This is a genomic window from Micromonospora sicca (assembly GCF_003172935.1).
Lineage (GTDB): Bacteria > Actinomycetota > Actinomycetes > Mycobacteriales > Micromonosporaceae > Micromonospora > Micromonospora sicca.
The window spans coordinates 1-54978 of sequence record NZ_QGKS01000256.1; the positions used below are offsets into that span (position 1 = coordinate 1).

The following is a 54978-nucleotide window of genomic DNA, read 5'->3' on the forward strand; positions in this document are numbered from 1 at the left end:
CCCCACTGCCGCGCCGACCCCCCGGGCCGCCCGGTGCCGGCCGACCACCCTTGACCGCTCGGGACGGGAAACGGTCAGAGTGGCAGCTTCATCCCCTCGTGGCTGGCCACGAAACCGAGGTTGCGGTAGAAGCGGTGCGCGTCCGCCCGGGTCTTGTCCGTGGTGAGCTGCACCAGCGCGCAGCCGCGCTGCCGGGCCTGGTCGATGGCCCAGGTCATCATCTGCCGGCCGAGGCCCCGGCCGCGCAGGTCCGACCGCACCCGCACCGACTCGATCAGCGACCGTTCCGCGCCGTGCCGGCCCAGCCCCGGGATGTACGTGATCTGCATGCAGCCGAGCAGTTCGCCGCCGGCGTCCGCGACGACCAGGTGGTTGCGCGGGTCGGCGTCGATCTCGGCGAACGCCTTCTCGTACGCGTCGTCGACCTCGGTGAAGTCGCGGGCCTTGCCCAGCACGTCGTCGGCGAGCAGGGCGATGACGGCGGGCAGGTCGGCCCGGACGGCGTCCCGGAAGATCACGTCGGTCATGCCGGCAGCCTGGCACAGCGACGCCGGCCGATGTGCGGGCGTGGGTTGCCGGCACCGGGCAGCATGTGCGCCATGAAGCTCCTGCTGCTGCCGTTCCGGTGGATCTACCGAGGTCTCGTCTGGTTCGCCAACTCGCCGCGGACGCTGATCATGTCGTACCTGCTGATGATCGTGGTGGCAGGGGTGCTCTACAGCCACGCGGAGCGCAAGAGCGCCGCCGACTCGGTGTGGTGGGCGGTGGTCACCGCCTCCACCGTCGGGTACGGCGACATCTCGCCCAGCACCACCGAGGGGCGAGTCCTCGCCGCGCTGCTCATCTCCACCATGGTGCTGCTGGTCATCCCACTGATCACCGCGCACTTCGCCAGCCGGCTGATCGTCGACGACGACGCCTTCGAACACGACGAGCAGGAGGAGCTCAAGGCCGACGTGCGCCGGATGCGCGCGCTGCTGGAGGAGCTGGCCACCCGGCAGGGCATCGAGGTGCCCGAGCCGGAGCGCCGCGAGCCGCTCAACGCGCCGGGCAGCGCAGCCCCTCTCTGGGAACGGTCAGCGAGATCAGGTAGGCGTCGACGGCGGTGGTGACGCAGGCGGTCTGCGGGTACGCGGTGTGCCCCTCACCCTCCCAGGTCAGCACCCGGCCGACGCCGAGCATCGAGGCCAGCGCGGCGGTCTGCTCGTACGGGGTGGCCGGGTCGCCGGTGGTCCCGACCACCACGATCGGCGGCGCCCCCACGGCCTTGCCGGTCGGGTACGGGTCCCGCTGGCCGGGCCACTCCACGCAGCCCAGCATGCCCACGGCCAGCGCCGGACCGAAGAGCGGGTACTTCTGCCGCCACTGCGACTGCAGCTGGCGGATCTGCTCCCGGCTGGGCTTCTCGGTCTCGTCGGCGCAGTTCACCGCCAGATTGGCGTCGAAGAGGTTGGAATAGTGCCCGTCGTCCTCGCGGCCCGCGTACGCGTCGGCGAGCTTGAACACCCCGGCCGGGTCGCCGGCCTGGAGCTGGTCGATCGCCCGGGCCAGCTCCTGCCACCCCGACTCGGTGTAGAGCGAGGAGATGACCGCGTAGAAGACCCAGCCCGCGGTGGCCTCCCGCCCGTCGGTGCCGCGGACCGGGGAGACCTTCGCCTTGTCGATGGCGGCGGTGACCGCGCCCCGGGCGTCCGGGGCGATCGGGCAGCGGCCGGCGTTCGCGGCGCACCACCGGTTGAAGTTGCCGAACGCCCGCTCGAAGCCCTTCGCCTGGCTCTCCGACCCGGCGATCAGCTTCTGCTGCGGGTCCACCGCGCCGTCGAGCACCAGGGCCCGCACCCGGTCCGGGTAGAGCTGGGCGTAGGTCGCGCCGAGCAGCGTCCCGTACGAGTAGCCGAGGTAGGTGAGCTTCTCGTCGCCGACCGCCGCGCGGACCGCGTCCATGTCCCGCGCGGCCTGCTCGGTGCCGTAGAGCGGGAGCTGGTCGCCGTACCGGTCGCCGCAGCGCTGCCCGATCCGCTTGTTGAGGTCGACGAAGCCGTCGAACGCCGCCTGGCTTTGCGGGTCGGGGTCGTAGCCGAAGCTGGCGTCCAGGTCGGCGTCGGGGATGCACTTGACCGGGCTGGACCGCGCCACCCCGCGCGGGTCGAAGCCGACGATGTCGAAGCGGTCGGTCACCGCGGCCGGCAGCCCGCCGAACGCCGAGCCGAAGGAGAGGTAGACCGCGGTGTCCACGCCGGACGCGCCGGGGCCGCCCGGATTGACCACCAGCGACCCGATCCGGTCGTGCTGCTTGTTCGACCGGATCCGCAGCAGGGCGATCTCGAAGTTCTCCCCGGTGCCCGGCCCGACGGTCGCGCCGGTCGGGGCGCCGCTGCCCCAGTTGCGCGGCACCAGGACCCGCGCGCACTCGTAACGCATGCCCGAGGCGCCCCGGCCGACCAGCTCGTCCGGCACCTCCGGGCAGGCCCGCCAGGTCGCCGCGCTGCCCGGGGCGGCCGCTTCGCCCTGACTCTCGGTCCGCGGGGCGAACGCCGGCAGCGTGCAGCCGGCGGTGACCACCACCGCCGCGGCGAACCCGCCCAGGGCGAGCCGGGCGCGGCGGATCCGGTCGGAGTAGCGGGTCACGTGGGAGCCTTCCGTGATCGGGTCGACGGCCAGGCTACGCCGGGCCCGAGGCACTGCCGACGGTCGCCGCCGGGTCCCCGCGCAGCACCTGGTCCACGTCGTAGCGGACCGGGCGCTCCAGCTGGTCGTAGCGGCAGGAGCGGGGATCGCGGTCGGGCCGCCAGCGGACGAACTGGGCGGTGTGCCGCAGCCGGTCGCCCTCCATCGCGTCGTAGCCGACCTCGACCACCAGCTCCGGGCGCAGCGGCTCCCACTCGAGGTTCTTCGTGCCGGTCCACCGGCTCACCCCTCCGGGAATGCGCTGGCCCCGCTCGTGGTCGCCGTGCACCCACGGGTGGTCGCCGGCCACGTCCCGGTACGGCTCCAGCTCGGTCAGCAGCTCCTTGCGGCGGGCCGCGGTGAACGAGGAGCTGACCCCGATGTGGTGCAGCACCCCCGCGTCGTCGTAGAGGCCGAGCAGCAGCGAACCGACCACCGGACCGGACTTGTGCCAGCGGAAGCCAGCCACCACCGCGTCCGCGGTGCGGGCGTGCTTGACCTTGAACATCAGCCGCTTGCCCGGCTCGTACGGCAGGTCGGCCGGCTTGACGATCAGGCCGTCCAGCCCGGCGCCCTCGAAGACGTCGAACCAGCGGCGGGCGGTCTCGGGGTCGGTGGTCACCTGGGTGACGTGCACCGGCGGGTGGACCTTGGCCAGCGCCTGCTCCAGCCGGGCCCGGCGGTGCGGGTAGGGCTGGTCGAGCAGGGCCTCGTCGTCGATGGCCAGCAGGTCGAAGGCGACGAAGTCGGCCGGGGTGGTCTCGGCGAGCAGCTTGACCCGGGAGGCCGCCGGATGGATGCGCTGGGCGAGCAGCTCGAAGTCGAGCCGGGGCTGGCCGCCCGGGCCGTCCCGGCGGATCACGATCAGCTCGCCGTCGACCGCGCACCGCTCCGGCAGCTGCGCCCGCGCCTGCTCGACCACCTCGGGGAAGTAGCGGGTCATCGTCTTGCCACCGCGGCTGGCCAGCTCGACGGAGTCACCGTCCCGGAAGATGATGCAGCGGAACCCGTCCCACTTCGGCTCGTACGTCATGCCGGGGGCGGTGGGGAGTTGGGGCACGCTCTTGGCCAGCATCGGCTCGACCGGGGGATTGATCGGCAGGTCCACGGCGACCAGTCAATCAGACAGGGCCGACAGCCGTGAGGCAGATCACCGCCGGTGCGGGGCGGCGTGTCCCCGCTCGGGCCCGTTCGTCATCGGCGTGCGGATGATGAAACCGCAGGTCAGAGCTAGTTTCGCCGGGTGCGGGAGTGGGTGTGCGGCTGTTGCGGGCGCTGGCGGGTCAGCGTGGAGCTGATCCGGGGGCGGTACCGCTACCGGTTGGCGCACCGCTACCGGCCGGAGTTCGGCGGCGGCGTGAACGTCGTCGGCGAGGTCTCCTCGGTCGCCGAGCTGGAGGAGTTGCTGCGCCGGCACGCCCCGGTCGGCCTGGCCGACCTGCGCGAGGCCGCCTGAGCCCCGGCGCCCGGCGACCCCCGCCGCCGGCAGCCGGCGGAGCCGACCGGCTCAGCGGTCGCTGCGCGCGGGGCTGACCAACGCCTTCTCCAGCACGGCCAGCCGGATGCCGTGCGGGTCCGGCCGGTGCGCCACGATCCGGTAGCCGTGCCGGTCGTACAGCCGCAGGTTCTCCGCGCTGTCCGCGCCGGTGAACAGGGCGCACCGGTCCGCCCGCCCCGCGCAGGCCGTCTCGATCGCGGCGAGCAGCCGGCCGCCCACGCCCCGGCCGTGCTGGTCCGGGGCCACCGAGAGCCGGCCGACGTGCGCGGTGCCGCGGTCGAACTCGGCCCGCACCGAGCCGACCAGCCGGTGGCCGGCCCGGGCGACCAGCACCGTCGCGGCGCCGGCCAGCACGGCGCGCACCTCGTCGAGGGTCTCGGTCAGCGGCGGGAGGAACGGGTCGCCGTAACGCTGCGCCTCCACCAGGTACGCGGCGCGCTGCACGGTGAGGATCTCGCCGGCGTCCGCGACGCCGGCCGGGGCGATGGTCACCTGCTCGGTCACCCACCCAGCCCACCACAGCCGCCCGCGACCGCGCCGGCTGGCCCACCCGCGCCGGTCGTACGCTGTCGGCGTCCGACTCGACGATGGGGGTGCGTACCGTGCCGGAGCTGACCTACCCGGACGTGGGCGCCACCCGCGAGGGTCCGCTGCCGCCCGGCTGGCGGCATGTCCGGCACCGGGTCCGGCTGCCCGCGGAATCGTTCACCGCCGCCGGCGCGGCCGTCCTCGGCTGGCGGCTGCACCGGGCGGCCGGCATCCGGATCGAGGCGGACGCGCCGCGGGCCGCCCCCGGGGTCCGGGTCGTCTCCCGCCTGGGCGTCGGGCCGCTGCGGCTCGCCGCGCCGTGCGCGGTGGTCTGGGCCGTCGACGACGAGCGGCGGGCCGGCTTCGGGTACGGCACGCTGGCCGGGCACCCGGCGCGCGGTGAGGAGGCCTTCGTGGTCACCCGGGACTCCTCCGGCGCGGTCTGGTTCGAGGTACGCGCCTTCAGCCGTCCGGACCGGTGGATCATGCGCGCCGCCGGGCCGCTCGGCCGGGCCTTCCAGCGCGGGTACGCCTGGTGGCTGGGCCGCACCCTGCGCCGTCTCTGCGCCGACGGCTGACGCCGCCCCCAGGGCGGGGGTCAGAAGCGGGCGAAGGAGCGGATCGGGGCGCGCGGGCCGTAGCGCGGGGCGTGCACGCCGTTTGCCTCCAGCAGCAGGCAGACCCGCCCCCGATGGCCGCGGAACGGCTCCAGCAGCGCCAGCATCCGGGCGTCGTCCCCGCGCGGCTCGCCCGCGAGGGCCCAGGCCACCGTGTTCGGGATGTGGTAGTCGCCGACGCTGACCGCGTCCGGGTCGCCGTACGCGATCCGCACCACCTCGGCGGCGGTCCACGGGCCGATGCCGGGGATCGCGGTCAGCCGGCGGGTGGCCTCCTCGGCGTCCGCGCAGCGCTCCAGCCGGTCGGCGGCGGCGGCCGCGCGGCGCAGCGTCTCGGCCCGCCGCTGTTCCACCCCGAACGGGTGGAAGACCCAGTACAGGGTGGCGGCCACCGCGGCCGGCTCCGGGGGCAGCAGCAGCGGTTGCAGGGGCCCCGGCGCCGGCTCGCGGAAGTGCCGCACGGTGGCCGCGTACGCCCGGTAGGCCTCCTTGCCGGTGACCTTCTGCTCGAAGACGGCCCGCAGCAGCCGGGGGAAGACCTGGCCGGTGGCGGGCATCCGCAGCCCGCCGTGCTGGGCGGCGAGCCGGGCCACCACCGGGTGCGCGGCGGCGAGGTCGGCGAAGCCGGTGAGGTCGTCGCGGAGTCCGGCCACCGCGTCCGCCCGGTCGACCACCCAGCCGGCGCCCGGTCCGTACCCCTCGGCGACCAGCTCGCCGGCGGTCGGCCGCAGCGTGAGGGTGGCCGGTCCGTCCGGGGTGCGGGTGGCCCACCAGAAGGTGCCGGCGGCGATCCGGGCGCACGGGTCGTACGGGCTGAAGGTGAGCGCCCGCACCGAGGCGGTCAGTCGGTAGCCGGCCGGCGGGTGCAGCGTCCGGCTCGCGGCGGGGAGGGTCACCCCGCCACTCTGCCACGCCGGGTGCACCGCCGGATTCCGGCCCGATGGGCGGTCAGTTCAGGAGTCGTTCGATGACCCGGGAGGTCGCCTTTCCGTCGTCGAGGTCGCAGAAGCGGCGGACGAAGGCCCCGTAGCGCTCCCGGTACCGGTACTCCTCGAACTGGGTGAACCGGACCGCGTCAATCACCTCTGCCGAGGTGGCGAGGAGCGGTCCGGGGGCTTCCGCCTCGAAGTCGAAGTAGAAGCCGCGTAGCCGGTCCCGATAATGCTCGAGGTCGTACGTGAAGAACAGCATCGGCCGCCCGGTGTTGGCGAAGTCGAACATCAACGACGAGTAGTCGGTGATGAGGATGTCGGCCAGGGCGAGCAGGTCGGCAACGTCTGGGTACCGGGACACGTCCCACACGAACCCGTCACCGACGTTCGGGATCTCGTCGACCACGTTGGGGTGCCGGCGGATGAGCAGGACGTGATCGTCCCCCAGCTTCCGGCGCGCGTCCTCGAGGTCGAGATGGAGGCTGAGCTTGTAGCGACCCATTCCGTGGAACTCGTCGTCGCGCCAGGTGGGTGCGTAGAGCACTACCTTCTTGCCGGCCGGCAGCCCGAGGCGCTGCCGCACCTTCTCCGCCACCGCTTCCCGGGACAGGTAGAGCACGTCGTTACGTGGGTAGCCGGCCTCGAGGATCTCACCCTGGTAGCGGAACGCCCGGCTGAGGATGGGCGTGCTGAACCGATTGGGCGAGACGAGGAAGCTCCAGTGCGGCACCTCCTTCTCCACCCGGCTCAGGTAGCTGCGGTCCGCGTGCCGGACCTCCGTGACGTCGAAACCGATCCGCTTCAACGGCGTTCCGTGCCACAACTGCGCCACGGTCTGTCCGGGTGCCCGCTGGAACCAGTCGGGCAGGTGAGTGTTGGTGACGATGTAGCGGCAGGACGCCAGCGCCTCATACCACTCGGTCCCGCCGTGGCGAACGGCGCGGGCCGTCGGGGGAAGGCTGACCTGGCCATCCCGGACCACCCAGAGATGCTCTGCCGGGCCCACGCCACGCGCGATCATCTCCTCGTGCACCGCACGGGGGCTGTCGGAGTACTGGCGCCCGCTGAAGCTGTCGAAGAGGACCGCGTCGCGGCGGGGACGGGAGCGCATGGCGCGGTACCGTTCGCGGAGCCGCTTGCGGTAGAAGGCGCCCTGCTCGTCGGGCCGCAACATGGAGCCGGCGTTCAGCGCGGCGCTCTCGGCTCCGGTGCCTTCGAGCGCGAAGGCACGACCGTGGATCTCGGTCTTCGCCGGCAGTTGCCGCAGCACCGCCTCGGCGAAGGTCAGGTTCGTGAGTGCGAGTGATCCGTCCGATCCGACCTCGCACAGCGCGTCCCAGACGCCCGGCCGAAGCTCGACGGTGCCGCCGAACAACTCCAGCGACCTCGGCGCGAGAACCGCCCGCCAGGTGTCCCCCTCCGTGGTCACCGCGATTGACCTGCGCTCGCCGGCGCCCCGCAGTCGAAGCGTGATCCGCGGCTCGCCCAGCCGTCCGTCGTGGTCGCCCCGCAGGAGGAGCAGACCGTCATCGGTCCACCTCGCCTCGGTGACGATCGGAGCGGCTGAGCGGGCGCACAGCCACACGTACCCGGCACCGCTGGACCGGATGTAGACGTCCCGTCCGCGGTAGCGGTTCCGTGCCTGGGTCAGGTTCTCGTCCGCGATGAGGTGCACGACCTTCTTGCCGCCGCTGTAGAGCGCGATCTCGATCCGCCAGCGGTCCATCGCCGCACCCGGCGGCGGTGCCCAGGCCCGCGTCGTCGGATCGGGAAAGAGGATGGCCAGGGGTACGACCGCCCGGAAGGACGTCCACGAGCCGGACTGTTCCCCGAAGGTCGCCGGCACCCAGTGCTCGGGCACCCCGGGTGCCCGGCTCAGGCGTATCCGACCCGCGACGGGTGACGGACCGTTGATTTCACCCCTGATCTCCAAGGTCTCGTCGGTCATGACGCAGTTGGTGACCCGCGCCCGCACCGTCTCGACCCGCAAAGAGACTTCCTGGCTGCGGGCCACCGGGACGATTCGGACGCCGTCGTCGACGTACCGCGGCGGAAACGAGACGGAGTTGGGATCGACGCCCAGTTTGACCAGGCTCTTCCGCGGGCCGGTACGGCCGACGACACCCACCGCCAGTCGCCACACGCCCTCGACCCATTTGCCGTCCTTCTTCAGGGCCGCCGGGTCCAGCACGGTCTCGAAACCGGACCATTCGTAGCTGCAGTCGCCCTGCTTGGACTCGGTTGTCGCATCGGGACACCGGCGCGGGCGCACCGGAAGCATGATGGCGCGGCGGGTCTTCTTCTCTCGCAGCCAGAGCAGCCGGACGGAACTCCACGGATGCGCCGAGGGGACGCCGTCCACGAAGGCATGGCCCCGGAGCACGATCCCGCCGTCCCGCCAGGAAATGTCGTGGACCTTGCTCTGCACCGGTGGATCGCCCAGCCGGTACAGCTCCCGGGGCACGCCCGCCTCGGGGTCGTCGAGCAGGGGCAGTGCCGCGTAGCGGCGCAGTCCCCGCATCGTCGTCGGCACCGGCATACCGCCGCGCGTGGCGAGCGCCACCTCGATCAGCTCCCGCGTCCTGCGCTGCCGCCCCAGATGCCACTGCACCCGGTACTTCGCCGGCAGGTCCGCCAACACCCGGGGGTCGACACGGTCGAGAAAGTCGTTCGCGCGGTCGAGGAACGCCGCCCGGAAGTCGTCATCCGCATCGGGAAGCGCGCGCAGGACCAGGGCGAGGTCGTCGACCAGCGCGTTGGCGTCATAGGCCCGTTTCAGGCCCTGCTGACGGTGTTCGGCCAGGAACCGGCTCACCCGGTCGACGGCCGTCAGCCGGTCGGAGACCGTCGCCCAGTCCGTCGTCCGCTGCGTGATCGAGGCTTCCCCCGTTTCCCGTCGGCGCCAGTAGTAGACAGGGACGTTGAGCACGTCGACCGTCGTCGCCATGGCGTGCGCCAGCACCGCGACCGGCACGTCCTCGAAGACCACCCCCTCCGGGAAGACGAGACCGTGCTCGTCCCAGAAGCGGCGGCGGAAGACCTTGTTCCAGACGGTGCGGTCCTTCAGCAGCGGCCGGTGCTTGGAGACGTGGGTACGCAGTTTCGTCTCGGGGAAGATCTTGGCGTGCATCGGGGATCGGGTGGCGCCGCGGGAGGTGAACTGGCGTACGTCACCGCAGACGAAATCGGATCCGGTGCGTTCCAGGCAGGCGATCGCCAGGGTGTAGGCGTACGGCGGAAGCAGGTCGTCGCCGTCCACGAAGGCGAGGTAGACCCCGGTGGCCGCGCGGATGCCGGTGTTGCGGGCCTGGCCCGGCCCTCCCTCGGCCTGCCTGATGAGCCGGAATCTGGGGTCTCGGGCCGCGAAGTCGGCGGCGATCTCCGCGGTGCGGTCCGTCGACCCGTCGTCGATGACGATCACCTCCAGATTGCGGTAGGTCTGACCGGCGATCGAGTTCAGGCACTCCGGCAGGAACGACTCGACGTCATGGGCGGGTACGACCACACTGAGCAGGGCGCCGGAGCTCACTGGTTCACCCCCACGCCGCTGGCGGGATGAACGCTGCCCCACGCCCCGCGGAGGGCCTCCACCCTCGTCCGCCCAGCCTGCCTTGGAACATCCATCGCGCCGTACTCCCCGTTTGACCACCGCCGTCGCGCGCGGTGGCGTTGCGATTACCGATACACCTGTTCGGTGCCTAGGCGAAGACCACCACAGTGGATGACCGTGAGTTGACGCACGGTGCCCATGCCCCCGACGGCCGGAACGCTAACACCCAATGAACGGGCAGCAAATCCCCCGGTCAGGTCGGTTGTCCGGCGGAGGGTCGGACGCGACCCGGTCGCCTGCCCACGTACGCTGTGCGACCTCAACTTCCGTGATGTTCGTCGGTGGGCGCTCGGGGTTCACCCGCTCAAACGGTAAGTGACAGGTTCGGTACATTCGGCGGCCCGGGCGGCGGCGGTCCCTGGGGTAAACTCCTGCCGAATTTCTGGTGTGGGGCGAGGAAACGGGGCGACATGGCTGGCGGCTTGACAGTGGCGGAGGTGCAGGCCCGCACCTACAAGGACCGCGACTCCTGGTGGACGGTCTTTCTCGTCGACCCGCTCGCCTCGCGGCTGGTCTGGCTCGTTGCTCGCTACCCCTCGGTGACGCCCAATCGACTGACCGTCACCGCTCTCCTGCTCGGCCTCGGTGCCGCCGCGGCCTTTGCCGCGGCTACCCCGCAGTGGTTGATCGTCGGCGCAGTGATCTTCCACCTGAGCTTCGTGGTCGACTGCATGGACGGCAAGGTGGCCCGGCTCAATGGCAACGGCAGCCTCTTCGGCGCCTGGCTGGACTACATCCTCGACCGGGTCCGGGTGCTCGTCTGCACGGTCGCGCTCATGGGTGGCCAGTACCAGGCCACGGGGGAGCCGATCTTCCTGGTGGTCGGCGGCGGCATCGTCTTTCTCGACATGTTCCGGTACCTGAACGCGCTGCATCTGTCGAAGGTCAAGACCGAGATGCGTCGGGCCCTGGCGGAGAAGATCGAAGCGTCGCCGGATCTGACGGCGGTGTTCGCTCCGGACTACGCCGACGTGACGCTGGAAAACGTCGATCCGAGCGTGGTGGCCATCCACACGCGCCCCGAGTTGGTGATTGAGCGGGAGTTCCGCTCGCGTTTCACCGTGTTCACCGGCCTCCGCGACCTGCTTGTTCGCGCGCGGGTTCGGGCGCATCTGGTGAGCGGCATCGAGTTTCAGATGGCGGTCTTCATCATCGGTCCACTGGCCGGTGCCGTCCTCGCCGTCTCTGTGGTTGCCGGTGCCCTGCTGCTGGCCTTCGAGTTCGCCCTCATCTACAAGCTGTGGTTGTTGACCACCTCGTTCACCCGCTACGACAGAGCTCTCGGAGCCGGGGCCGCAGCCAGCGAACCAGTCTCTGCCCCGAACGTCGCCTGGGCGTCGGTGCCGATGCCGTCGCCGGGCAGGGAAGGGGCCGACGCGCCTCGATAGCCACCCGGGCGGCGCGTCGCTCACCGTTGGGGCCGGCCCTCGACCGTCAGGCGCCGGTCGGCTCCGAGTGCAGGCGGTAGTGCGCCGCCAGCATCCGGTGGTCGGAGAGCCGCGTCGGTATCGCCTGGCAGCCGAGTGGCTCGATCCCTGGCCCGGACAAGATGTAGTCGATCTTGGCGGCGCCGAACGTGGCCTGCGTCCTCCCCGCGTCGCAGTCGACGCCCTCGTCGTAGAGCGGCTGCAGGATGAGCTGACGGCCACCCGTCACGGTCGTTGCCGGCGGGGTGTTGAAGTCGCCGCCGACGATGGTGGAATAGCCCAGCTCCCGGCCCTTGCGAACCTCGGCGGCGAGCCTCGCCGCCTGCGCGGCGCGGATCTCGCCACCGGGATCCTGTTCCGACGTCGACAGGTGCGTGCCGCAGACCTGGAGCCGGGGCGAGCGCAATCGGACGCAGACCGCCAACCGTTGCTCCACCCACTTCCTGCCCTTGGGCGCGGGCGACGGGAGCTGGACGAGCCATGACCCTCCGACGGGCGACACACCGGGGTCGACCCCCGCGCGGGATGTCCGTACGGCCACCGCCTGGCCGTACCGGCCCCCGTTCTCTCCGCAGGTGGCCGGCCTGGTCACCCCGGTGCCGCGCCTGACCGACGCCGTCGTGGCCTGGCGGAAGTACAGCGTCCAGCCGGCGCCGAGGCTGCTCTCGAGCGTGGGCAGCAGGTCGGCGCACACCTCCTGAAGCAGCAGCACGTCGGCCGACCGGGCCCACGCCGCCTCGCCGATGGCGGCGGCGAGCTGCCGGTGGTGGCCACCGGCGGGACACCGCCACTCAGCCTTGGAGCAGACGTTCCAGGTGAGCACCGTGAGCGGGATCGGTGGGGGCGCTGGGGACGCGCGCGCCACGGTCGCGCCCCGGTCGTCCACGGACCAGCGCACGGCCGCTGCCGCGCCCGCCGCGCCGAGGAGGGAGCCGGTCAGCAGGAGCGCGATCGGCAAGGAGATCGTACTCCGCATCGCCGCCACGCCGCCCCTCTCCCGGATGTCGACGGCGTGGTGCTGTCGCCTGGACATCCCGTGTCGTCGCCGCCGGTGGTTCCTCAGACTACCGGTCTGCGGACCAGCGCTGCCGGCGCCGGCGTCCAGGTTCACGACGGTGGCCGGCCGCGCCCTCCCCGGCTGCGACCGGCCACCGTGTCCGTGCGGTGCGGGATCAGTACGAGTACCCCGAGCTGCCGCCGTCAGAGCTGCCCGAGTCACCCGACGCGGGCGGGGCGACCGCCTTCGGCGTGCCGGTGGGCAGGCAGGTCAGGTTCTTCTTGCCGTTCGGGTCGACCACGAACCAGGTGCCGCCGACGCCCTGGCCCTTCCACTGGCCCGGCTTCTTGTCGCCGATGTAGCGGTAGACCGGCCAGCCGCCGATGGTGATCTGCCGGGTGCCGTCCTGCCGCGTGACCGTGCCGACCTTGTCGTCGGAGACGCCCTGGAGCTGCGGGTTGCCGTCGGTCAGCGCGGGCGGCCAGACCTGGGCGCACTTGTCCACGCAGTTCGACGACGGCGGGTCGGCGGAGTCCTTGTCGAAGCGGTAGAGGATCCAGCCGTCCTGGTCCATCACGACGTTGCCCATTCGGGGCACCTTCTTGCCGACCAGTTGGTCGGTGAGCCGGACGTCCGCCGGCGGCGCCTGCTCGGTGGTGGGGGCTTCCGCGGTCGCGGAGGCCTCCGGTTCGGCCGCCGGGGTGGGTTCGGCCGCGGCGACGGCGACCGGCTCGGCCGCGCTCGAGTTCGCCCCGTCGTAACCCGCGGGAGCGCAGGCCGTTAGTGCGACCATCGCGCTCGCGACGATGACGGTCGTCCGCTTCAGGTGTGCCACGTGCCCTCCTCATTCTTGGCAGTTCACCGGGTAGTACGGGTGGTCCGCTGTCAAGGTTGAAGGGGAAAGGGTGCTCCATTTCACAGTGGATCGATTGAACCGATCCGCGCCCGGACCCGTACGGGAGCACGTCGGGTCCACCCCGCCGCGCACGCCGCAGCGGCGCCGGGCGATGTCGCTGCCCGGCGCCGCTGTCGGGGCGGATCAGAGGTCGGCCACCGTCACCAGCGGACTGGCGATGCCGTTCACGTCGACCGACTGCACCTGGATCTTCTCGATGTCCGGCAACCCGGCCGAGGTGGACGCGCTCAGCTCCAACGGGAGCTGATTCGTGCTCGTCCCGTAGCCGCCGCCCGGCACCGACCAGGTCGAAACCACCTCGCTGGTGGCGTTCTTCCGGATCACCACCAGCCGGCAGGTGCGCGGCCCGGGCAGCCTGGTCAGCTGAAGATCGATCTTGGTGCCGTACTCCTTCGAGGCGACCCACATCGTCGTCTTCACCCCGGTGGCCGGATCAGTGGCGTTGTGCTTCTCGCCCTCCTGCTCGTTGCCGCCGGTGCCCGGGTCGCCTGGATCGGACGTCGGGTCGGCCGGGGGGCCGGTGACCGGCGTGGTCAGGGTCGGCTCGGCCTGCGGGATCCGCTCCCCGTCGCCGCCGCCCGTCAGGCCGGCGACGCCGACGCCGCTCAGGCCGCCGAAGACCACCACCGCCGCCGCCGTGGCGAGGAGCCGCCGGACCCGGGTACGCCGGCGGTGCAGCCGCACCGCCACCAGCGTCCGGTCCAGCAGGGCCGGGTCGGTCCGGGTCTGTTCCAGCGCGGTCATCGTCTCGCCGTCGATGCCGGAGAGCAGCCCCACCACGGGGACCATGGTCTCCAGCTCCGCGGCGCACGCCCAGCACGTGGCGAGGTGCTCCTCGAACCGTTCGGTGTCCTGCTGATCGAGCACGCCGAGCGCGTACGCGGCCACGTCCATGTGGTCTGCCCGGCTCATTCCGTCACCCCCCGTTCCTGCAGAGCCGTGCGCAGCGCGCGCAGCGCGTAGTAGACGCGCGACTTGGCGGTGCCGAGCGGAAGGCCCAGCTCCTCGGCCGCCTCCGGCACCGTCCGGCCCCGGAAGTACGTCGCCACCAGGATCTCCCGGTGGGACTGGCTCAGGGTACGCAGCGCGTCGGCGACCGTCATCGTGCGCAGTACCCGGTCCGTGCTGTCCGCCTCGGCGAACGCGGTCAGGTCCCGGTCGTACGTCTCCGCCGGGCGGGCCTGCTCGCTGCGATGCTCGTCGATGGCGATCCGCCGGGCCACGGTGACCAGCCAGGGGCGCAGCGACCCCTGGCCGTGCGTGCCCAGCCGGTGCGCGTTGCGCCAGGCGCGCAGCAGCGTCTCCTGGACGATGTCCTCGGCCCGCTGCCGGTCACCGCCGGTCAGCCGCATCACGAACATCAGCAGCGGGCCGGCGTGCTCCGCGTAGAGCAGCCGGATCAGCTGGTCGGAATGACTGGCCTCAGGGGACGCCGCCTGGTGGCGCCCGGGCGCCGGTCGTGGCGTCACCGGGTCATTCTGGCGATCGGCGGGGCGCCCGTCGACCCCACGGCCCGCACTCGACGCACGCGACTGGGGCTGCGCCCGGGCGAACATCCACTCGGGCCGCGCCACCTCGCCGTGCCAGCCGGCCGCCACCGCATGCATGCAGACCTCCGGGTGTCCAATGACATCAGCCGGCCCCCCACGGGCATGGCCGCCCGTGGATACGGAGTGGCCCGCTCAGCGGATCAACGGCGCACGGAAAAAATTCCGGGCGGGGGTGGGGTGGAGGCGGTGGCGTCCGCGTCGCGGACCACACCGGCGCCGCCGGCGAACCGGTCCAGCTCCTCGCCGGCCAGCACCCGGCCGGGGAACCAGTCGCCGGCCGCCCGCCGGGTCAGCTCCGGCACCGGGGGCTCGACCCGGCCGGCCACCAGCACCAGGTTGCCGTAGCGCCGCCCGCGCAGCACCGCCGCGTCGCCGACCAGGCAGGCCCGGGGCAGCACCGAACGGACCGTGGCGACCTGGGCCCGGGCGTGCCGCAGCGGCGGGCCGTCGGCGATGTTGGCCAGGTACCAGCCGTCCGGCCGGAGCACCCGGGCCACCTCGGCGGCGTACTCCACCGAGGTCAGGTGGGCCGGGGTGCGGGCGCCGGCGAAGACGTCCGCGACCACCACGTCGTAGCTGGCGTCCCGGCTGGCGGTCAGGGTGGACCGGGCGTCGGCCACCCGGACCCGCAGCCGGGGATCGGTCGGCCAGGGCAACGCCCGCCGCACCAGCTCCACCAGGGCGCCGTCCACCTCGGACACCCGCTGGGTCGAGCCGGGCCGGGTCGCGGTGACGTACCGGGGGAGGGTCAGCGCGCCGCCGCCGAGGTGCAGCACCCGCAGCGGGGCGCCGGGCGGGGCGATCAGGTCCAGCGCGGCGGCCAGCCGCCGGACGTACTCGAACTCCAGGTGGGTCGGGTCGGTGAGGTCCACATGGGACTGCGGGGCGCCGTCGAGCAGCAGCGTCCACGAGCCCGCCCGGTCCGGGTCCGGCAGCAGCTCGGCCTGCCCGGTGTCGACCTGCTCGACCACCCGGTCGGCGTCGCGTCGGCGGCCCATCAGCGCCGGATCCCGCGGGCCGCCGCGGTCAGCACCCGGCGCAGCAGGCGGGCGTCGCCCAGCAGCCCGCGCAGTCGACGCTCCAGCCCGGCGATGGGGACGAGGTTCTGCGGGGCGCGCGGGTCCTTGTACGGGGTGGAGGCGAACCGGGGCAGGGTGACCAGGGAGAGGTCGGCCAGGCCGATCGCCTCGGCCGGACTCAGCTCCGCCGAGCACTCCATCCGCACGATGCCGGCCCAGGGCGCGCCCGCGGCCACCGGCAGCCGCAGGTACCACGAGTAACCGCCCCAGGCGGTGCCGAGCCGGAACACCGGGGAGCGCTGGCCCGGGGCGAGCCCGGTCACCACCGCGGTCAGCCGGGCGTCGAGGTACTGGCTGTGCTGGGTCTTGATGTAGCCCAGGGTGCGCGGCAGCTGCCGGCGGCTGCGCAGTGGACCGTCCACCACCAGCAGGTCACCGTCGACCCGGGCGGCGTCGGAGACCGCCACCTCCAGCGCGGTCAGCGGGCCCTGCACCGCCGCCGGGAGCTTGCTCAGCTCACCGGTGCCGCCGACGCGGTGCACCGGGTAGTGGATCCGGCCGGCCAGGACGTCCTGGGCGGACGGACTGGCGGTGAAGAGGCCCCGGCCGACCCGGGCGCCGGCCAGCTCCGCCGCGCCGCGCTCCAGGTCGCAGCGGACCACCCCGGCCGCGTACGAGGCGGCGATGCCGGGGAACGACCCGCCGTCGTCCTCGGCCGTCCAGACACTGGCGTCGATCCGGCGTACCCCGTCGACGAGCAGCACCACGTCCGGGGCGGGCAGGTCCCGGCGGGCCCCGATCGCCCGCCAGTCCGTCGCCGACAGCTCCACGTCCGGGTCGACCTGGGCGCTGCTCGGCGCCGCCGGGCCGCCCGCCGACGCCTCGAACGAGGCGCCGTACGCCGGGTCCCAGGCGTCGACGAAGAACCGGGGCCGGCTCACCGGGCCGCCACCCGTTCGTCCGCGACCGGACCACTCCGCCGCGCCGCACACCTCGCGCTCACAGGCCGGTCCGTTCGACGCGGGCCGTGCGGGCGTCCTTGCGGACCTCGTAGCGGACCGGGATCCGCTCCGCGAGGGCCGGCACGTGGGTGACCACGCCGACCATCCGGTCGCCGCGGGCGGCCAGGCTCTCCAGGGTCGCCGCGACGGTGTCCAGGGTGGCCGCGTCCAGCGTGCCGAAGCCCTCGTCGAGGACGATGGACTCCAGGCTCGCCGCGGTGGTCGACATCCCGGCGAGCTGCTCGGAGAGCGCCAGCGCCAGCGCCAGCGAGGCCTGGAACGTCTCCCCGCCGGAGAGGGTGCGCACCCCCCGGCGCAGCCCGGCGTCGTGGTGGTCGACCACGAAGAACTCGCCCTTGTCGTGCACCAGGTCGTACTGGCCGCCGGACAGCTCCCGCAGGATCCGCGACGCGCCGTCGACCAGCAGGTCCAACGCCTCGGCCAGCAGCCAGCGCTCGAAGTTGTTGGCCCGCAGGTGCCCGGCCAAGGCCCGGGCGACCCGGGCCTCCCGCTCGTGGCCGGCCCGCTGCTCGCCCAGCTCGGCGGCCTGCTCGCGCCGCTCCACCAGTCGCCGCAGCTCGGCCTCGGCGCGCTCCACCGCCACCGCGGCGGCCCGCCCCGGGTCGTCGGCGACGGCCAGACCGGCGGCGGTGAACAGGGCGGCGATCCGCTCCGCCACCTCGGTCGCCGCCGCCTGGGCCGCGGCGACCGAGTCGACCAGTCCGCCGCGGTCGGCCCGCCGCCGGTCGGCCTCCCCGCCGGCCCACCCGGCCAGGGCGGCCCAGGCGGCGGCCACGTCGTCCCGGTCGGCGGCCGGCGGGCCGAACCGGGCGAGCCGGTCCCGGGCCGTGTCGAAGTCGCGCCACGTCCGGCGCAGCCGCTCCTCGGCGCCGTCCAGCGCGCCCCGCGCCCGCCGGGCGGCGTCCCGGCCGGCCCGTACCGCGGTCGCCGCCTCCTCCAGCGCCCGGCGCAGCCGGGTCTGCTCGTCCAGGGCCGCCCGCAGCGCGGCCGGCGCGGCGGCGTCGGTGAGCTGGGCGTCCAGCTCGGCCAGCCGGGCCCGCAGCTGGTCGTGCTCGGCGCGGGCGCGCAGCAGCACCCGGTCCAGGTCGCGGGCGGCCGCGTCGCGCTCCTGCACGGTCCGCTTCGCCGCCTCGCTGGCGGCCCGGGCCGCCTTTCCCGCGGCGGTGGCCCGGGCCACCGCCGAGCCGGCCGGCACCACCGGCACCCGGGACACCACCTGCTCGCAGACCGGGCAGGGCGCGCCGTCCACCAGGTGGGCCCGCAGGGCCACGGCCTGGTCGGTGGCCTTCGCCTCCTCGTGCGCCCGGAACGCCGCCTCCAGCTCCGCGTCCGCCCGCTCGGCCGCGGCCCGCGCCTCGGCCAGGGCCTGCGCCGCCGCGTCGTGTTCGGCCTGCGCCGCGGTCACCGCCGCCCGGACCGTGTCCGCCTCGGCGGTCAGCCGGTCCCGGTCGGCGTGCGCCTTCAGCAGCAGGCGCAGTGCGCTCTCGTCGCCCGCCGCGGTCAGCTCGCCGCGGAGCTTCTCCTCCCGCTCCTCGGCGAGCGCCACCGCCGCGACCGCCTCGTCGGCCGCGGCCCGCGCCGTGGTCACCGCGCGGGCCAGCTCGGCGATGCCGTCCGGCGCCCGCACCCCGGCCAGCACCGTCAGCTCCGCGTCGAGCGCGGCCAGCGCCGCCGCCACCTCCCGCGCCGTGGCCCGCGCCCCCTCCAGCTCCGGTACGGCCACCGCCACCGCCCCGGCCAGCTTCCGCATCCGGTCGACCTGCGCCTGCGCCCCGGCCACCGTCTCGTCGTCGACGGCGGCGAGCCCGGCGAGCATCCGGTCCACGGCCTCCAGCTTCGCCTCGGCCTGCGCGGCGCGTTCGGTGGCCCGCTTCTGCACCTCCTCGTAGACGCCGAGGCCGAGCAGGTTGACCAGGATCTGCTGCCGGGTGGCGGGCTTGGCGTGCAGGAAGTCGGCGAACTGGCCCTGCGGCAGCACCACGCAGGAGGTGAACTGCTCGTACGGCAGCCCGACCGCCGCCAGCACCGCGTCCTCCATCTCGGCGGGGGTGCCGGCGACCACCTCGCCGAGATCGTCCGGGCTGAGCCCGGTGTCGAGCTTGGTCACGTCGAAACCGGCGGGCATGAGCTGCAACCCGGCGTTGGCGGTCTTGACCGCCCCCCGGCCGTCCCGGCGGACCACCCGGGTGGCGACGTACCGGTCGCCGGCGGACTCGAAGACCAGCCGGACCCGGGCCTCGGTGGCCGACGGGGCGAGCGCGTTGGCCAGGCCCCGGGTGCCGCCCCAGCGGGGCACGGTCCCGTAGAGGGCGAAGCAGATCGCGTCGAGCACCGTGGACTTCCCGGAGCCGGTCGGCCCGACCAGGGCGAAGAAGTCGGCGTCGGTGAAGTCGACGGTGGTCTCCTCGCGGAAGACGGTGAAGCCCGCCATGTCCAGCCGGATCGGTCGCATCAGCGGTCGACCTGCTTCCTACTGTTGCTCATTGCTGAGCGGTTCGGATGGTTCGCTCTCCGCTCGATGGTGGCCGAGTTGGAGTCCTGGACCGGCAGTCTGGTCCGGTGGCGATCGGTCCTGTCCTGCAGGATCTGCCTCACTGCGTGGTGCGGGGTGTGCAGGGCGATGTCGGGGTCGCCTGCTCGCTGCAGGATGTTGATCGCGGCGTTCACGTCGGCCTGCCACACCACCCCGCACGAGGTGCAGTGAAGCCGGTCCCCGTGGCGTCGGCCGAGCCGGCCGCAGCGGTGACAGGCTTGTGAGGTGTAGGCGGCGTTGACGTGCACGAGCGCAGAACCTCTGCGCTCCGACACGCTTGTGAGGGCCTCGGCGGTGGCCCCTTTGGTCCACGCGGCGAGGCGCCGGTTGACGTTGCGGCCGAGCGTCTTGCGTCCGGCGAAGCTCTTGGTGAGGTCTTCGGCGACCACGGTGGCGGCCTTGTCGACGACCCGGTGCGCGGCGGTGAAGATCTCCGTGCGCACCCGGGCACGGTGGCGGGCGGCCTGTCGGTCCCGCTTGACCGTCCCGAGATTGTTGACCGTGATCCGACGTGCCTTCGCGTGGTCACCACGCAAGGCGGCGGTGTTCGCTATGGAGCGCAGCTTCGCCCGACGCCGGTTACGTTCCTTCAAACGGTCCGACTCGCTGGTCAGCAACTCGCCGAGGCGGCTGCCGTGGCGAACGCCATCGGAATCGGTCAGGGCCTCGGTGTACCCCTTGTCGACGCCGACCGTCGCGTCGCCGCACGGCCGCTGCGACGACCGCATCTGCGACGCGTCGATCTGGTAGTGCACCTCGACCCGACCACCACGCAGGATCAGCCGCAGCGTGCCAGTCGGGGCGACGGTCGTGGACAGCGGGATTCTCACCATCTGGCGGCGTTGGAGACCCGGAACCGCCAGCCACAACCGGCCGCGCCCGTCGGTGGCGGTGTTGTGCTGGTCGGCGCGCACCACGATCTGATCGTGCGTGCGGTTGCGGCCACGCTTCCAGTGCTTGCGCATCTGTCGAGCCAGGAACGGGTCACCAGCCCACCGGTCAGCCGCCAGCGCGGCCAGCATTCGCTTGCGCTCGCCAGGATCGCCCGTGCGCCGGAAGACCGCCCGGCGGACCTGCACCTTGGCCGAGGCCAGGTTCGTCGCGATGTCGGCCATAGCGTCGCGGACCGTTTCCTTCCACGCATTCGCCAGCACACCGAACCGCACATGCGTGCCGTCGACCAACCACCGGTCCCGCACCTGCCGGTCCCTCAGGCCGGACCCGACTCCACTAATCGAGCCGTAACGCTGCCACACCTCACTGCGAACCGGACCCAACCGACGGGCCTGCTCCCACAACGCCGCGCACTTACCGGAGTTCAGGCGCGCCGAGTAAGCAATCCGGGTGACCTTCACCGCTCGCCCCCCACGGTCAGATCCGCCCCTTTCGAGTTCCTTCACGTAGCGTCGCAACCCACACGGCAGACACGAAAGGCGCGCACGACCGCCAGCATGTCCTCAAAGCAGAGAGAGCCGACAACTAGTCGACCTCCTCGAGCAGCTCGTCGAAGAGCTCCTGGACGCCCTCGTCGACGTGCCCTCGGCTGCCCAGGTAGTCGGCGAAGAGCTCGCGCGGCGACCGGCCGGCCCGCTGGGCGGTGCGGGTGCCGCTGCCCGGCGCCGGGACCAGCTCCGGGTCGATCCGGATCTCCAGCGCGCGGGGGAGCAGCTCCTGCACCTCCTCGCGCAGCCCGGCGCGGGGCTGCTCGCGGACGTACACCCGCAGCCAGCCCTCCGGCGCCTCGATCTCGGCGAGCTGAGCCAGGGTGCCCCGCACGGTGCGCAGCGGGGTCGCCCCCGGCACCGGCACCTCCCGGATCTGGGCGGCGGTCCGGGCGGTCACCTCGACCACGGTCACCGAGCCGACGTTCTCCTGCTCGCCGAAGTCGACGGCGAGGGGGCTGCCGCTGTAGCGGACCGGGCAGGGGCCGATGACCCGCTGGGAGCGGTGCAGGTGGCCGAGCGCCACGTAGTGCGCGGTGCCCGGGAAGACGCTGGCCGGCACGGCGTAGCCGAGGACGGTGTGCGCGTCCCGCTCGCCGCCACCGGTGCTCGCCCCCACCACGGTCAGGTGGGCGGTGACCAGGTGCACCCGGTCGGGCTCGGTGAAGCCCTCGGTGAGCCGGGCGAGGACCCGGCCGAGGTGGTCGGCGTACGTCTGGTTGGCTTCGGCAGCGGTCAGATCGTACATCTCCACGGCGCGGACCGCGTACCGCTGGGACAGGAAGGGCAGCGCGGCGAGCTGCCAGCGCTCCCCGTCGGCGGTGACGCCGTCGATGATGTGCTCGGCCGGATTGTCCCGGACGCCGCCGCGCAGGGTGATGCCGGCCGCCTCGGCCCAGGGGCGCAGCGCGTCGAGGGCCGGCCCGTTGTCGTGGTTGCCGCCGATGGCCACCACGTCCGCGCCGGTGCGCCGCAGCGCGGTCAGCGCCCGGGTCACCAGCCGGGTCGCATCGGGGCTGGGCGCCGCGGTGTCGTACAGGTCGCCGGCCACGATGACCAGGTCGGGACGCTCGGCCCGGGCGATCTCGATCACCTGGGCCAGCACCTGCTTGTGCTCCTCGGCCCGGGACTGTCCCTTGAGGACCTTGCCGACGTGCCAGTCGGAGGTGTGCAGGATCTTCATGGCTTGGTCACCTCAGAACGGGATGTCGTCGTCGGTGGTGGCGCCGGAGCCGACCACGGCGAACGGGTCGGCGGACTGGGTGATCGAGCGCAGCGTCTCCGACGGGGCCCGGCCGGCCTCGGAGACCCGGGTCGCCCAGGCCGGGAAGGGGAACTCCAGGCACAGCGGAACCGGGATGTCCGGCTGGTTGACGAACATGGTGCCCGGCCTGGCCAGCAGGGCCCGCTGCCGCTGGGCCGGCGGGAGGAAGCCGTACTCGGGGCGGGACGCCTCGGCCGGGTCGAGCCGGCCGACCACCCGGATCGCCGAGTTGGTGACGATCCGGCGCTCCACCTCGCTGGCGGTCTGCTGGGCGCCGACCAGGATCACCCCGAGCGAGCGGCCCCGCTCGGCGATGTCCAGCAGCACCTCCTTGATCGGGGAGGAGCCCTCGCGGGGGGCGTACTTGTTCAGCTCGTCGAGGACGACGAAGAGCAGCGGCTTGGCGGTGCCGGCCTTCTCCTTGCGCTCGAACTCACTCTTCAGCGTCACGCCGACCACGAAGCGCTGCGCCCGGTCGGGGAGGTTGTGCAGGTCGACGACGGTGACCTGGGCGCTCTCGGCGGTGTTGATGCTGTGCGGGCGGCGGGTGGCCAGGTCGCCCCGGATCAGTCGGCCCAGGTCCTTCTTGCTGCCGATCAGCCGGCGGGCGAACGCGTTGACGGTGCCGAGCCCGACCGCGCTGCCCGCCCACTCGGACCGGGTCTCGTCGTCGTTGAGCTGCTCGACGATGTGGTCGACCAGGTCCGCGTACGACCCCAGCCGGACCCCGTCCAGGCTGACCCCGCCGTCGGCGGGCTGGGCGTACCGGGCCAGGTGGGCGGCGACCGAGTGGACCACCATCGTGTACTGCTGGCGCTCGTCGTCGGCGTCGGCGAAGACGTACGGCAGGAGCCGGTCCGCACAGAACTCGGCGAGCGTCCAGTAGAAGCTGTCCACGCCGGTGAGCCGGCTGCTCACGTCCGGCGTGCCGGAGGAGTCGCCGACCCGGGGCGGGGCGTACACGCGCACGTCGGGGAACGCGCCGGCGTCCAGCCCGAGCTTCGCGTACCCGGCTCGGGTGGCGTCGTCGAGCCGGGTGTTGGGGTGGTCGAGGAAGAGCAGATCCTCGCCCTTGACGTTGAAGATCAGCGCCTTGGCGTTGACCGCGTCGCCGCCCAGCACCCCGGAGCGGAAGACCGAGTAGAGCAGGAAGGTCGCGAAGCTGGTCTTGGTGGCCACCCCGGAGATGCCGGAGATGGAGATGTGCGCGCCCCGGGTGCCGTCGAGGAAGTCGGCGTTGAGGTAGACCGGCACGCCGTCGCGGCCCATGCCCATCGGGATGCGCCGTTCCATCCGGTCGAAGTGCAGCGCCCGGGCCCGGGCGTCGCCCTCGGCCCGGTGCACCACCGCACCCGGCGTGGGTGGCACGTAGAACTCGGGGTCGACCCGGGTGGTGGTGATCTCCGCGGCCTCCTGCACCTGGGCCGGCAGGGTGCCGTCGGCGATGGCGAAGACGTCGGAGTCGAACTGCGCCCCCTCGTGCCGGGCGCGGACCTGGGTGACCACGCCGGCGATGGTCACCGGCTCGCGGTCGGGCAGCTCGCGGCGAGTCACCACGACGTCGTCGAGCTGGAGGTAGCTGCCGGGGGCGACGGCGGTCCAGAACGTCAGCGGGGTGGCGTCGGCGGTGCCGAGCACCCGGCCGACCCCCTCGCCGGAGCCGTCGAGCAGGTCGTCGGTCATCGGCGGACTCCGGTCAGCTGGTCGTCTCGGTCGCGGGGCACGACCTGCATCCTGCCCGAGGGATGCGACAGGTTGCCACGCGACGCGGCGGACGCCACCCGAGGTCCTCCGCGCCCTCGCGCAACGGGGTCGGTCAACCACACCGCGTGTCGGGGTGGCGCGATTCCCGCCCCGGCCGGGCATGATCCGCGAGATCCTGCAAGGGACCGGGGGAAGCGGGGAGCGGACGTGGGATCGAGACGGGGCCGGGTGGTGGCGCTGCTCGTCCTCGCCGGGCTGCCGCCGGTGGTCGAGCAGGCGGCGCTGGCCGCCGTCCCGCTGCACGCCGCCCGGGGACTCGCCCCGCAGGTCACGGCCGTCTGGCCGTACGACTCGTACCACGACCTGCGCTGGCTGCTGGTCTACCACGACTCGTGGCTCACGTTCGTGCTCGGGCTGCTCGGCATCACGTTGGCCCGGGGACTCCTCTCCGCCGGGCTGACCGCGCTGGCCTGGCCGGCCGGTACGCCGCGCCCCGCCTGGGGTTGGCTGGTGCGGCGCAACCTGGAGGTCGCGGCGCTGGCCGCGGTGGTGATCTCCCCCTGGGCCGCGCTCTCCGTCGCCTTCTCCGCGGTGGCGCTCTCCTGGTACCTGTTCGCCTCGCTGGGCCCGATGCTGGTGCTCGCCCCCTTCCTCGTCCGGGCCGGGGTGGTTGCCGGCTGGTGGCGGGGGTTGCCGACGATCGAGCTGTTCGGCTGGTCGGCGCTGAACTTCGTGCTGCTGACCCTGGCGGGCGCGCTGATCTCCACCACCCCCGGCTGGTGGGCGGTCGGGGTCGCCGGCCTGGCCGGCGTGGCGAACGGGCTGCTCTGGCAACGGACCGTGGCCGACGCGGCGCTGCCGGCCCGGATGCGCTGGCGACGGGCGCCGGTTGCCCCCATCGCCATCGTCCTCACCATGGCCGGGGCGGTCTGGGCCCAGTCGCTGATCGGGATCGCCGCCCCCGGACCGGGGGTGTGGCGGCCGCCGGTCCTCACCGAACGGCTGCCCGACCGGGTCAACCACGCGGTGATCGTCCTCGACGGGCACGACTCGGCCTGGGAGGGGGAAGCACCCGCCGACCCGCGGGTCGAGCGCTTCTCCTACGCGGGGCTGGACGCGCGTGGTCGGCCCCTGCCGTACCCGCCGGCGGCCACCCACCGGTCGCTCGACTCCAGCAGCGTCCTGCTCGCCGCCCAGGTGGACGCGCTGCACCGGCGTACCGGCCGGCCGGTGGCCCTGGTCGGGCAGAGCGAGGGCTCCATGGTGGTCCGGACCTACCTGGAGAAGTTGCCCCCTGGCCCGGTGACCGCGGCGGTGATGTTCAGCCCGCTGGTCCAGGCCGGGCGCACCTACTACCCGCCCCCGGGGCACGAGGGCTGGGGGGTCGCGACGGGCTGGGAGCTGCGCGCCCTGTTCTGGCTGGCGGGCCGGCCGCAACCGGTGAAGGACGACCCCGACGAGCCGTTCGTGCGATCGGTGCTGATCGACGCGCCGTTCTACCGCAACCGCACCCTCTGCCCGGTGCCGGGCGTCCGGATGATCGCCTTCCTGCCCACGGTCAGCGCCGCCGAGGCTCCGCCTGGGGAGTACAGCCGCATCCCGGTCTACCAGCAGCCCGCGTTCCATGGCGGCCTGATCGGCCAGCGGATGGTGGAGGACCGGGTGATCGCGTTCCTGGCCGGCGAGCGGGTGGAGCAGCCCCGCCGGGAGTACGGCCTGCTCCAGCGGCTGGGTGCCGCCTGGCAGGCGCCGCCGTTGGCGCTGTCGCTCAACCCGGTGTGGTCGGCGAGCCGGGAGGGGGACCCGGCGAGGACCGGCCGGGTCTGCGAGGCGCGCTGAGCCGATCCGGCCCGGGCGGGGTCGGCGTGCGACCGGGGACGGCGCGCCGGTGGCGGAGCAGCAGTCGGACAGCCGCCAGGTCGAGTGCGACCACCAGGACGGCCTGGATCGGCGCGTACGGCAGGAACAGCAGGTCGATGCCGATCGCCGCCGTGGCGGAGCAGACGGCGAGCGGAACGGTCCCGCGTCGACCGGTCAACGCCAGCAGGCCGGCGAGCGTCACCGCGGCGCCGACCGCGACGTGCAGCCACGCCCAGCCGGTGATGTTGACCTGGTACACGCCCTGACCGGTCTCGACCGTGAACAGGTTGCGCGCCGTGTACGGCCAGACCGACAGCACGTCCACCAGGCCGGCGCCGGCCAGTAGGCCGCTGGCCAGCAGGGGACGGCCGGCCCCGGCCGCGCCGCTGTCGCCCGCCCATGTGAACCGCATCGTCCCAGGCTATGGGGCCGAAGGGGCGGGTGCGGGCGGGTTCGGCGACCGTCCGCCCCGGTGAACCCCGACTACGCCGGTGCCCGCGCCCGTCGTCGTGCTGCGTCTCAGTGGTCGGCGAGGACCTCGCGCAGCCGGGCGGCGAAGGCCGGCGGGTCCTCGACGAAGCCGATGTGCCCGCCGGGGAACATCGTGGGGGTGCCGCCCAGCGCCGCGGCCAGTGCCCGCGAGGTGCGGTCGCAGATCTGACCGGTCGACTGCTCGCCGAGGCCGACGACGACGCGGGTGGCACCGTCGCGCAGGGCGGCGACGTCGGGCCGGAACCGGGTCGTCCCCCGGATCATGTGGACGTACTGGAAGTGCTCGTCGGCGGCCGCCCGCGGCTCGGGTTCGCCGCCGAACATGGCCTGGATCATCTCCTCGGGCAGCTCGATGTTCGCGTTGGCGAGGAACTTGCGCCCGGCGCCGAGCCGGTCCCCCGACCGGTAGGTGGCGATCATGTCCTCCTCCCGGGCCAGGAGTTCCGCGCGGTCGGCCAGCAGGCCGAGCAGCGGCGGCTCGTGCGCGATGACCGTGTGCACCTGCTCGGGGTGGGCCTCGGCGAGGGCGAGGACGGTCACCGCGCCGCCGCTGGAGCCGAGGACCGCGGCCGGGCCGGCGTCGAGGTGGGCGAGGAGCCGGGCCACGTCGTCGGCGCGCAGCTGTGGGGTCGAGTCCTGGTGGGGGTCGTGCAGGACGCTGCGGTTGATGCCTCGTGGGTCGGTGGTCAGCACGGTGTGCGCCACGGCCAGCAGGTCGGCCAGCGGTGCGAAGGCGCCGGCGTCCATCGGGGCGGCGACCAGGGCCACCAGCGGTCCCTGCCCGCGTACCTCGTAGTAGAGGCGCCCGTCCGGGACCTCCAGGGTCGCGGCGGTGACATGCTCGGCGGAGATGCTGCTCATCGGGGTCCTCCCGGTCGTGGCGATGGCGTTCACCATGCAGACTCCCGTCCTGGGGCAGAATCGTCGCTGTGAGCGTGACTTCCCGGAAGGGGGCGGCGGGCGCGGCCGACCAGGCCGCCTTCACCGCGCTGGTCGCACCGCTGCGCCGGGAACTGCACGCCCACTGCTACCGGATGCTCGGTTCCACCCACGACGCGGACGACGCCCTCCAGGACGCCCTGCTGCGGGCCTGGCGGGGGCTGCCGGGCTTCGCGGGACGCGGTTCGCTGCGCTCGTGGCTGTACACGGTGGCGACCCGTACCTGCCTGGACATCCTCGCGGGTCGCCGCCGCCGGGCCCTGCCCGTCGACCTCGGCCCGGCGAGTGAACGCGCGGTGCCGGACAACCGTCCGGCCACCACGTCGCCTGGCTCGGGCCGTATCCGGATGCCGGCCTCGCCGCCGGTCCGGCCGCCCCGGACGTACGCTACGAGCAGCGCGAGGCGGTCGAGCTGGCCTTCGTCGCCGCGTTGCAGCACCTGGCCGGCAACCAGCGGGCGGCGCTGCTGCTCTTCGACGTCCTCGGCTTCTCCGCCGCGGAGATCGCGGCCATGATGGACACCTCCACCACGTCGGTGAACTCGGCGCTCGCGCGGGCCCGCCGGGTCCTGGCCGAGCGGGTCCCCGCCGCCAGTCAGCAGCGGACCCTGCGCAAGCTCGACGACGCCCGCCTGCGGGAGATCGTCACCGGGTACGCCACGGCGCTGGAGAACGGCGACGCCGACGCCCTGATCGCCCTGCTCACCGAGGACGTCACCTGGTCGATGCCGCCGATGCCGCACTGGTACCGGGGCCTCGACGCGGTCGCCGACTTCGCCCGCGAGGTGCCGCTGACCCGGTGCGGGAGCTGGCGGCACCTGCCGACCAGCGCGAACGGCCAGCCCGCGGTCGGGTCGTACCTGCGCCGGGGCGGGACCGGCCCGCACCTGCCGTGGTCGATCGACGTGCTGACGCTGCGGGGCGCGCGGATCGCGGAGATCACGTCGTTCGTGGCGGTGACGCACTTCCCGGTGTTCGGGCTGCCGGACGCGCTCCCGCCTGGGCCGGGCGAACCTGTCGGTGGTCCGGCCCGGGACGCGCCTCAGGCGGCCGGCGCGGCACCGGCCGGGGGCGCGTCCTCCGGGTCCCCGGCGTAGCGCAGCATGAGCGTCCCGTCGGCGGCGGCGAGCACGTGCCGCAGCGGCAGCCGACGGGGCGCGCCGGCGTCCCCGGCGGTGATCCGGCCGGGGCCGGCCCCGGCCAGCAGCGGCGCGACGGTGAGGCAGAGCTCGTCGACCAGGTCGGCGGCGGTGAGCGCGCCGAACAGGTGCGGGCCGCCTTCGCAGAGCAGCTGGTCGAGCCCGCGCCGGCGCAGCTCGGCCAGGCCGGCGCCGAGGTCCACCCGGTCCGCGCCGCAGCGGACCAGGTCGGCGACCTCGGTGAGCCCCGGCGGCGGCTCGGCGGCGTCGCGGGTGAGCACGAGCGGCCGGACCGGCGCGTCGGCGAACGCGGCCTGGGCCGGGTCGAGGTCGAGCGAGCCGGAGACCACCACGAGCGTCGGGTACTCGACCAGGCCGTGCTCCCGGCGCCAGGCGCGGCGCGGTTCGCTCAGCCGGACCGCCCGGTAGCCCTCGTGCCGGAGCGTGCCGGCGGCCACGACGAGGCCGTCGCAGAGCATCCGGAGCAGCCCGAAGACCCGCTTGTCCGGCTCGCCGGAGAGCCCTTCGGAGTAGCCGTCCAGGGTGACCGCGCCGTCGGCGCTGGTCACGAAGTTGACCCGCAGGTGTGGTCGACCGGCGCGGCCGTAGAGCGCGGCCAGCTCGGGGTCGGTCAGTGGCCCGGTGGCCGGTGCGGGCCAGACCCGGGAAATCGCCGTGCTGTCGCTCATTCGCTGGCCGGACCGGTGACCGGAGGGGCGGGTCGGGGGGTACGGTGCTGGCAGTCGCACCACTTCCGGCCCGGACAGTCGTCGTGCCGTCGCTCTCGGCACGCTCGGCAGATCATGCTGGCAGCCTATGCCGAGGGAGGATGGGACACCGATGCCGCGTCAGATCTTCCAGCTCACGATCTTCCTGGCCGGGGTCCGGCCGCCGGTGTGGCGGCGGGTCCTCGTCCCGGGTGGGTACACCCTGGATCGGGTGCACCGGGTGGTGCAGCACGCCATGGGGTGGCGGGACTGTCACCTGCACTCGTTCGAGATCGACGGGCTCCAGTACGGCGAGCCGGACCCGGACGGCGAGCTGGCGGTCCGCGACGAGTTGGACGTCCGGCTGGACGCGGTGGTCGGCAAGGGCAGCCGGTTCCACTACACGTACGACTTCGGCGACTGGTGGGAGCACGACCTGCTGGTGGAGGACGTGTGCACGGCCGACCCGGACGTGCGGTACCCGTCGTGTCCGCAGGGGGAGCGGGCCTGCCCGCCGGAGGACGTCGGCGGCCCGTCGGGGTACGCCGTCCTGCTGGCCGCGCTGACCGATCCGGCCCATCCCGAGCACCTGGCGATGCGGGAGTGGGCCGGCGCCGGCTTCGACCCGGACGCCTTCGACGCCGCCCGCGCGACCACCCTGCTGCGCCGCCTCTGCTGATCCGGGTTCTCCTACCCGGTTGATACCGCCGCGCGTCGATCGGGGCGGTAACGATCTGGGAACGCTCCCATAGTGTCTATTGACACTCCTGACACCTCCCGGCGACGCTCGTGGGAGCGCTCCCGCGAGTGGCGCGGATCTCATCCGTGGCGTTCCGGTCCCCGTCCGCCGGCCCGTTCGGCCGGCGGCTGGCGCTGCACAGCACCCCCCACCACACAGCACCCCCCACCACAAGGACACCAGCCTCACCAGCGAAAGAGGGGTCTCGGATGAGCGTCCCAATCCGTCGCCGCCGGTTCGCGGCCATCGCGGTCGCCTCCCGGCCAACCCGACCGTCCAGATCTCCCTGCGCAGCCTCAACACCGCCTACTTCGCCGACAACTCGCAGATCTTCGCCGGTACGTTGATCGCCACCCTGCCCCTGTTCATCGTGTTCGTTCTGTTCGGCCGCCAGATCATCGGCGGAATCATGGAAGGCGCCGTCAAGTCGTGAGCAACCCAGCCAGCCCGCCCGCCGTCGGCGTCCTCGACCAGGGTCCGGAACTCACCTTCCCGCCCGGTTTCCTCTGGGGCGCGGCCACCGCCGCGTACCAGATCGAGGGCGCGGCGGCCGAGGGCGGCCGTACCCCGTCGATCTGGGACACCTTCAGCCACACGGCGGGCCGGACGGTGGCGGGGCACACCGGGGACGTGGCCTGCGACCACTACCACCGGATGCCCGACGACGTCCGGCTGATGGCCGAGCTGGGGCTGAAGTCGTACCGGTTCTCGGTGTCCTGGCCGCGGGTGCAGCCCGGCGGCACCGGCGCGGCGAACCAGGAGGGCTTGGACTTCTACCGCCGGCTGGTCGACGAGCTGCTGGGCCACGGCATCGAGCCGTGGCTGACCCTCTACCACTGGGACCTGCCGCAGCCGCTGGAGGACGCCGGCGGCTGGCCGGCCCGGGACACCGCCGCCCGGTTCGCCGACTACGCCCAGCTCGTCGCGGACGCCCTCGGCGACCGGGTGAAGTACTGGACGACGCTCAACGAGCCGTGGTGCTCGGCGTTCCTCGGCTACGGCTCCGGTGTGCACGCGCCGGGCCGCTCCGACGGCGGCGACGCGGTCCGGGCCGGGCACCACCTGATGCTCGGCCACGGCCTCGCGGTGCAGGCGCTGCGGGCGTCCCGGCCGCAGGCGCAGCTCGGCATCACGCTCAACCTGTACCCGGTCACCCCGGCCAGCGACGCGGCCGGGGACGTCGACGCCGCGCGGCGGATCGACGGGTTGGCGAACCGGTTCTTCCTCGACCCCGTGCTGGGCGGGGCGTACCCGGCGGACCTGACGGCCGACCTGCGCCAGGTCAGCGACTTCGGGCACGTCCGGGACGGCGACCTGACGATCATCTCCAGCCCGCTGGACGTGGTGGGGATCAACTACTACAGCCGGCACGTCGTCGCTGCCCCGGTCCCCGGGGCGGAGCCGGAGGCGTACTGGCGGTCGCCGTCGTGCTGGCCGGGCAGCGAGGACGTCCGGTTCGTCACCCGGGGCGTCCCGGTCACCGACATGGACTGGGAGATCGACGCTCCCGGCCTGGTCGAGACCCTGGAGCGGGTGCACCGCGACTACACCGACCTGCCGCTCTACGTCACCGAGAACGGCTCGGCCTTCGTCGACGCGGTGGTCGACGGCCAGGTCGACGACCCGGACCGGCTGGCGTACTTCGACGCGCACCTGCGCGCGGCGCACGCCGCGATCAGCGCCGGGGTGCCCCTGAAGGGCTACTTCGCCTGGTCACTGATGGACAACTTCGAGTGGGCGTGGGGGTACACCAAGCGCTTCGGCATGGTCCACGTCGACTATGACAGCCAGGTGCGGATCCCCAAGTCCAGCGCCAGGTGGTACGCCGAGGTGATCCGACGGAACGGCCTGGCCGCACAATAGGCTCCAGGTCACGCCAGTAGCGGGCGGCCCGGCACCGACGCCTCAACCGGTGCCGGGCCCGTCCGACGTCGGAGGAGCACACGATGACAACGCAGCGCACCCGGTCGCTCGGGCGCCCGACCCTCGACGCGGTCGCGGCCCGCGCCGGCGTGGGGCGCGGCACGGTCTCCCGCGTGGTCAACGGCTCGCCCCAGGTCAGCCCGGAGGCCCGCGCCGCGGTCCAACAGGCGATCGCCGAGCTGGGGTACGTGCCGAACCGCGCCGCCCGGGCGTTGGTGACCCAGCGGACCGACTCGGTGGCGCTGGTGGTCTCCGAGTCCGGCGAGCGGGTCTTCACCGAGCCGTTCTTCGCCGGCATCGTCCGGGGCGTCAGCTCCGGGCTGCTGGAGACGCCGATGCAGCTCTGGCTGGCCATGGTGCAGTCGCCGATCGAGCGGGAACGGGTCGAGCACCATCTGACCAACCAGCACGTCGACGGGGTTCTGCTGCTCTCGCTGCACGACTCCGACCCGCTGCCCGCCCTGCTGGAGGAGCGGGGCCTGCCCACCGTGCTCGGCGGTCGGCCGGCCCGGATGCTGCATCCCGACGCCCAGCCGGCCTGGTTCGTCGACATGGACAACGTCGGGGGCGCCCGGCAGGCGGTGGAGCACCTCTTCGCGCGGGGGCGGCGACGCATCGCCACCATCGCCGGGCCGCAGGACATGGGCGCCGGCCTGGCCCGGTTGTCCGGCTACCGGGAGGCCGTCCGGGCCGCGGGCGCCCGCGTGGACGAGGACCTGATCGCGTACGGGGACTTCAGCGAGGGCAGCGGCACCGCCTGCATGCGGCGGCTGCTGGAGGTCTGCCCCGACCTGGACGCCGTCTTCGCCGCCTCCGACCTGATGGCCTTCGGCGCCCTGCGCACGCTCCGCGAGGCCGGTCGCCGGGTGCCCGAGGACGTGGCGGTGGTCGGCTTCGACGACGCGCCCATCGCCCGGCAGGCCGAACCCCCGCTGACCACCGTCTTCCAACCGGTCGAGGAGATGGGCCGGCAGATGGCCCGCCTGCTGGTCTCCCGCATCCGCGGCGACGAGGTCCCGAGCCCCCACGTCCTCCTCGACACGAAACTCATCCACCGCGCCTCCGCCTAATGGCCCCCGGCGCACGGCTGAATCGTCTGCGACATCAGCGCCAAAGGCAGTCAGCGGTCGCGTCGGACCCCCGGACGGCGAGGAGAGGCGAACCTGCGGGCGGGCCGGACGGGACGAAGGTCCGTCACTTCTCCCTGACCGCGCGCAGGCCGTGCTCGACCAGCGGGGCCACCATGTCGCCGATCCGGTCGAACCCGCCACCGAGCGTCTGCCCGAGGGTGTGCCGGTAGTGGATCCCCTCGCAGATCACCGCGAGCTTGAAACAGCCGAGCGCCACATGCCAGTGCAGCGGGCCCACGTCGACGTCGCTGCGGCCGGCGTACCGGTCGATCAGCTCGTCCCCGGTGGGGAAGCCGGCGCGCGGGCCGATCCCGTCGGCCACCGGGTTGCCCTCGGCCAGCTCGCTGTCGCCCAGCACGCTCCAGTACGTCAGCAGCAGCCCCAGGTCCGCGAGGGGATCGCCGAGGGTGGCCATCTCCCAGTCCAGGACCGCCCGGACCGTGACAGGGTCGACGGCGGCGAGGAGGTTGTCCAGCCGGTAGTCGCCGTGCACGATCCGTCCCGCGTTGGCGCCCTCCGGCACGGTGTCGGCGAGCGCGTCGCGCAGCTCGTCGATGCCGGGCAGCTCGCGGCTGCGGGAGCGGTCGAGCTGGCCGGCCCAGCGGCGTACCTGCCGCCCCAGGTAGCCCTCGGGGCGACCGAAGTCGGCCAGCCCCACGGCGGCCGGCTCGACCATGTGCAGCGCGGCGAGGGTGTCCATCATCGCCATCGCCAGGTCGTGCCGCTGCCCGTCGGTGAGTGGGTCGGTCTGCGCCCGGGTCCGGTAGACCTGCCCGTCGACCTTCTGCATCAGGTAGAACGGCGCGCCGATCACCGCGTCGTCGGCGCAGAGCAGCAGCGCCTCCGGGACGGGGACCTCGGTCGGCGCCAGCGCCGAGATCACCCGGTGCTCGCGGGCCATGTCGTGCGCGGTGGCCAGCACGTGCCCGAGCGGGGGCCGGCGCAGCACCAGTTCGCGCCCGCCGGCGTGCACCAGGTACGTCAGGTTGGACTTGCCGCCGGCGATCAGCCGCGCCGACAGCGGCCCGGCGGTGAGCTCCGGCCGCCGTTCGGCCAGGTACGCGGTGAGCCGGTCGAGGTCGAGGCCCTTCGGGGACCGGTCGGCCGCCGAGCCGGTCGGGGTCTGGGCAGGGTCGACGGCCGGTTCGGTCATCCGGATAGTTGATGGCAGCTCAGCTTTCTTGTCAAGGTCGGATTTTCCGCCGGGACATGCCGCTGCAACAGGGGCGAAATGGTCAACCGGCAGGCTGGTGCCCAGCCTGCCGGCCGCCACGGTCGGCCCGCCGACGCGGAGGGACCAGACATGTTGCTGAGAGTTCGGGTGACCCTGCCGGACCGACCCGGGACGCTCGGCCAGGTGGCCCGCACACTCGGCGTGTCCGGCGCCGACATCGTCCAGGTGGTGGTGCTGGAGCGGCTCGGCGGCCGGGCGGTCGACGACTTCACGGTGGTCTGGCCGGGGGCGGCGCGGGTGGAACGCCTCCTCGCCGGCCTGGCCGCGATCCCCGGCGTCAAGGTGGACGGGGTGTGGCGGGCGATCGGCGCGCCCACCACCACCGGGCAGGACGCCGAACTACTCGCCCAGGTCGCCGCGAACCCGGCCGACGGGGTGGCCACCCTGGTGGACGCGGTGCCCGGGCTGCTCGCCGCCGACTGGGCGGTGGCCGCCGTCGTACCGCTGGACTGGGCCTCGCGCAGCGGCGCGGCCGGCGAGGCGACGGTGGGGCACGCGAGCTGGCGGGCGCCGGAACCGCCGCGGCTGCCGGAGGTGACCCCGCTGCGGGCCCGCGCGATGACCACCGCGGCCGGCGACCACTACGCGGTCGCGCCGTTCGGGCGCGCCGGCCTGGTGCTGGTGGTGGCGCGCGACCGCATCGAGCCCCTCGCGGCCGCCGCGTTCCACTCCACCGAGGTGGACCGGCTGGCCCAGCTGGTCCGGGCCAGCGCGGTGATCCTCGGCGACCGCCTCGACCTGGTCGGCGCTCCGCCGGTGACCAGCGTCACCTGACCGGTCCGGGCCTGTCACCGTCGGGCAACGGCAGCGCAACAGCTGGGCGGCAGGGTCTTGTGGTGAGGAAGGGAGCAGACATGACGCTATGGCGGATCCGAGCCACCGTGGACGACCGGCCCGGCTACCTGTCGGTGCTCACGGCGAGCCTCGCGCTGCGCGGGGTCAACATCCTCACCGTGCAGGTGCACACCACCGAGGTGGGCGCCGTCGACGACTTTCTCGTCGACGCGCCCGACCAGCTGACCGAGGCGGACCTGCTGGCCGCGGTCGAGCGGGGGCGGGGTCGGGACTGCTGGGTGGCGCGCAGCGAGGCGCGCGGCCTGGCCGACCAGCCCACCCGGGTGCTCGGCCTGGCCACCCGGCTGGTCCGCGACCCGGACGCGACCGGGGAGGCGCTGCGCACCCTGCTCGGCGCGGACGCGGTGACCTGGCGTCCGGTGCCGGTCGGCGCCCGGCCCGGGATCGGCGCGGCGACGATGCTGCTCGCCGACCCGGCCGGCGGGTCGTTCGAGCTGCGCCGGGCCGCGCCCCGCTTCACCCCGGCCGAGTACGCCCGGGCGCAGACGCTCGTCGAGCTGGCCGGCACGGTGGCCCGCCGGGCGGCGGACCAGGTCACCCTGCTCCTGCCCGACGGGACGGAGCTGTCGGTCCGGCCGGCGACCGGGGACGACCTGCCGGGTGTGGTGGAGCTGCACCGGGCCTGCTCGGCGCGCAGCCGGCAGCGCCGGTACCTGGGTGGCGCCCCGTGCCCGCCGGCGTCCCGGCTGCGCCGGCTGCTCGAACCGGCGCGGGGGATCACCCTCCTCGCGACCCGCGCCGGCTCCGGCGGGGAGGCGGAGTCGGTCGTCGCGATGGCGAACCTCCTCGCGGAGGGGGACGAGGCCGAGGCGGCGCTGCTGGTCCGGGACGACTGGCAGCGGCGGGGCATCGGCACGGCGCTGCTGCGCCGCCTGGTCGGGCACGCCGAGCGGGCCGGGTACGTGGCCGTGGTGCTGCTCGTCCAGGCGGAGAACGCGCCGATGCTGCGGACCCTGGCCCGGCTGGGCCGCCCGGCCCCGGTGGAGCGGGACGGGTCGCTGCTGACCGCGACGGTGCCGCTGGTGGCCGGCGTGCCGGCCCGGTCCGCGTGAGCTGAAGGGAGCGCCGGCGTCGGGCGGTGCGCCCCGCGCCGGCGGAACGGCCGACCTCCGGTGCGGAGGCGGTGAAACGGCAGGGCCCCCGGTGCGGGGGCCCTGCCCATGTCCGGGGTGACTCAGGTGGCCGGGTAGCTGCTGTAGTCGGGGAATTGTCCCAGCACAATGGTACCGTCCGGGCCATGCCAACACCCCCGAAAACCTGCTCACTCTACCTGCGGATATCGGTATCGAAAGATGAGTCCGACTCGCTGGAGCGCCAGGAACGCGACCTGCGCCGCCTCGCGCTCGACGAGGGCTAGACCGTTGTAGCCACCCACGTCGACGACGGGTTGTCTGGCGCGCTCTCGACGCGTCCCGCGTTCCTCGCGTGGCTTGACGACGCCGCGGCCGGCCGCGCCGGTGCCCTGCTCGCGTGGCGATTCGACCGGATCTCCCGCGAAGGGCTACCCGCCGTCGCCCGGCTGCTGGAGGTCCTCAAGGCGTCCGGCGGCCGAATGCTGACCTACGGCGACCGGATGGACAGCGACTCGCACGCCTTCCGCATCACCGCCGCCGTGCTGTCCGAGGTCGCCTACACCGAGCGCGAGACGTTGAAGGCCCGCGTGCTCTCGCGCCAAGCCAACGACCGCCGCAAGGGCTGGTGGACCCGCGAACGGCCCTTCGGCTACGTCGTCCAAGATCACCGCCTCGTGCGGCACCCCGACGAGGCACCGATCGTCCGCGAGCTGGTGCGCCGAGCCATGACCGGCGACTCGCTACGCGCCCTCGCGAAGTGGCTCGACGCGGAGGGCGTGCCGACGCCGAAGGCCGCCAAGGGCTACAAGCGGCCCGACAAGCCCGCCCGCAACGGCCGCACCTACACCGGCCCGCCGACCTGGCAGCTCCAGTCCGTCCGCGTCATCCTGCGTAACCCGGCGCTGGCTGGCTGGCTGCCGAACGAGGGTCTCCCCGTACGCGGCGAGGACGGCGAGTTGATCGTCGTCGCCAACGATCCGATCCTCAGCCCCGGCGAGTGGCACGGCCTACAAACGGCGCTCAACGCCCGCTCGGCGCTCAACGCCGACGGCCGCCGCAGGCCGGCCGTAGGTGCTGCCCCGGCGCACGAGCTGAGCCGGCTTCTGCGGTGCGAATGCGGCGGCGCGATGACGTTTCAGCGCGGCGGGCGAGGCCAGCGGAAGAAGGGCGCGGACGCGTTCAAGTGCGTACGTAGCTCGCAGGGCGCGAGCCCGTGTCCGGGTAACTACGTCAACGCCCCCGCGATTACCGCCGAGGTGTCGTCGCGCGTCGCTCGCCGCGTCGCCGCGCTGGAGCCCGGCTCGCCCGAGTTCCAGGCGGTCGCCGCCCGCTGGCTCCGCGAGCAAGACCCGGTCGACGACGCCGAGCGACGGGCCGCCGTCGCCGCGATCGCGAACGCGGAGGCCGCCGTCGCCGACCTCGAAGCCGCACGGTACGAGCGGGGCGAGTTCGTCGGCGTCAACGGCATCGCGCGATGGACGGCGCTTTACGAGCGAGCGACGGCGCGTCTCGCCGCTGCGACTGCCGCCGCTCCCGACGCGGACCACGTGGTCGACGTCGGTGGGTTGCTCGACGCGTTCCAGCTATTGGAGTCGCTCGACGGCGGCACCGCCGAGGACCGGCGGGCGCTGTACCTGCTCACCTTCGACGTCGTCACGATCCTGCGGGACCGTGCGCTACCGCCGGAGGCGCGCTTCCGCGTTCGCTGGGCGGGCGAGGACGAGTCCGCCGACGCCTGACCCAGGCCCACCAACAAGGCAGGCCCCGGCGAGCGATTGCAGCGCCGCCGAGGCCCTAACGGAACTCTGGAGGTGCCGCTTTGTCCGAGCCTACCCACCGACCGACCCGCGCCGAGCGGGCCGAGTCCGTCGTCCTCGTGGCGATCCTCCTCGTGGTCGGCCTCGCCGCTGGCGCAGCCTCGTTTACACACGTCCACGACTGGACCATGACCAACAGCCCCGCCGGTACGCCGGACTGGTTCGGCTGGGCTAACGCGTGCATATCCGAGCTCGTCCCGGTCGCCGCCCTCCTCGACATCCGCCGCCGTCGCCGCGCCAGCAAGGCCGCCGGTTACCCGCGCGCTGCTTGTCGCCGCCGCCGGTCTGTCGCTCTCGGCCCAGCTCGCCGTCGCGAAGCCGGGCCTATCCGGCGGCATCCTGTCGGCCGTTCCGGCGCTGGCCTTATGGCGCTGGTCAAGCTCGTCTTCTCGTCGGCCCCGGCCTCCCAGCCAAGGTCTGGGGACCCTGGGTCTGCTTGTCGGTATCTTCTCGGGGTTGCCGGCGTGGTCCTCAAGTAGACCAGCCCGGTGAGGCGTAACGGTTAGCACAGTGTGTGGACGAGTGGATACGCTTGGCGGCCGTGACCTATCGCCAGCTCGTCCCGCTGCCCGTGCGACGGCACTTCCGTGAGCTCGCCGCTCAAACCTCTGTGCTGCGCTTGATCACGGGCATGTGGGAGGACTAAGGCTTCGTCCCCTCTGGCGACCCAAACAACGAAGCAGGCGACCGGCGCACGCTGTGGCACGAGTACGAGGACAACGTCGATTGGGCCGACCCTGCGCACGTGGCGAGAGTGCTCAGGGTCTACGAAACGCTGCTCGATGGGCTAGCCGACGGGGTGATCGACGCTGCGCGCAAGTTCCTAGACCGCCAGGGGTTCGACCTGGACGCGGACGGCAGAATCAAGCCGAAGGCGGACAGCTTCGCCGCCGCCGCGGCGAGGTTGCCCCGATCCTTGGGCGCACTGCGCGACCCGACCATGATCTTGGACTCGTTCGACAGGATCGACCGGGCGCTACCGACGGACCCGGCGCAGGCGATCGGCTCCGCGAAGGAACTGGTCGAGGCGACCGCCAAGACTGTCCTCATTGAGCTCGGCGTGCCGTTCGAAGACAAGACGGCGAAGTTGCGGGCGTTGATCGACCTCGCACAGCGGGCGCTGCTCCTGCACCCGCAAACGCAGGTGCCAGGACCGGATGGAAGCAACGCGGTGAAACGCATCCTCGGCGGCTTGATGAGCGTCGCGATGGGCCTCGGCGAGCTGCGGAATGAAGGCTGGGGGACTGGACACGCTCCAGCAGCGTCGCGCGCCGGCCTGCGTCCGCGTCACGCGCACCTGGCGGTCGGCGCGGCCCATACCTGGTGTCAGCTCATCCTCGACACCCTGGCCGACCCGGCCGCGCCCTGGCGGAAGCACGCAACCAACGGCCTACCCTCGGGCTCGACGACTTGACGCGGCTGAGGGCGCCGGGCGAGGCGGGCGAGCGCCTAGCCCCGACCTCTGGCTCCGCGCTGGTCGGGGGCTTTTGGCGTTTACGCGCCTACGAGCGCTACGTGGAGGAGACGTGGTCTCGGCCGCCAGAGGGCGAGGCCGCAGGCCGTGACGAGGCCACTACGTCAGAAGTCGCCGTCGGCTTGTCGAGGAGCGTCCGGAAGTCCTCCACCAGATCGACGAACTCTCGGGCCTGCTCCTCCGTCCCCTTAGCCTCGTAGGACAACATGCCAAGCGGGAAGAGCCGCTCAAAAACAAGTGCCACGCCGGGGTTGACTAGGCCACGTGCCTTCGCTCTCGCCAACATCTTCCGAAGCCCCCGAAGATCCTCAAAACCCTCGCCTGGAAGATGCGATTCGAAGGCGTACCGTGCGGCCTCCCAGGCAAACGCGATCGCCAAGGGCGGACGCTCGTTGACGAGGGATCGCGCGATGGTAAGGAGCTCTTCAACCTTTGACGGCTGGTCGTCGTCGCTGGCGTCCGACACAGCCTCGACAGCTTCGATGGTGGCTCTGACCTCCTCCGCGGCCTTTTCCCATTCAACCCTCAAGAGGGCCTGCTCTGAGCCGGCGGAGATTGTCGCCGAGCAGTTCGGCAACACGGCGGCGGTACATGACGAGGACCACGACGACGACCGCCGGCCACACGAGGGCCTGAACCATCGCGACCACGAATTGACGCCAGTTCACGAAATCTCTCCGGTCACCCGCGCGACTGTAGCGGGGTAGCGCTACACCGGCTGCGAGCGAAGGCCGACGGCGGCGCCAGCCGTCGTACCCCTCGTAAAGCCACTTCTCGCGCCCGTTCGCCCCGGTCCCTGGTGCTACCCAGGGCCGGGACGTTCGGCGTTTCTAGGGCCTCTTCCAGCACCTAGTCCGGGTCGTGCTCGCTCGCCTCGGCCGATCCGGACGCACCCTGACGGATGACGGACGCTTGCCTAAACGGTCAGACGTTTGGCGGTAGTGCCGTCCAGTCTTGGAAGTTACCGTAGAGCCGGCCGTCCCCGCCGACGGTGACCGCGTGCACGAGCAGGTCGCCGCCGACGAAGGCGCCCTTCCAGGAGGCGCCCCGGCCGCCGAACGGCTCCTCCCGGTCGCCCCGGGAGCGGGGCTTGTTGATGCCCACCTTGAACGCCTGGAGGTCGACCGCGAGTTTCGCCGCCTCGTCGGTGTCGTCGCAGGCCAGCGACGCCACGAGCGCGCCGTTGGAGGCGTTCATGGCGGCCAGCAGCTCGTCGGTGGTGTCCACCACGACGATGGTGTCGACCGGGCCGAACGGCTCGGCGTGCATCAGCCCGGACCGCCCGGGCGGGGCGAGCAGCACCGCCGGGGCCACGTACGCCGAGGTGTCCTGCCCGTCGAGGAACGGCGCGCCGTCCAGCTTGCCGCGGTGCAGCGGCACCGCGCCGCCGCGTAGCGCCTCGTCGACCTTGCGGCGCAGCTCCTCGGCCTTGGCGGCGCTGATCAGCGGGCCGAAGTCCAGCTCGGGCAGCGGGTCGCCGGCCGACCAGTCGGCGCCGACGGCGAGCGGGTGTCCGAACCGGACGGAGCGGACGACTGGCAGGTACATGTCGAGGAACTCGTCGACCAGGTCGCGCTGGACCACGAACCGGGGGTACGCGGTGCAGCGCTGCTTGCCGTACTCGAAGCCCTTCTTCAGGTGCGCGGCGAGCAGGTCCCACTGGGAGAAGTTCCAGATGCCCCAGGCGTTGAGGCCCTCCTGTTCGATGAAGTGGCGCTTGTCGGAGTCGAGCAGCGCGGCGGCCACCTTGCCGCCGTTGGAGCGGCCGCCGACGAAGGCGACCGCGCCGATCTCCGGCGCCCGGACGAGCACCTCGGACAGCTCTTCGCCGCCGCCGGAGACGAGCGTGGCGGGGAGGCCGGCCCGGCGCATGAGGGCGTGCGCGACGGTGAGGCAGACCGCGCCGCCCTGGGAAGGGGTCTTGGCGATGACCGCGTTGCCGGCGAGCAGCTGCACCAGCTCGGCGTGGACCAGCACGCTCATCGGGTAGTTCCAGGAGGCGATGTTGCTGACCGGCCCGGGCAGCGGCTCCCGGCCGTCGGCGAGCATCCGGTCGATCTCGCCGACGTACCAGCGGACGCCGTCGAGGGCGCGGTCCACGTCGGCGCAGGCCAGCCGCCACGGCTTGCCGATTTCCCAGACCAGCAGCAGGGCGAGCAGGTCGCGGTGCGCGGTGAGCGCGTCCAGCGCGTCGGTGACCCGGGCCTTGCGGTCGGTGAGCGGGGTCTGCGCCCACTCCCGGTGCGCGGCGGCGGCGTGGGCGACCGCCGCGCGGGCCGTGTCGGCGTCGAGCCGGGCGAGGTTGACCAGGACCGTGTTGTCGACGGGGGTGCGGACGGGGGTGGGTGCCCCGACCGCCCGCCAGTCGCCCTGGACCAGGTTGTGCAGGGTGGTGACGCCGTCGGCCGGGGCCCCGAAGGCCTCCGGCGTGGCGGCCACCGCGCGGGCGAGGGTGTCGGACCAGGCGGTGCCGTCGGCGAGTCTGAGAGCCATCGCGTTTCTCCTCAGGGTGGACCGGGGGAGCGGCGGCGTCGATGGCACCGCTGGTGTCGGGTACTGTCCCGCGCCGTCGAGCGCGGCGGCAACCGTACGCTCGTATGCCAGGACACCAGGTCCGCCGTGCGGCGCCGTTCGCGGATTATCGCGACCGTCGAACACAGGCTCTGACCTGGGGGTACGCCTCAAAGGAATAGAATGCTGCCGATTATGTGATCCATCTCCGGGCGACGTCGACCGGGTTACCCGTCAGTACGGATCAAGGCCGGATCGGGTTCAACGAACGCCGGCCGGTCGGAGCGCCGCGATCGCCTCGTCGGTGGAGCGACCGTGCCGAGCCGGCGGAAGATGTAGTCGACGGCGAACTCGTGCGCGTACGCGTCCAGTCCGGACGTCGCGTCGTGCGGGTAGACCACGCGGTAGCCGATCTCCTCGGCACCCGGGCGGTCTGCTCGACGCCGAAGTTGGTGACCAGCCCGGCGACGACCAGCGTGTCGATGCCCCGCGCACGCAGGGCATCGTCCAGCCTGGTCTCGTGGAAGGCGCCCCAGCTGTGCTTGACGATCTCCAGGTCGCCGGGTCGTGGTACGGCCTCGGGAACCAGTTCGCTCCCGGCCGGCTGCGGGTCGGGACCGGGGCGTTCGACCCGGACCACCACGACGGTGGCGCCGGTGGCGCGGGCGGCGTCGGCGAGGGCGACCGGCCGGGCCACCACGTCGGCGCCGGTGTGCGGGGCGGTGGGCAGGTCCACGATGCGCCGTTGCAGGTCGATCAGGATGACGGCGGTCCGGTGCGGGTCGAGCGCGTCCACGCCATGATCGTATCGGCTGAGGTGCTGCTCAGCCGCCTACGGCTGGCGGTGGTGGGAGGGAACAGCTCACCCGTCCGGGCTGCCGCGCACGAGCCGGGCTGCCGCGCCAGGGCCGGGCTCTCCGGGAAAGCGCCGACCGGCCGCCGGACCGAGGTCCGACGGCCGGTCGCTGCCGACGCGTGGGTCAGCTGGTGAAGGTGATCTTATCGCGGCGACGGCGGAGCACCATCAGCGCGACGCCGCCACCGATCAGCACGAGGCCGGTCAGCGCGATGCTGGTCGCGGCCACGCCCGTGAGCGGCAGGCCGCCCTCGGTGCCGGTGCCCCCACCGCTGCCGCCGCCCGCCGAGCCCGACGGGTTCGCGGACAGGTTCTCCGACGGGTTGTCGGATCCGCCCGGCGTCGGGGTCGACGTCTCCCCGCCCGGGTTCGGCGACGGCGACTCGCTCGACTCGCACGGCTTCAGCCAGAAGACCTTGTGCTTGTCGTCGAACGCCTTGCCGTCGGTCAGGTCCACGTCGAGCTTGATGTGGTAACCCTGCTGCGGGTGCAGCGTCAACCCGGCCAGGTCCAGGTCCTTGGCGGAGAGCTTGATGACCTCATCGTGGTCGTTCTCCGCGCCGGAGGCCGGGTCGTTGCTGATCAGCACATTGCTCTTCGACCAGACGACCTTGTCCTTCGGGCTGCTCGACGGCGGCTGCGCCCAGAGGGTGATGTTCGCCTTCTGGCTCTCGTCGAAGTTGAAGAACTCCAGCTCGAAGTCGCAGGTGACGTGCGGCTGGTTGTCGACCTCGTCCTCGAACGGAGCGCCGTCGATCTTTACGGTGCCGTTGTCGCCGGGCGGGTTGTGCGGGTTGCCCGTGGCCCAGGCCGGAGCGGCGAAGGCGAGGCAGGCCGTGGCGGCGGCTGCGGTGAGGGCCGCGCGCGCCACGTGCCGACGCTGTGGCATGAAAAATCCTCCAGGATGTGGTGAGGGGACGGCACATGATCCCATGCGGCGCGCCGGATGGCTATATCGGACGGTCGGCCTGAGCTGGGAAGATGTTGCCGCCGGGAGGGCGAGATCCGGCAAGATCGAGCCGATTTCAGGGCGTGTCGATGTAACACGAAAGCGGGCCTTTGCGCTCCGGGCCCCGGGTCGGCGTCGTCTTCACCAACCGGTGACGACCGCGTTACCCGGCCTCCTGGCACCAGACCCCTGCGCGCCGCACCGCGACCAACACCCGGCACGGCCGGGATCACCGGCTGGGCGCCCGCCTCCAGCACCGCGTGCGCCTCCCGCACGGGCGTCTCCCGAGATCTTGGACAGTTGCCGTTCACCACCAACGGCAACTGTCCAAGATCCAGGGTGTTCTGCTCAAGCGGTGCTCGGGCGGGGGATCGGGAAAGCGCTGGCCGGTTCGGCGGCCGCACCGTTAGCCTGCGCCGATGCTGGAGCTCATCGCCCCCACCACCCGCCTGCACCGGTCCTGGCTGGCCGCCCGGGACGACTGGGGCAGCGGTGTCCACCAGGACGGCAGCGGGTTGCAACCCGGCGACGACGTCGACTCGCCGGCCGGGTTCGCGGCCTGGGTGCGCTCGCTCCGCGAGCAGGCCGACGAGTCCCGGCCGCTGCCGGAGGGTCGGGTCCCGGCGGTGTACTGGTGGATCGTCGAGGGGGACGAGGTCCTCGGCGCCGTCTCGTTGCGGCTGCGCCTGAACGACTTCCTGCTGCGCGCGGGTGGACACATCGGCTACGGGGTGCGCCCGTCCGCCCGGCGGCGCGGGGCGGCGACGTTCGCGCTGGGGGAGGCGCTGGCCGAGGCGGGGCGGCGCGGGATCGGCCAGGCCCTGGTCACCTGTGCCGACGACAACGTGCCGTCGGCCCGGACCATCGAGCGGCACGGGGGCGTGCTCGAGGACGTCCGGGACACGGAGTTGGGCCGGACCCGGCGGTACTGGATCCGGACGCCGTGACCCGCCATCCGGTCGCCCACCCCGGCACCCGGTCGCCCACCCCGTCGGCCGGTTGCCGGTTACGCCGACCGGCAACCGGTCACGACCAGGGTTTGCCACTGCTGGCTGGTTGGCTAGGCGATCCTATGTGGGCTTTCCGGTCGCTGGTGGCCGTGCTGGCGGCCGGTTTTGCGGGATCCGGTCCCGTATGGTGAAGCGTCGACTGCCGGGGTTGGTGCGGGTAGGGGTGTGGTGGTGGCTGGCGGGTGGTTGACGTCGACCGCGCCGTGCACCGCGTACCGGGCGGTGTGCGGCGGTAGCCCCGACGCGCCCGGAGCTCAGGGGCGTGTGGCTGGGCGGGTGTTTGCCGAGCGGGTGGGATGGCTGGCGGACCTGGTGCGGGGCATGGCCGACGTGGTGATCGGCGCGCATTGGTCGGAGGCCGCTCTTGCGGTGCTTGCCGCCGGGGTCGGCCCTGATGGGAGGCGTCTGCCGGCCAGTGGGTGGATGGCGGTGCGCCGGCTGGGCTGGGGTGCGGTGGCGCCGGCGGGTGTGGTGGTGTCGGACCGGGTTCGTCGCATCGCCGAGGAAGAAGCCGCTCGCGCTCTGCGCCTGGCATGCCACCGCCGCGCGGTCGTTGCCGCGCTGCTGGCCACGTGGCCGGCCGACCCGTTCGCCCGGACCGCCGAGGAATGGTCAGCGTTACGGGCGGCGCTACCCGAAGGCTGCGATAACGCGACGATCCGCAACCGGACCCGACAGATCAGCGGATACGTCAAGGTGTGTGGCCGGCTGCCGGCGGACGTGTGTGAGTTGGAGGGTCCGCCGGCAGCGGCTCGGCAGGTGAGCCTGGCCGCGGCCGACCGGCAGCAGGTCGTCGTCGACTGGGTCGACGACACGATCATAAGGGTGTGGTCGCAGCTTCCGGTGTGCGCGGCGCCGGCCTCGTACCGGGACTGGGTGTGGCATGCCTTCGACGTGGCGCTACCGGCGACCGTGCCGGCCGGGGTGACGGTGTGCAGTCCGACATTGCGGCCCGGTGTTGGCAGGGTTCGCGTTGACCTGTCGTGGCGGACCCCGCACACCCGGCCGCCGGTGGACGGCCACACCCGTGGGCTGGGTGCCGATTGGGGTGTGAAAACCCTGCTGACCGCGACCGTGGCCGACCTCGACCGGGACGGCTGCGTCGTCGTGGACGGGCGGCCGTTGCGGTTCGACGCGACCGGCGTGTCGGCGAAGCTGGTGCGGCTACGCCGTCACCGTGAACACCTGAAAACCAAAGCCGACCATCTGGCGCTGCTGCGCGACGGCCGGCCCACCCACCCGGATCCGGCGCTGACCGGGAAGCTTGCCCGCCTGGAGGCCGAGCATGCGGCGGTGTGCGCCCGGATCCGGCATCTCAACAAGGCTGTTGCCTGGTCGGCGGCGCGGTGGCTGGTCGACCACGCGACCGGGCACGGGGCCACCGTCATCTACGTCGAGGACCTCGCCACGCTCGAGGCAGGTGGCCGGTCACGCAGCCTCAACCGGCGGATATCCGGCGCGGTCCGCGGCACCGTGTTCACCGCCATCGCCCACCTCGCCGCGAAAGCAGACATCGCCGTCGTCACCGTTCCCGCGCGCGGCACCTCATCCGGCTGTCCCCGCTGCGGTGGCCCGGTGAAGCACGTCACCGCACCGGACCGGAGGGCGGCCGGATGCCGCTGGGCCACCTGCTCGTGCGGCCTGTCACTGGACCGTGACCACGCCGCCGCGCAACGCATCGCCGCCCGGGGCCTGACCAACCAGACCAAAACCCGCCGCGACCGCAACGGCAACGCCGCGATCCGCACCGCCACCGACACACCAGTCCGGCGGCGGACCCGTCGACCAACCCCAGCCGCCACCAGCAGGCCGGTCCGGGATCGACGCAAAACCGCACCCACCCGGAAGCAGACCAGACCTGCGACGGTCAAGACCTCATGCCTGCTGCCCTTGCGACGGCAGGTTCCCGCCCCGACAGTCCCCTCAGCGAGGTCTGCCGGCAAGTGTCCGGCGGGACGGACACCCCAGGAGACCAACCCGTCAGGGCCCGGTCGCCAGGTGCCGCACACGGTTCCCACCACCACCCCGCGAAACCCCCACCGGGTCCGCGGGGCCCTCCTCGGCCGCGGCTTCCACCGCCACGTATACGCCACCCCCATCACCCACCCGGGCGGCGGTACAGACGGGATGCCCGGCTCGCTGAGGATCACATAGGAAACCAGAGACGCTGGCTAGGCTCGACCCGTGCGGGCCCGGGGGCGCAGTGACACCGTGCTCTTCGTCGTCTACGACGGGGTGCGGCTGCTCGACGTCACCGGGCCGCTGGAGGTGCTCACCGTCGCCAACGAGCACGGCGGTTCGTACCGGACGCTGCTCGCCTCGCCCGACGGCCGGGACGTGGTGAGCAGCGCCGGCGCCCGGCTCGGGGTCGACCTGGCGCTGCCCGACGTGCCCGGCCCGGTCGGCACCCTGGTCGTGCCCGGTGCGCCGGACTGGCAGGCCGCCGCGGGGGACCAGGCGCTGCTCGACCACATCCGCCGGCTCGCCGCCGGGTCCGACCGGACCGCCTCGGTCTGCGCCGGGGCCTTTCCCCTCGCCGCCACCGGCCTGCTGGACGGCCGCCGGGTGACCACGCACTGGGACCTCGCCGACCAGCTCGCCGCGCAGTTCCCGAAGCTGACCGTCGACCCGGACCCGATCTTCATCGCCGACGGCCGGATCATCACCTCGGCCGGGATCACCGCCGGCATCGACCTGACCCTGGCGCTGGTCGAGGCGGACCTCGGCCCGGAGACGGCCCGCGCGGTGGCCCGGCACCTGGTGGTCTTCATGCAGCGCCCCGGCGGGCAGTCCCAGTTCAGCGTCCGCACCAACACCGCGAGCACCCGCAACGACCTGCTGCGCCGGGTGCTGGACACGGTGGCCGCGGACCCGGCCCGGCCGTACGACCTGGCCGGCCTGGCGGCGCTGGCCGGGGTGAGCGCGCGGCACCTGGGCCGGCTGTTCCGCAGCGAGCTGGGCATCACCCCGGCGGTGTACCTCGACCGGGTCCGGGTCGAGGCGGCGCAGGACCTGCTGGAGCGGGGCGACGACACCCTGGACGTGGTGGCCCGCCGGGTCGGCTTCGGCTCCCCGGAGACGATGCGCCGGGCCTTCGTCCGCGAACTCGGCGTCACCCCCGGCGCCTACCGCTCCCGCTTCCGGACCACCGGCATCAACCCCACCCCCTGAACCCCGCCCGACCCGGGACCTGTCCTGGCCGGCGGGGGAGCGGCCGGACGGGCAGGTCCCGGATCGACGCCGGGGTCAGCGGCGCAGGGCGGCCACGGGCTCCGGGGCTTCGGCGGGGACGGTGTCGCGCTGGCGGAGCGCGACCAGGCCGGCGGCGGCCAGCAGCGCGACGGAGAGCCAGAGCCCCACCGCGACGCCCCCAGAGTCCGACAGCGCGCCCGAGATCAGCGGGCCGACCGCCTGACCGACCGAGAACGCCACGGTCAGCAGGGCGATGCCGGCGGTCCAGCCGCCGGCCGGCAGGGCCCGCCGGGCGAGCACGGTGGCCGCCGTCGGGCCGGCCATGAACGAGCTGCCGAAGATCGCGGCCGACAGCAGCGCCGCGGGCAGCCCGGCCGGCAGCAGCAGCACCGGCAGCACGCCGACCAGCACCAGCGCCGAGACCAGCGCGGGCGCCCGGCCGCCGGGCAGCCGCCCGACCACCCGCCCCCACACGGCCAGCGTGGCCACCGCCGAGGCGAGACCGAGCACCACGAAGAAGGTGGCGATGCCCGGGATGCCGAGACCCTGGTCGCGCAGGAGCGCGATGACGAAGGTCATGTAGCTGACGTAGCCGGCGCCGAAGAGGACGTACCAGGCGAACGTCGGGGCGAGCCGGGCCAGGTCCGCCCGGGGCAGCCCGGCGCCGGTCGGCGCGGCCGCCGCCGGGATCCGCCGGACGGCGAGCAGCGCCGGCCCGACCGCGAGCACGGCCACCACACCGAGCAGCAGCCAGCCGGCCCGCCACCCGGCGTCCCCGGCCACGGCGAGCGCCGCCGGCACCAGCAGCCCGGAGAGCACCACGCCGATGCCCACCCCGGTCATGTAGAGGGCGACCAGCAGCGCGGCCCGGCGCTGGCCACCGCCGGTGGCGACCCGGGCGGCGAGCGCCGAACCGAGCACGAAGGAGACCGCCGTGGCCAGGCCGCCGACGAACCGCAGCAGGCTCAGCACCGGATAGTCCGCGGTGGTCGCGGTGAGCAGCAGGGCGAGCGCGCTGACGGCGAGGGCGCCCGCGAAGGCGGCCCGGTCGCCGAGCCGGCGGGCCCAGAGCACGGCCGTCCCGGCGCCGATCACGTAGCCGGCGGCGTTCGCGGTGTTCAGGCCGCCGGCCTGCGCGTACGTCCAGTCCAGGTCGCCGCGCATGGCGGGCAGCAGCAGGGCGTACGCGAAGCGGGTGAAGCCGAGCGCGACGACGGGGCCGGCGGCCAGGCCGAGCGCGATCAGCGTCTCGCGCCGGCGTGGATTCGGGGACATGGTTCCTCCTCGGTCGGCGGGCTCGTCGGCCCGCTGTCAGGTGGAACCGGCAGGGGTGGAGCCGCGATGGCCGTCCGGATGGACGGGTCACCCTCGGATCGGGACACCGACGTGCGCCGAGCTTCGTCCCGACCGAGAGGTTTGGTCGCGATCGTCCGCAGGCCGGCGTGCGGGTAGGTCGCCGGGATTCGGGGCAATGCACCGTCGTGGCGGAACTGCTGACGGTGGGACACGGCGCGGCCGACCGCGAGCGGCTGGGGGCGTTGCTGGCCGCGGCGGAGATCGCCCTGGTGGTGGACGTGCGGCGCTACCCGGCCAGCCGCACCAATCCAGACGTCCGGCGCGAGGAACTGGCCCGCTGGCTGCCGGAGCGGGGCATCGGGTACCGCTGGGAGGCGCGGCTCGGCGGACGCCGGCACGTCCCGGCCGGGGAGCCGGAGCCGGACACCTGGTGGACCGTCCCGGCTTTCCGGGCGTACGCCGCCTACGCCCGAACCGCCGGGTTCGACGCCGCGTTGGACGGGGTGCTCGCCGACGCGGCGGCCCGGACCACGGCGGTGATGTGCAGCGAGAGCATGTGGTGGCGCTGCCACCGCCGGCTGATCGCCGACGTCGCGGTGCTCGGCCGCGGTGCCCCGGTGACCCATCTCATGCCCGATGGCCGGCTCAGCCCACACCGCCCGGCCGAGGGCGCCCGCCGCCAGCCCGACGGCCACCTGCTCTGGGACCGGTGAGGCCGGGAGTGCGATGGTCCGCCGGGCGCCCGACCCGCCAGCCTCGCCGCATGCCGGAGCTGATCGCGCCCACCGCTGGCCTGCACACCGCCTGGCTGGCCGCCCGCGACGACTGGGGCCGCGGCCTCCACCAGGACGGCAGCGGGTCCGGCGCTGCCCGGGCCGCCCCCGCTGCGTCAGTCGGGCAGTTCGTCGGCGAGGAGGTCCATCAGGAGGGCGTCGTGCCAGCGGCCGTCGGCGCCGCGCTCGTACCGGCGCATGATGCCGACCGGGCGGAAGCCCACCTTCGCGTACGCGCGGATCGCCGCGGTGTTCGCCGCCGCCGGGTCGATGGTGAACCGGTGGTGCCCGTGCTGATCGACCAGGTGCCGGGCCAGGGTGCGGATCGCGTCCCCGCCGAGGCCGGTGCCGCGTACCGCCGGGTCGAGGAAGATGTCGATCGCGGCGTGGCGGTAGTCCGGGTCGGGCTCGGCGTACCACTGGATCGCGCCGACCACCCGGCCGTCGTGCTCGATCGCGTACACGGTCAGGTCGTCGTCGGCCAGGTCGGCGCGGACGGCCTCGGCCAGGTCGCCGCCGCCGCGCCACCAGTGGCGTACCTCCGGGGTGGCCCGGATCGCCGCGAGGACCGGCACGTCCGCGTCCGTCGCCGGTCGCAGCGTCACCGCCCGCCCCCGCAGCACCGGGCTCAGCCCCGGATCTCGCCGTGCTCGACGCAGACCGCCGACCAGCCGACCGGCAGCACCTGCACCTTCATCCGGCGCCGGCAGTGCGCGCAGTAGCGCGGCGGCTCCAGCGCCCGGGCCGCCGCGCACGCCTGGTGGGGACCGGCGGCGGCGGACTCACCGCAGCGGTCGCACCACAGGTCGGCTGCCGTCGCCCCCACAAGCTCGGTCACCGACGGCCTCACAGCGTCGCGGAGAGCGCCTTGACCGGCATCTTCAGGTCGTCCAGCAGCGCGAGGTCGTCGGTCGCCGGCCGGCCCAGGGTGGTCAGGTAGTTGCCGACGATCACCGCGTTGATGCCGCCCAGCAGGCCGTCGCGGGTGCCCAGGTCGCCGAGGGTGATCTCGCGGCCGCCCGCGTACCGGAGGATGGTCCGCGGCATGGCCAGCCGGAACGCGGCGATGGCCCGCAGCGCGTCCTTGCCTTCCACCACCGGGCGGTCGCCGAGCGGCGTGCCGGGCCGGGGGTTGAGGAAGTTCAGCGGGACCTCGTGCGGGTCCAGCTCGGCGAGCTGCGCGGCGAACTCGGCGCGCTGCTCGACGGTCTCGCCGAGGCCGAGGATGCCGCCGCAGCAGACCTCCATGCCGGACTCCCGGACCATCTTCAGCGTCTCCCAGCGCTCCTCCCAGGAGTGCGTGGTGACCACGTTCGGGAAGTAGGAGCGGCAGGTCTCCAGGTTGTGGTTGTAGCGGTGCACGCCCATCTCGACCAGCTCGTCGACCTGCTCCTCGGTGAGCATGCCCAGGGAGGCGGCGACCTGGATGTCGACCTCCGCCTTGATGGCGGCGACGCCCTCGCGCATCTGCTTCATCAGCCGGGCGTCCGGGCCGCGCACGGCGGCCACGATGCAGAACTCCGTCGCCCCGGTCTTCGCGGTCTGCTTCGCCGCCTCGACCAGCGACGGGATGTCCAGCCAGACCGAGCGGACCGGCGAGGTGAACAGCCCCGACTGCGAGCAGAAGTGGCAGTCCTCCGGGCAGCCGCCGGTCTTCAGCGAGACGATGCCCTCGACCTCGACCTCCGGGCCGCACCAGCGCATCCGCACCTCGTGGGCGAGCTGGAGGGCGGCGGGGACGTCTTCGTCCGGCAGGTTCAGCAGGGCGAGGACATCGGCCTCGTCGAGGCCGACGCCGTTCTCCAGCACCTGGGTCCGGGCCTGGTCGAGGATCTCTGGCATGGCTCGTACCCTACAAGGCCGCCCGACGGGGGAGAACCGCCCTGGCCCGGCGTTCGAGCCGGGCACCAGGGGCGTCGGAGCAGCCCGGCGGAGCGGCCGCCGCCACGCCGGGGCCGGTCGGCCGGGTGGTAACTTCGCCCGGCGGGACCGCCCATGGGCGCGGCGGACGAGGGGAGTGACGGTGGCGGACTGGCTGGCGGCGCTCGACCGTCGCGCCGAGCTGCGGGCCCGGGCGGGACTCACCCGCACGCTGCGCCCGCGCGCTGCCGGCGACGCCGTGGTCGACCTGGCGGGCAACGACTACCTCGGCCTGGCGACCCACCCCGAGGTCACCGCCGCCGCCGCGCGGGCGTTGTCCGGGTACGGGCTGGGGGCCACCGGGTCGCGTCTGGTGCGCGGGTCCACCGACGCCCACCACGCCCTCGAGGACACCCTCGCCGACTGGCTCGGCGCCGACCGGGCGTTGGTCTTCTCCTCCGGCTACCTGGCCAACCTCGCCGCCGTCCGGGGCGTCGTCGGGCCGCGTACGCTGCTCGTCTCCGACGCCCACAACCACGCCTCGCTGATCGACGGCTGCCGGATCTCCGGCGCGGAGACCGTGGTCACCCCGCACGCCGACGTCGACGCGGTGGCCGCCGCGCTGGCCGCCGCTCCCGGCCGGCCGGCCGTGGTGGTCACCGAGTCGGTCTTCTCCGTCGACGGCGACCTGGCCCCGCTGGCCGCGCTGCACGCCGTCGCCCGGCGGCACGGCGCGCTGCTGCTGGTCGACGACGCGCACGCGCTCGGCGTGACCGGCCCGGCCGGCGCCGGCGCGGTGGCCGCCGCGGGCCTGTCCGGCGAGCCGGACGTGGTGGTCACCGCCACCCTGTCGAAGGCGCTCGGCGGCGCGGGCGGGGTGGTCGCCGGACCGGCCGAGTTCGTCCGTCACCTGGTGGAGACGGGCCGCACGTTCATCTTCGACACCGCGCTGCCCCCGGCGGTGGCCGCCGGGGTCGCCGCCGCCGCGCGGCTGGCCCGGGCCGGTGACGACCTCCGCGCCGAGCTGGCCGACCGGGCCGCCCTCGCGGTGCGCCGGCTCGGCGCGGCCGGGCTGACCGTCTCCGCCCCCGACGCCGCGGTGGTCTCGGTGACCGCGCCGAGCCCGGAGGCGGCGACCGCGTGGGCGGCGGACTGCCGTGACCGCGGGGTCGCGGTGGGCTGCTTCCGGCCGCCGTCCACCCCGGACAGCCGCTCCCGGCTCCGGCTCACCATCAGCGTTGGCGTGGCCCGCGCGGACTACGAACGGGCGCTGGACGTCACCGTGGCGTGTGCACCCGTGAGCGCGAGGAGTGAGCCGGGTTTGCGAGCCCCGCAGTCGCGAACCGAGGTGGCACTGTGAGCGCGAGGAGTGAGCCGGGTTTGCGAGCCCCGCAGTCGCGAACCGAGGTGGCACTGTGACGGATGGGGCGTGGACCGGGCCGGTGCTGGTGACCGGCACGGACACCGAGGTGGGCAAGACCGTGGTGACGGCGGCGATCGCCGCGGCGGCGCAGGCCGCCGGGCTGCGGGTCGCCGTGATCAAGCCCGGCCAGACCGGTACGGCCACCGGCGATCCGGGTGACGTCGACTCGGTGACCCGACTGGCCGCCCCGCTGACCGGCCGGACGCTGGCCAGCTACCCGGATCCGCTCGCCCCGCTCACCGCCGCCCGGGTCGCCGAGCTGGAGCCGCTGGAGCTGTACACGGCGGTCGACGCGGTCCGCGAGGAGGCCGACAAGCACGACCTGGTGCTCGTCGAGGGGGCCGGCGGGCTGCTCGTGCCGATGGGGCTGCGGCCCTCGGGCGAGCCGTGGACGGTGGCCGACCTGGCGGTGTCGTTGGGCGCCCCGGCCGTGGTGGTGGCCCGCGCCGGCCTGGGCACGCTGAACCACACCGCGCTCACCCTGGAGGCGTTGGAGCGTCGGGCCGTCCCGGCCGGGGTGGTGATCGGCGCCTGGCCGGCCGCGCCGGAGCTGGTGCACTGGACCAACCTGACCGACCTGGTGCCGAACCTGCTCGGCGCGCTGCCCGACGGGGCGGGCGGCATGGACCCGGGGGTCTTCCGCCGCTCCGCGCCCGGCTGGCTCACCCCGGTGCTGCACGGGGTGCTCGACGACTGGCGTACCTGGGCCGAGGAGATCAGCTAGTGCTCTGACCACAAACGTTGGCCGGGTTGGTCGGGGGTGGGAAAGTGTCGTAGGGATGGTGTTGTCTTCGGTTCGTGCCTCGCCGTCGGGATCCCGCCTTGCCGCGGGTCGTGCACCGCACCGCGCGTGTCGCGTTGCGGGTGACGCCGGGGCAGCGGCGGCGGTGTTTCGGGTTGCTGCGCTCGGCCGGTGACGTGTGGGCGTGTGTGTTGGAGGTCAACGCGTGGCGGCGCCGGCGGCGGGACGCGCCGCTGGTGGGCTATCAGCAGTTGTGTCGGGAGCTGTCCGCGTCCGGGCCGGGCACCTTCGGAGACCTGGACACCACAGGTGCCCGGTCGGTGTTGCGCCGATTCTCCGATGCGTGGTTCGCGGCGGCGAAGCGCCGCAAGGCGGGTGATCTGTCGGCCCGGTTCCCCCGCCGGCGGCGGGGGTTGGTGCCGGTGCGCTGGTATCACGGCACGTTCACCCTCGACGACCGGCGGGTCCGGCTCCCGACCGCCAGAGGCACGTCCCCGTTGTGGGTGCGTCTGGCGCGGGAGGTGCCGTATCCGGCCGAGCAGGTCCGGTCGGTAACCCTGCTGTGTGAGGGTGGCCGCCTGTTCCTCGACGTGACCGCCGAGGTGCCGGTGACGGTCTACCCGCCCGGTGAACAACCGGACCCCGGCCGGGTGGCCGGGCTGGACCTCGGGATCATCCACCCGTACGCGGTGGCCGGCCCCCGCGGGGAGGGGTTGCTGGTGTCAGGGCGGGCGATCCGCGCCGAACACCGCATGCACCTCGCCGACACGAAAGCCCGCCGCCGCGCCGTGGCCCGGCGGACGCCGAAACCTGGCCAGAAGGGATCCCGGCGGTGGCGCCAGTACCGCCGCCGGGCACGCCTGGTCGAGGGCCGGCACCGGCGCCGGGTCCGCCAGGCCCAGCACGAGGCCGCCCGCAGCGTCGTGTCCTGGGCGGTGGAGCAGAGGGTGGGTGTGCTGCACGTGGGTGACCCGCGCGGGGTACTCGACATCGACGCGGGGCGGCGGCACAACCTGCGGCTGCGGCAGTGGCAGATCGGCCGGCTCCTGCAGGTCCTCACCGACAAGGCCACCCTCGCCGGCATCACCGTCCGCCTCGTTGACGAACGCGGCACCTCGTCGACCTGCCCCGCCTGCCGACGGCGGGTGCCGAAACCCCGCGGCCGGACCCTGTCCTGCCCGCACTGCCGCTTCTCCGGCCACCGCGACCTCGTCGCGGCGGCCAGCATCGCCACCCGCACCCCGGGCGGCGGACCCACC

Annotated in this window: 47 protein-coding genes and 5 pseudogenes; 24 read left to right on the forward strand and 28 right to left on the reverse strand. The window is 73.5% G+C overall.

Features of this window, described 5'->3' with window-relative positions:
- Window positions 1-74: 74 nt before the first annotated feature.
- The gene (locus tag DKT69_RS19515; protein WP_109802963.1) at window positions 75-527 is read right to left on the reverse strand and encodes a GNAT family N-acetyltransferase; all 453 of its coding nucleotides are present in this window, start codon (window positions 525-527) and stop codon (window positions 75-77) included.
- Window positions 528-599: 72 nt separating this feature from the next.
- On the opposite strand from DKT69_RS19515, the gene DKT69_RS19520 reads away from it, so the two are divergent.
- Window positions 600-1112, forward strand: a complete 513-nt coding sequence (locus tag DKT69_RS19520; protein WP_109802964.1) for a potassium channel family protein — start codon at window positions 600-602, stop codon at window positions 1110-1112.
- On the opposite strand, the gene DKT69_RS19525 is transcribed toward DKT69_RS19520, so the two are convergent.
- Together DKT69_RS19525 and DKT69_RS19530 are read right to left on the reverse strand one after the other, a co-directional pair.
- The gene (locus DKT69_RS19525; protein WP_236648100.1) at window positions 1039-2607 is read right to left on the reverse strand and encodes an alpha/beta hydrolase; all 1569 of its coding nucleotides are present in this window, start codon (window positions 2605-2607) and stop codon (window positions 1039-1041) included. The two genes, DKT69_RS19520 and DKT69_RS19525, sit on opposite strands and share 74 nt — an antisense overlap.
- Window positions 2608-2662: 55 nt before the next feature.
- On the reverse strand, window positions 2663-3775 hold the full coding sequence (locus DKT69_RS19530; protein ID WP_109802965.1) for an ATP-dependent DNA ligase: 1113 nt from the start codon (window positions 3773-3775) through the stop codon (window positions 2663-2665).
- A gap of 135 nt (window positions 3776-3910) precedes the next feature.
- Here DKT69_RS19530 and DKT69_RS19535 point away from each other — a divergent pair, with 135 nt between their 5' ends.
- A complete protein-coding gene (locus DKT69_RS19535) occupies window positions 3911-4123 on the forward strand; it encodes a hypothetical protein (RefSeq protein ID WP_109802966.1) in 213 nt (70 codons plus the stop codon).
- A 51-nt stretch (window positions 4124-4174) separates the two neighbouring features.
- Here DKT69_RS19535 and DKT69_RS19540 read toward each other — a convergent pair whose 3' ends face one another.
- A complete protein-coding gene (locus DKT69_RS19540; protein WP_109802967.1) occupies window positions 4175-4669 on the reverse strand; it encodes a GNAT family N-acetyltransferase in 495 nt (164 codons plus the stop codon).
- Between the two features lie 98 nt (window positions 4670-4767).
- Between DKT69_RS19540 and DKT69_RS19545 the strand changes: the two genes are divergently transcribed.
- Entirely contained in the window at window positions 4768-5271 is a 504-nt protein-coding gene (locus tag DKT69_RS19545; RefSeq protein ID WP_236648080.1) for a DUF1990 domain-containing protein, read from the forward strand.
- A 20-nt stretch (window positions 5272-5291) separates the two neighbouring features.
- On the opposite strand, the gene DKT69_RS19550 is transcribed toward DKT69_RS19545, so the two are convergent.
- On the reverse strand, window positions 5292-6206 hold the full coding sequence (locus DKT69_RS19550) for a DNA-3-methyladenine glycosylase family protein (RefSeq protein ID WP_109803003.1): 915 nt from the start codon (window positions 6204-6206) through the stop codon (window positions 5292-5294).
- A 52-nt stretch (window positions 6207-6258) separates the two neighbouring features.
- Window positions 6259-9771 carry a bifunctional glycosyltransferase/CDP-glycerol:glycerophosphate glycerophosphotransferase gene (locus DKT69_RS19555; RefSeq protein WP_109802969.1) on the reverse strand — a complete coding sequence of 1171 codons (3513 nt, stop codon included), beginning with the start codon at window positions 9769-9771 and terminating at the stop codon, window positions 6259-6261.
- A 503-nt stretch (window positions 9772-10274) separates the two neighbouring features.
- Here DKT69_RS19555 and DKT69_RS19560 point away from each other — a divergent pair.
- Window positions 10275-11240: a CDP-alcohol phosphatidyltransferase family protein gene (locus DKT69_RS19560; protein ID WP_109803004.1), complete on the forward strand. Its 966-nt coding sequence runs from the start codon at window positions 10275-10277 to the stop codon at window positions 11238-11240.
- 46 nt (window positions 11241-11286) lie between these two features.
- Here the strand turns inward: DKT69_RS19560 and DKT69_RS19565 are convergent, their stop codons facing one another.
- The 10 genes from DKT69_RS19565 to DKT69_RS19610 form a co-directional block, all read right to left on the reverse strand.
- Window positions 11287-12312 carry an endonuclease/exonuclease/phosphatase family protein gene (locus DKT69_RS19565; RefSeq protein ID WP_109802970.1) on the reverse strand — a complete coding sequence of 342 codons (1026 nt, stop codon included), beginning with the start codon at window positions 12310-12312 and terminating at the stop codon, window positions 11287-11289.
- 139 nt (window positions 12313-12451) lie between these two features.
- On the reverse strand, window positions 12452-13111 hold the full coding sequence (locus DKT69_RS19570; RefSeq protein ID WP_109802971.1) for a hypothetical protein: 660 nt from the start codon (window positions 13109-13111) through the stop codon (window positions 12452-12454).
- A 204-nt stretch (window positions 13112-13315) separates the two neighbouring features.
- A complete protein-coding gene (locus DKT69_RS19575; protein ID WP_109802972.1) occupies window positions 13316-14104 on the reverse strand; it encodes an anti-sigma factor family protein in 789 nt (262 codons plus the stop codon).
- Window positions 14101-14799, reverse strand: coding sequence for a sigma-70 family RNA polymerase sigma factor (locus tag DKT69_RS19580; RefSeq protein WP_109802973.1), 699 nt, complete (start codon window positions 14797-14799; stop codon window positions 14101-14103). Before DKT69_RS19580 ends, DKT69_RS19575 begins: the two co-directional genes overlap by 4 nt.
- A gap of 83 nt (window positions 14800-14882) precedes the next feature.
- A complete protein-coding gene (locus DKT69_RS19585; RefSeq protein ID WP_109802974.1) occupies window positions 14883-15740 on the reverse strand; it encodes a spermidine synthase in 858 nt (285 codons plus the stop codon).
- Window positions 15740-16702 carry a hypothetical protein gene (locus DKT69_RS19590; RefSeq protein ID WP_109802975.1) on the reverse strand — a complete coding sequence of 321 codons (963 nt, stop codon included), beginning with the start codon at window positions 16700-16702 and terminating at the stop codon, window positions 15740-15742. Before DKT69_RS19590 ends, DKT69_RS19585 begins: the two co-directional genes overlap by 1 nt.
- A 58-nt stretch (window positions 16703-16760) precedes the next feature.
- The gene (locus DKT69_RS19595) at window positions 16761-19235 is read right to left on the reverse strand and encodes an AAA family ATPase (protein WP_109802976.1); all 2475 of its coding nucleotides are present in this window, start codon (window positions 19233-19235) and stop codon (window positions 16761-16763) included.
- Window positions 19235-20671 carry an RNA-guided endonuclease TnpB family protein gene (locus DKT69_RS19600; protein WP_109802977.1) on the reverse strand — a complete coding sequence of 479 codons (1437 nt, stop codon included), beginning with the start codon at window positions 20669-20671 and terminating at the stop codon, window positions 19235-19237. Before DKT69_RS19600 ends, DKT69_RS19595 begins: the two co-directional genes overlap by 1 nt.
- A gap of 124 nt (window positions 20672-20795) precedes the next feature.
- Window positions 20796-21941: an exonuclease SbcCD subunit D gene (locus DKT69_RS19605; RefSeq protein WP_109802978.1), complete on the reverse strand. Its 1146-nt coding sequence runs from the start codon at window positions 21939-21941 to the stop codon at window positions 20796-20798.
- Between the two features lie 12 nt (window positions 21942-21953).
- Window positions 21954-23705 carry an ATP-binding protein gene (locus DKT69_RS19610; protein ID WP_109802979.1) on the reverse strand — a complete coding sequence of 584 codons (1752 nt, stop codon included), beginning with the start codon at window positions 23703-23705 and terminating at the stop codon, window positions 21954-21956.
- Window positions 23706-23933: 228 nt separating this feature from the next.
- Here DKT69_RS19610 and DKT69_RS19615 point away from each other — a divergent pair, with 228 nt between their 5' ends.
- Window positions 23934-25565, forward strand: coding sequence for a hypothetical protein (locus tag DKT69_RS19615; RefSeq protein WP_109802980.1), 1632 nt, complete (start codon window positions 23934-23936; stop codon window positions 25563-25565).
- Here the strand turns inward: DKT69_RS19615 and DKT69_RS19620 are convergent.
- Together DKT69_RS19620 and DKT69_RS19625 are read right to left on the reverse strand one after the other, a co-directional pair.
- Window positions 25495-25998 (reverse strand): DUF7144 family membrane protein, encoded by a 504-nt coding sequence (locus tag DKT69_RS19620; RefSeq protein ID WP_109802981.1) that lies wholly within the window; start codon window positions 25996-25998, stop codon window positions 25495-25497. The two genes, DKT69_RS19615 and DKT69_RS19620, sit on opposite strands and share 71 nt — an antisense overlap.
- Window positions 25999-26105: 107 nt before the next feature.
- The gene (locus DKT69_RS19625; protein WP_109803005.1) at window positions 26106-26939 is read right to left on the reverse strand and encodes an alpha/beta fold hydrolase; all 834 of its coding nucleotides are present in this window, start codon (window positions 26937-26939) and stop codon (window positions 26106-26108) included.
- 173 nt (window positions 26940-27112) lie between these two features.
- On the opposite strand from DKT69_RS19625, the pseudogene DKT69_RS39955 reads away from it, so the two are divergent.
- Together DKT69_RS39955 and DKT69_RS19630 are read left to right on the forward strand one after the other, a co-directional pair.
- A pseudogene (locus DKT69_RS39955) lies at window positions 27113-27214 on the forward strand (sigma factor); the annotation flags it as partial.
- Between the two features lie 179 nt (window positions 27215-27393).
- Window positions 27394-28113: pseudogene (locus DKT69_RS19630) on the forward strand (RNA polymerase subunit sigma-70); the annotation flags it as partial.
- Here the strand turns inward: DKT69_RS19630 and DKT69_RS19635 are convergent.
- Window positions 28059-28844, reverse strand: a complete 786-nt coding sequence (locus DKT69_RS19635) for a pyrimidine reductase family protein (protein ID WP_109802982.1) — start codon at window positions 28842-28844, stop codon at window positions 28059-28061. The pseudogene DKT69_RS19630 and the gene DKT69_RS19635 sit on opposite strands and share 55 nt — an antisense overlap.
- A gap of 151 nt (window positions 28845-28995) precedes the next feature.
- On the opposite strand from DKT69_RS19635, the gene DKT69_RS19640 reads away from it, so the two are divergent.
- The 4 genes and pseudogenes from DKT69_RS19640 to DKT69_RS19655 all read left to right on the forward strand — a co-directional run bounded on the left by DKT69_RS19640 (window position 28996) and on the right by DKT69_RS19655 (window position 32594).
- A complete protein-coding gene (locus DKT69_RS19640) occupies window positions 28996-29541 on the forward strand; it encodes a plasmid pRiA4b ORF-3 family protein (RefSeq protein WP_109802983.1) in 546 nt (181 codons plus the stop codon).
- A 319-nt stretch (window positions 29542-29860) separates the two neighbouring features.
- A pseudogene (locus DKT69_RS19645) lies at window positions 29861-30034 on the forward strand (carbohydrate ABC transporter permease); the annotation flags it as partial.
- A complete protein-coding gene (locus DKT69_RS19650) occupies window positions 30031-31464 on the forward strand; it encodes a GH1 family beta-glucosidase (protein WP_109802984.1) in 1434 nt (477 codons plus the stop codon). The pseudogene DKT69_RS19645 and the gene DKT69_RS19650, both read left to right, overlap by 4 nt.
- An 83-nt stretch (window positions 31465-31547) precedes the next feature.
- The gene (locus DKT69_RS19655) at window positions 31548-32594 is read left to right on the forward strand and encodes a LacI family DNA-binding transcriptional regulator (RefSeq protein ID WP_109802985.1); all 1047 of its coding nucleotides are present in this window, start codon (window positions 31548-31550) and stop codon (window positions 32592-32594) included.
- A gap of 124 nt (window positions 32595-32718) precedes the next feature.
- Here the strand turns inward: DKT69_RS19655 and DKT69_RS19660 are convergent, their stop codons facing one another.
- A complete protein-coding gene (locus tag DKT69_RS19660) occupies window positions 32719-33807 on the reverse strand; it encodes a phosphotransferase family protein (RefSeq protein ID WP_109802986.1) in 1089 nt (362 codons plus the stop codon).
- Between the two features lie 150 nt (window positions 33808-33957).
- On the opposite strand from DKT69_RS19660, the gene DKT69_RS19665 reads away from it, so the two are divergent.
- The 6 genes and pseudogenes from DKT69_RS19665 to DKT69_RS19685 all read left to right on the forward strand — a co-directional run bounded on the left by DKT69_RS19665 (window position 33958) and on the right by DKT69_RS19685 (window position 39047).
- Complete coding sequence (locus DKT69_RS19665; protein ID WP_109802987.1) at window positions 33958-34662, forward strand: ACT domain-containing protein; 705 nt, start codon at window positions 33958-33960, stop codon at window positions 34660-34662.
- Between the two features lie 80 nt (window positions 34663-34742).
- Window positions 34743-35795 carry a GNAT family N-acetyltransferase gene (locus DKT69_RS19670; RefSeq protein ID WP_109802988.1) on the forward strand — a complete coding sequence of 351 codons (1053 nt, stop codon included), beginning with the start codon at window positions 34743-34745 and terminating at the stop codon, window positions 35793-35795.
- Window positions 35796-36115: 320 nt separating this feature from the next.
- Window positions 36116-36829: pseudogene (locus tag DKT69_RS41135) on the forward strand (recombinase family protein); the annotation flags it as partial.
- A 90-nt stretch (window positions 36830-36919) separates the two neighbouring features.
- Window positions 36920-37555 (forward strand): recombinase zinc ribbon domain-containing protein, encoded by a 636-nt coding sequence (locus DKT69_RS41140; RefSeq protein ID WP_368666262.1) that lies wholly within the window; start codon window positions 36920-36922, stop codon window positions 37553-37555.
- 80 nt (window positions 37556-37635) lie between these two features.
- A pseudogene (locus DKT69_RS39960) lies at window positions 37636-38058 on the forward strand (DUF2637 domain-containing protein); the annotation flags it as partial.
- A 320-nt stretch (window positions 38059-38378) separates the two neighbouring features.
- The gene (locus DKT69_RS19685; RefSeq protein WP_201749744.1) at window positions 38379-39047 is read left to right on the forward strand and encodes an abortive infection family protein; all 669 of its coding nucleotides are present in this window, start codon (window positions 38379-38381) and stop codon (window positions 39045-39047) included.
- Between the two features lie 97 nt (window positions 39048-39144).
- Here DKT69_RS19685 and DKT69_RS19690 read toward each other — a convergent pair whose 3' ends face one another.
- The 4 genes from DKT69_RS19690 to DKT69_RS19710 form a co-directional block, all read right to left on the reverse strand.
- Complete coding sequence (locus DKT69_RS19690; protein ID WP_146231143.1) at window positions 39145-39636, reverse strand: hypothetical protein; 492 nt, start codon at window positions 39634-39636, stop codon at window positions 39145-39147.
- Window positions 39637-40031: 395 nt separating this feature from the next.
- Window positions 40032-41600: an aldehyde dehydrogenase family protein gene (locus DKT69_RS19695; RefSeq protein WP_109802991.1), complete on the reverse strand. Its 1569-nt coding sequence runs from the start codon at window positions 41598-41600 to the stop codon at window positions 40032-40034.
- A 262-nt stretch (window positions 41601-41862) separates the two neighbouring features.
- On the reverse strand, window positions 41863-42414 hold the full coding sequence (locus DKT69_RS19700; RefSeq protein ID WP_236648089.1) for an isochorismatase family protein: 552 nt from the start codon (window positions 42412-42414) through the stop codon (window positions 41863-41865).
- A gap of 184 nt (window positions 42415-42598) precedes the next feature.
- On the reverse strand, window positions 42599-43363 hold the full coding sequence (locus DKT69_RS19710) for an LPXTG cell wall anchor domain-containing protein (protein ID WP_161557892.1): 765 nt from the start codon (window positions 43361-43363) through the stop codon (window positions 42599-42601).
- A gap of 479 nt (window positions 43364-43842) precedes the next feature.
- On the opposite strand from DKT69_RS19710, the gene DKT69_RS19715 reads away from it, so the two are divergent.
- The 3 genes from DKT69_RS19715 to DKT69_RS19725 all read left to right on the forward strand — a co-directional run bounded on the left by DKT69_RS19715 (window position 43843) and on the right by DKT69_RS19725 (window position 47604).
- Window positions 43843-44370, forward strand: a complete 528-nt coding sequence (locus DKT69_RS19715) for a GNAT family N-acetyltransferase (RefSeq protein ID WP_109802994.1) — start codon at window positions 43843-43845, stop codon at window positions 44368-44370.
- Between the two features lie 354 nt (window positions 44371-44724).
- Window positions 44725-46587 carry a zinc ribbon domain-containing protein gene (locus tag DKT69_RS19720; protein ID WP_109802995.1) on the forward strand — a complete coding sequence of 621 codons (1863 nt, stop codon included), beginning with the start codon at window positions 44725-44727 and terminating at the stop codon, window positions 46585-46587.
- A 30-nt stretch (window positions 46588-46617) separates the two neighbouring features.
- Window positions 46618-47604, forward strand: coding sequence for a GlxA family transcriptional regulator (locus DKT69_RS19725; RefSeq protein WP_236648099.1), 987 nt, complete (start codon window positions 46618-46620; stop codon window positions 47602-47604).
- Window positions 47605-47679: 75 nt separating this feature from the next.
- On the opposite strand, the gene DKT69_RS19730 is transcribed toward DKT69_RS19725, so the two are convergent.
- The gene (locus tag DKT69_RS19730; RefSeq protein WP_109802996.1) at window positions 47680-48900 is read right to left on the reverse strand and encodes a YbfB/YjiJ family MFS transporter; all 1221 of its coding nucleotides are present in this window, start codon (window positions 48898-48900) and stop codon (window positions 47680-47682) included.
- A 206-nt stretch (window positions 48901-49106) separates the two neighbouring features.
- Here DKT69_RS19730 and DKT69_RS19735 point away from each other — a divergent pair, with 206 nt between their 5' ends.
- On the forward strand, window positions 49107-49634 hold the full coding sequence (locus DKT69_RS19735) for a DUF488 domain-containing protein (protein ID WP_109802997.1): 528 nt from the start codon (window positions 49107-49109) through the stop codon (window positions 49632-49634).
- 176 nt (window positions 49635-49810) lie between these two features.
- On the opposite strand, the gene DKT69_RS19740 is transcribed toward DKT69_RS19735, so the two are convergent.
- Genes DKT69_RS19740 through bioB form a run of 3 tightly spaced genes read right to left on the reverse strand, consistent with a single transcriptional unit; the run spans window position 49811 to window position 51536 of the window.
- A complete protein-coding gene (locus DKT69_RS19740; protein WP_109802998.1) occupies window positions 49811-50317 on the reverse strand; it encodes a GNAT family N-acetyltransferase in 507 nt (168 codons plus the stop codon).
- Window positions 50318-50322: 5 nt separating this feature from the next.
- Complete coding sequence (gene bsaP / locus DKT69_RS19745) at window positions 50323-50532, reverse strand: biotin synthase auxiliary protein BsaP (protein WP_109802999.1); 210 nt, start codon at window positions 50530-50532, stop codon at window positions 50323-50325.
- Window positions 50533-50540: 8 nt separating this feature from the next.
- On the reverse strand, window positions 50541-51536 hold the full coding sequence (gene bioB, locus DKT69_RS19750; RefSeq protein WP_109803000.1) for a biotin synthase BioB: 996 nt from the start codon (window positions 51534-51536) through the stop codon (window positions 50541-50543).
- 181 nt (window positions 51537-51717) lie between these two features.
- On the opposite strand from bioB, the gene DKT69_RS19755 reads away from it, so the two are divergent.
- From DKT69_RS19755 to DKT69_RS19765, 3 genes are all read left to right on the forward strand, one after another.
- Window positions 51718-52914, forward strand: a complete 1197-nt coding sequence (locus tag DKT69_RS19755) for an 8-amino-7-oxononanoate synthase (RefSeq protein ID WP_109803008.1) — start codon at window positions 51718-51720, stop codon at window positions 52912-52914.
- 82 nt (window positions 52915-52996) lie between these two features.
- Window positions 52997-53701, forward strand: a complete 705-nt coding sequence (gene bioD, locus DKT69_RS19760) for a dethiobiotin synthase (protein ID WP_109803001.1) — start codon at window positions 52997-52999, stop codon at window positions 53699-53701.
- Window positions 53702-53799: 98 nt separating this feature from the next.
- A partial coding sequence (locus tag DKT69_RS19765) for an RNA-guided endonuclease InsQ/TnpB family protein (RefSeq protein WP_161557894.1) occupies window positions 53800-54978 on the forward strand: 1179 nt, incomplete at its 3' end.

Bases quoted from the DNA above. Each gene is read 5' to 3' on its own strand.
- DKT69_RS19565 (WP_109802970.1), bottom strand. From the start codon at position 12,312: ATGTCCAGGCGACAGCACCACGCCGTCGACATCCGGGAGAGGGGCGGC.
- DKT69_RS19610 (WP_109802979.1), bottom strand. From the start codon at position 23,705: ATGACCGACGACCTGCTCGACGGCTCCGGCGAGGGGGTCGGCCGGGTG.
- DKT69_RS19605 (WP_109802978.1), bottom strand. From the start codon at position 21,941: ATGAAGATCCTGCACACCTCCGACTGGCACGTCGGCAAGGTCCTCAAG.
- DKT69_RS19640 (WP_109802983.1), top strand. From the start codon at position 28,996: ATGCCGCGTCAGATCTTCCAGCTCACGATCTTCCTGGCCGGGGTCCGG.
- DKT69_RS19665 (WP_109802987.1), top strand. From the start codon at position 33,958: ATGTTGCTGAGAGTTCGGGTGACCCTGCCGGACCGACCCGGGACGCTC.
- DKT69_RS19695 (WP_109802991.1), bottom strand. From the start codon at position 41,600: ATGGCTCTCAGACTCGCCGACGGCACCGCCTGGTCCGACACCCTCGCC.
- DKT69_RS19655 (WP_109802985.1), top strand. From the start codon at position 31,548: ATGACAACGCAGCGCACCCGGTCGCTCGGGCGCCCGACCCTCGACGCG.
- DKT69_RS19730 (WP_109802996.1), bottom strand. From the start codon at position 48,900: ATGTCCCCGAATCCACGCCGGCGCGAGACGCTGATCGCGCTCGGCCTG.
- DKT69_RS19625 (WP_109803005.1), bottom strand. From the start codon at position 26,939: ATGAGCAGCATCTCCGCCGAGCATGTCACCGCCGCGACCCTGGAGGTC.
- DKT69_RS19595 (WP_109802976.1), bottom strand. From the start codon at position 19,235: ATGCGACCGATCCGGCTGGACATGGCGGGCTTCACCGTCTTCCGCGAG.
- DKT69_RS19585 (WP_109802974.1), bottom strand. From the start codon at position 15,740: ATGGGCCGCCGACGCGACGCCGACCGGGTGGTCGAGCAGGTCGACACC.
- DKT69_RS19620 (WP_109802981.1), bottom strand. From the start codon at position 25,998: ATGCGGTTCACATGGGCGGGCGACAGCGGCGCGGCCGGGGCCGGCCGT.
- DKT69_RS19660 (WP_109802986.1), bottom strand. From the start codon at position 33,807: ATGACCGAACCGGCCGTCGACCCTGCCCAGACCCCGACCGGCTCGGCG.
- DKT69_RS19520 (WP_109802964.1), top strand. From the start codon at position 600: ATGAAGCTCCTGCTGCTGCCGTTCCGGTGGATCTACCGAGGTCTCGTC.
- DKT69_RS19580 (WP_109802973.1), bottom strand. From the start codon at position 14,799: ATGCATGCGGTGGCGGCCGGCTGGCACGGCGAGGTGGCGCGGCCCGAG.
- DKT69_RS19635 (WP_109802982.1), bottom strand. From the start codon at position 28,844: ATGAGCGACAGCACGGCGATTTCCCGGGTCTGGCCCGCACCGGCCACC.
- DKT69_RS19670 (WP_109802988.1), top strand. From the start codon at position 34,743: ATGACGCTATGGCGGATCCGAGCCACCGTGGACGACCGGCCCGGCTAC.
- DKT69_RS19710 (WP_161557892.1), bottom strand. From the start codon at position 43,363: ATGCCACAGCGTCGGCACGTGGCGCGCGCGGCCCTCACCGCAGCCGCC.
- bioB (WP_109803000.1), bottom strand. From the start codon at position 51,536: ATGCCAGAGATCCTCGACCAGGCCCGGACCCAGGTGCTGGAGAACGGC.
- DKT69_RS19715 (WP_109802994.1), top strand. From the start codon at position 43,843: ATGCTGGAGCTCATCGCCCCCACCACCCGCCTGCACCGGTCCTGGCTG.
- DKT69_RS19515 (WP_109802963.1), bottom strand. From the start codon at position 527: ATGACCGACGTGATCTTCCGGGACGCCGTCCGGGCCGACCTGCCCGCC.
- DKT69_RS19575 (WP_109802972.1), bottom strand. From the start codon at position 14,104: ATGAGCCGGGCAGACCACATGGACGTGGCCGCGTACGCGCTCGGCGTG.